Raw genomic sequence first — 54,813 nt, 5'->3', positions numbered from 1 at the left:
TGCTGGTCGGTTTCATTCTGGGCACGCTGCTCAGCCTTGTGCAAATAGGCATCGATTATGCCAGCGAAGACGCCTCCATCAACCGCGAAATCCTGTCGTTGCTGGAAATCAGCCATAACCCCGCATCTCGCATCGCCTACAACATCGACGCCGAACTCGCCCAGGAGCTGATCCTGGGCCTGCTGCGCTCCCCGGCGATCATCGGCGCGAAATTGACCGACAACAACAATACTGTGCTGGCCAGCGTCAAACGCCCGGGCCTGGAAAACAATTACCGGATGCTCAGCGACTTCCTGTTCGGCGCCAACCGACAGTTTGAAGACCGTCTTTACCTCGACCACTTGCCGGACGAATCCCTCGGGACCTTGCGCCTGGAAGTCGATACATACACTTTCGGCAGTCGTTTCCTGCGCCGGGCCGAAGTGACCCTGCTCAATGGCTTCGCGCGCAGTCTGATCCTTACGGGCATTCTGCTGGCGCTGTTTTACGTGATGCTGACCAAACCGCTGGTACGGGTCATCCGCGAACTCAGTGGTCGTGATCCGCGCAGCGCAGAGCCGACCTGGCTGGAGTATCCGGCAGGGCATGAAAACGATGAAATCGGCGTCTTGGTCAAGGTCGCTAATCAACAGTTCGATAACATTGCCACCGAGATCCAGCAGCGGCGCAATGCCGAAAACCGTCTGACCGACTACCTCTCGCAACTGGAAAATATCGTCTCGGCCCGTACGGCGGAACTCAAGGCCATCAACTCCCGGCTCAGCCAGTCCAACGAGGAACTGGAAGTCGCCCGCCGCACCGCCCTGGACATGGCCGAGGCACGCTCGGTGTTCCTGGCCAACATGAGCCATGAAATCCGCACGCCTCTCAACGGTCTGCTGGGGATGATCGCGCTCTCGTTGGACGGGCCGCTCAATGCCGAGCAGCAGCAACAGCTGTCCATCGCCCATGACTCGGGCAAAGTGCTGGTGGAGCTGCTCAACGATATTCTCGACCTGTCGAAATTCGATGCCGGCCAGTTGGAACTCGAACACATTCCATTCGACCTCGGATCGCTGATCGAAGACACCGCCAACCTGCTGTCCCAGAACGCCGCGCCGAGCGTCGAGCTGACGTGCCTGATCGACCCGCAATTTCCCGCGCTGGTACTCGGTGATCCGACCCGGGTCCGGCAGATCGTCAGCAACCTGTTGTCCAACGCCCTCAAGTTCACCCGCTTCGGGCGGGTCGATGTGCGTCTTTCAACGTTCGAAGACGGCGTGCGAATCGAGGTCTGCGACACTGGCATCGGCATTGCCCAAGACGCACAGGTCAAAATCTTCCAGCCGTTTACCCAGGCCGGCGCCGGCATTACCCGGCAATTCGGCGGTACCGGGCTGGGCCTGGCGCTGACTTATAACCTCTGCGAAGCCATGCAGGGGCGTCTGACGATCAGCTCGGAAGCAGGCTTCGGCAGTCAGTTCTGCGCCGACCTGCCGCTGCCCTGCCACACTCGCGCCATCCCGCCAGCAGCTCTGCAAGGCAACATCGTCGCGATCACGGCCGCCAGCAGCGGACTGGCGGAGCTGCTACAGAATCTATTGCCCGAATGGGGGCTCGGCTATCAACAACGTTCCATCGATGACCGATTGATCGGCCTGAAACCGGATGTGTTGATCACCGACTGCCCCGAATGCCTGTTTGGCCTGCGCCCTACTTTAACCGCGCCGATTCTGCTGGTGACCGCTTACGGCAGTTTCCTGCCCAGCGAGCAAGCCAGCGCCCTGGCACCTTTGCAGCAACAGGCGCGACCGTTGGCGCGCAATGCGCTTTACCAGACATTGCGACGGATCTTGCAGCCGGAACTCAACACGATCAACGGTGCCCGGGTCGAAGTCCTCTCACCCCAGCGACGCGGGCGCATCCTGCTGGTGGAGGACAACCCGGTCAATCAGTTGGTGGCCAAGGGCATGCTCGGCAAACTCGGCTGCGAGGTGAGCGTCGCGGCCCATGGTGCCGAAGCCCTGGATCAGCTCGAACACAGCGAATTCGACCTGGTGCTGATGGACTGCAACATGCCGGTGATGGACGGTTATGAAGCCAGCCGGCAGATCCGTCGCAGCGGGCGTTGGCCACAACTGCCCATCGTCGCCCTGACCGCCAACGCCATGTCCGAAGAACGCGAGCGTTGCCGTGCGGCGGGCATGAGCGACTACCTGGCCAAACCCTTCCGCCGGGAAGAACTGGCGGCCCTGCTCGACTTGTGGATACCCACTACGACAGCGATTTGATGTGCCCCAACAGGTGATCGAGACCATCGCGCAGCTCATTCAGGCGATCCAGATCGACACCRCTATCGCACAACAGGCGGGCCTTGAGCGGCCCGACCTGATCGCGCAAGGCCTTGCCAGTGGACGACAGGCTCAAGTGCACCTCGCGCTCATCGCGCGCCGAACGCTGGCGCTGCACCAGTTGCAGTTGCTCAAGACGCTTGAGCAACGGCGTCAGGGTCCCGGAATCCAGCGCCAGGCGCTCACCCAGCGCCTTGACCGTCGGCTGCTCCGGCGCCGCCTCCTGCCATTCCCACAGCACCAGCATCGCCAGGTATTGCGGGTAGGTCAGGCCCAGTTGATCGAGCATCGGCTTGTAGGCACGGATCACCGCCCGAGAAGCGGCGTACAGCTTGAAGCAGAGCTGACTGTCGAGTTTCAGCGAATCGACTGACAACGTGCTCATTTGAGCAGGGCTTCGATCTCGCGGCGCAGCGCTTGCGGCTTGGTGGCCGGAGCAAAGCGCTTGACCAGCTGACCATCCTTGCCGATCAGGAACTTGGTGAAGTTCCATTTGATGCCCTGGGAACCCAATACACCTGGCGCGCGTTTTTTCAGCTGCACGAACAGCGGATGAGCGCCGGCGCCGTTGACTTCGATCTTCTTGAACAGCGGGAAACTCACCCCGTAATTCAGCTCGCAGAACTCGGAAATCGCCCCTTCGCTGCCCGGCTCCTGCTGGCCGAACTGATTGCAGGGAAACCCGAGCACCACCAAACCTTGATCCTTGTAGCTCTGCCAGAGCTCTTCGAGGCCTTTGTACTGCGGGGTGAAACCACATTTGCTGGCAGTGTTGACCACCAGCACCGCTTTACCGGCGAAATCGGCCAGGGTCTTTTGCTCCCCCTTGATGGTGGTGCAAGGGATGCTCAGCAGGTTGTCGCTCATGGCACGAACTCCGAATGAAGGAATATCAAACATAGCGAGCAATTGAATTGCGTGCAATTTAATAAATCAATAGATGCCCGGCACGCGAACATCATTGCAGGAGCTGCCGGAGGCTGCTCCCGCGTACACAAGTCAAACGCACGACATTATCGGATTATTCGCGGGGAACGAGGTCCAGGCACACCGAGTTGATGCAATAACGCAAACCGGTTGGCGGCGGACCGTCCGGGAACACATGCCCAAGGTGCGCATCGCATTTGGCGCAGACCACTTCGGTACGGATCATGCCGTGGCTGATATCACGGATCTCGACCATCGCGCTGTCGCCGATCGGCGCATAGAAGCTCGGCCAGCCGCAGCCGGAATCGAACTTGGTTTTGGAGTCGAACAGCGGTGCATTGCAGCAGATGCAGTGGTAAACGCCGTCGGTTTTGGTGCCGTTGTATTTACCGGAGAACGGTCGCTCGGTGCCCTTGAGGCGGCAAACGTTGTACTGCTCCGGATCAAGCATGGCCCGCCATTCTTCCAGGGTTTTTTCCAACTTTTCCATTGATACACCTCAGCAGCTGAAAAAGCCCGATCTGTACCTTTTCCACGGATCGGGCGGCACGTATGATTGCGCCTCGTCAAACGCCAGTCTGGCAGCCAGACCACGCGCATTCAAACGGATTTATGAGTGCCGCCACTCAAGGCGTCAGGCCTGTGTGAATACGCAGGATTCCCAGCACGGTCGTTCACACGCCGCCTGGATCGTTCATTTTCGGGAACACATCGCCATGCAGGTCAGCAAATCGAACAAGCTCGCCAACGTCTGCTACGACATTCGCGGCCCAGTGCTCAAGCACGCCAAACGCCTGGAAGAGGAAGGCCATCGCATCCTCAAGCTGAACATTGGCAACCCGGCGCCCTTTGGTTTCGAAGCGCCGGACGAAATCCTTCAGGACGTGATCCGCAACCTGCCGACCGCCCAGGGCTACAGCGACTCCAAAGGCCTGTTCAGCGCCCGTAAAGCCGTGATGCAGTACTACCAGCAAAAGCAGGTGGAAGGCGTCGGCATTGAAGACATCTACCTGGGCAACGGCGTTTCCGAACTGATCGTGATGTCGATGCAGGCCCTGCTCAACAACGGCGACGAAGTGCTGGTGCCGGCCCCCGACTATCCGCTGTGGACCGCCGCAGTGAGCCTGGCGGGCGGCAACCCGGTGCATTACCTGTGCGACGAGCAGGCCAACTGGTGGCCGGACCTGGCCGACATCAAGGCCAAGATCACCCCGAACACCAAGGCCCTGGTGATCATCAACCCGAACAACCCGACCGGCGCGGTGTATTCGAAAGAAGTCCTGCTGGGCATGCTGGAACTGGCCCGCCAACACAATCTGGTGGTGTTCTCCGACGAGATCTACGACAAGATCCTGTACGATGACGCCGTGCATATCTGCACCGCTTCGCTCGCTCCGGACCTGCTGTGCCTGACTTTCAACGGCCTGTCCAAGTCCTATCGCGTGGCCGGCTTCCGCTCCGGCTGGATCGCCATTTCCGGCCCGAAACACCACGCCCAGAGCTACATCGAAGGCATCGACATGCTGGCTAATATGCGCTTGTGTGCCAACGTGCCGAGCCAGCACGCGATCCAGACCGCACTCGGCGGCTATCAGAGCATCAACGATCTGGTATTGCCCCAAGGGCGCCTGCTGGAACAGCGCAATCGTACCTGGGAACTGCTCAACGACATTCCGGGCGTGAGCTGCGTCAAGCCGATGGGTGCGCTGTATGCGTTCCCGCGGATCGATCCGAAAGTCTGCCCGATCCACAACGACGAGAAATTCGTGCTCGACCTGCTGCTCTCGGAAAAGCTGCTGGTGGTACAAGGCACGGCCTTCAACTGGCCATGGCCAGACCATTTCCGCGTGGTCACCCTGCCACGGGTCGACGACCTGGATCAGGCCATTGGCCGGATCGGCAACTTCCTCAAGTCCTATCGCCAGTAAATGGCCTGTCACCGTGCGACGCGGATAAAAGTCGCACGGTGATTAATTCAGCAACACTTCTGTGCGCCCTGCCCTGCCTCGTTGTTTCAAGCGCTGACTGACGACACGCTTCATGCCCACGCCCAACAACGGCGGGGGCCTGTGACGCTAATCGGCTGACAACCGTTTCCCATGTCGACGTCGGAAATGCCCTTCAAGCAGCTAGACTGTTGCCGTAGGACACAGTTTGAAATAGTCACCCGGTTGAATAGCCCGGTGCAGCACCTTATATACCCCGCAGTACGCTACATCTTTAGCACGAGGAGATTTCTACAACCATGATGCGCATTTTGCTGTTTTTGGCCACTAACCTGGCGGTCGTGCTGATTGCCAGCATCACCCTGAGCCTTTTCGGCTTCAACGGGTTCATGGCGGCCAACGGGGTTGATCTCAACCTCAATCAGCTGCTGATTTTCTGTGCGGTCTTTGGTTTCGCCGGTTCCCTGTTCTCGCTGTTCATCTCCAAGTGGATGGCGAAAATGAGCACCAGCACCCAGATCATCAGCCAGCCGCGCACCCGGCACGAGCAATGGCTGCTGCAAACCGTCGAGCAACTGTCCCGCGAAGCCGGGATCAAGATGCCCGAAGTCGGGATTTTCCCGGCCTATGAAGCCAACGCCTTCGCCACCGGCTGGAACAAGAACGACGCACTGGTCGCGGTCAGCCAGGGCTTGCTCGAGCGTTTCTCACCGGATGAAGTGAAAGCCGTTCTGGCCCACGAAATCGGTCACGTGGCCAATGGCGACATGGTCACCCTGGCGTTGATCCAGGGCGTGGTGAACACCTTCGTGATGTTCTTCGCCCGGATCATCGGCAACTTTGTCGACAAGGTGATCTTCAAGAACGAAGAAGGCCAGGGTATCGCCTACTACGTGGCGACCATCTTCGCCGAACTGGTTCTGGGCATCCTGGCCAGTGCCATCGTCATGTGGTTCTCGCGCAAGCGTGAATTCCGCGCCGACGACGCCGGCGCACGCCTGGCGGGTACCAGCGCAATGATCGGCGCCCTGCAGCGTTTGCGTGCCGAACAAGGGCTGCCGGTACACATGCCGGATACCCTCAATGCCTTCGGCATCAACGGTGGTCTCAAACAAGGGTTCGCCCGCATGTTCATGAGCCACCCGCCACTGGAAGAACGCATCGACGCACTGCGTCGCCGGGGCTGACAGGTTCCGCAGCACTAGCAGCACTAAAAGAAAAGGCCCGCAGTGAATGCGGGCCTTTTTTTGTCTGCTGAGTGGTGCTCTTCAGGGCATCATCAGCAGCTTTTATCGGCTGGAAACCCGATACACACGCTCCTCAAGCCGCGTGACACCGGCCTCGAGAAACTTCCAGCTCTCACCCAGGACGTCCTGGTCTTCCAGGATCTTCAGCTCCCACGAAGCCCCCAGCAGCCGTTGCACTTCGTCATCAAGCACAGCAAATGGCGGCCCGGCCATTTGTGTCTGGTCGTAATCCAGCGTAATCAAAATCCCTAAAGAATCCTTCGGCAGAATCCGAATCAGATGAGCCGCGTATTGCTCACGCATCGTCGACGGCAAGGCGATCAATGCTGCGCGGTCGTACAGTGCGCTGCAATCGGCAACATCGCCTGCCGTCAATTCGAAGAAATCGCCGCACCACAGCTCGATCGACCCGGCCCGATAGACGTTGAAAGGCCCCTGCTCGCTGATTGCCGGGTCCAGTTGATGCTCATTGAAAAAGTCCTCGATGGCCTTTTCCGACAACTCGATACCCAGCACCTCATGACCGCAATGCGCCAGCCACAACAGGTCCAGGCTCTTGCCACACAACGGCACCAGTACGCGAGAACCTTCATCAAGGCCCAGTTGCGGCCAGAACCGTTGCAGATAGGGATTTACTTCCGGCAGATGGAAGCCGATCTGATTCGACGCCCATCGTTTGTGCCAAAACTCCGGCTGCATAATTAACCCCGAAAAATTCGATCAAAAGACCCTAAAACTTATATTAGATTTAGATCAATGATCTGACTGAAGATGCTGCCATCTTACTCCCAGGAGCTCAATTATGTTCCCCAGCCTGTATATCTCTCATGGCTCCCCCATGCTGGCCCTGGAACCTGGCGCCAGTGGGCCGGCCCTCGCGGATCTGGTGGCGACAATGCCCAAGCCCAAGGCCATCGTGATCGTTTCCGCGCACTGGGAAAGCAGCGAATTGCTGGTCAGCGGCAACCCTCAACCCGAAACCTGGCACGACTTCGGCGGTTTTCCGCGGGCCTTGTTCGAGGTGCAGTACCCGGCACCCGGCAGCCCGCAACTGGCGACAGAGGTTGTCGAGCTGCTGAAAACCGATGGCCTGCCTGCGCGCATCGATACCAAGCGCCCCTTCGACCACGGCGTTTGGGTACCCTTGTCGTTGATGTACCCGCAGGCCGATGTCCCGGTGGTGCAGGTCTCGCTGCCCACCCGTGGCGGCCCGGCGCTGCAAACCCGCGTCGGCCATGCCCTGGCCAGCCTGCGCGAGCACGGCGTGCTGTTGATCGGTTCTGGCAGCATTACCCACAACCTGCGCGAACTGGACTGGCACGCCGGCCCGGAAAGCGTCGAACCCTGGGCCAAGGCGTTCCGCGACTGGATGATCGAGAAGCTCGAAGCGAACGATGAAGCCGCGCTGCACGACTATCGCCAGCAAGCGCCGAACGCTGTGCGCAACCATCCGAGTGACGAACATCTGCTGCCACTGTACTTCGCCCGCTCGGCCGGGGGTGAGTTCAGCGTTGTGCACCAGGGGTTCACCATGGGGGCGCTGGGGATGGATATTTATCGTTTCGGCTGATCTTTTCCACAGGCATAAAAAATCCCCGAACCAGTCGGGGATTTTTATGTTCGATCAATCAGCTCGCAAGCGGATCAATCTTCGCGGTAGCGACGCAGCTTCAACTGCTTACCGGCAACGCGAGTGTCCTTCAGCTTGGTCAGCAGACGCTCCAGACCATCTTCCGGCAGCTCGACGAGGCTGAAGCTGTCACGCACCTGAATGCGACCGATGGCTTCACGCGCCAGACCACCTTCATTGAGGATGGCGCCCAGCAGGTTCTTGGCAGCGATACCGTCACGCGCGCCCAGCGCGGTACGGCAACGAGCACGGCCTTCAGCCAGCGGGATCGGAGCACGACGCTCGCGGTCACCACGGTCCGGACGATCACCGGAACGCTCTGGACGATCGCCACGCGGTGCATTGTTCGGCACCAGTGGACGCTCCTTCTCGATGGCGGCCAGGGTCAGCGCTTGACCGTTGGTAGCCTTGCGCAGCAGGGCTGCGGCCAGGGCACGCGGGCTGCAACCGATGTCGGCAGTCAGACGATCCAGCAGATCACCGTGAGTCGACTCGGCATCACCTACCAGCGGCGACAGGCTGTTGGTCAGTTTCTTGATGCGGGCATCGAGAACAGCTTGAGCGTCCGGCAGGCGAACTTCGGCAACTTTCTGACCGGTAACACGCTCGATCACTTGCAGCATGCGGCGCTCACGAGGAGTGACCAGCAGCAGCGCGCGACCTTCGCGACCGGCACGGCCGGTACGGCCGATACGGTGAACGTAGGATTCCGGGTCGTACGGCATATCAACGTTGAACACGTGAGTGATACGCGGAACGTCCAGGCCACGAGCGGCAACGTCGGTCGCCACAACGATGTCCAGACGGCCATCCTTGAGGGATTCGATGACGCGCTCACGCTGGTTCTGGGCAATGTCACCGTTCAGCGCAGCGGCTTTGTAGCCTTTGGCTTCCAGGGCACTGGCCAGGTCCAGGGTCGCTTGCTTGGTGCGCACGAACATGATCAGGGCGTCGAAATCTTCCACTTCCAGCAAGCTGAGAACGGCAGAAGTCTTCTGGTCAGCGTGAACCAACAGGTGAGCCTGTTCGATCGCGGTAACGGTCTGAGTCTTGCTCTGGATCTTCACGTGTTTCGGATCGCGCAGGTGGCGTTCGGCGATGGCACGGATCGATTGCGGCAAGGTGGCCGAGAACAATACGGTCTGACGGGTTTCCGGCATGGCCTTGAAGATAACTTCCAGGTCGTCCATGAAGCCCAGTTTGAGCATTTCGTCCGCTTCGTCGAGAACCAGGTGGTTCACGGTAGTCAGGACTTTTTCGTCGCGACGCAGGTGGTCGCACAGACGACCCGGAGTGGCGACAACAATCTGTGCGCCATTACGGATTGCTTTCAATTGTGGGCCCATCGGCGCGCCGCCGTAGACAGCCACAACAGTTACGCCCGGCATTTGCTTGGCGTAGGTTTCGAAAGCGGTTGCAACTTGTAGCGCCAACTCACGAGTTGGGGCCAGGATCAGAGCTTGCGGCTCGCGCTTGGACGGATCAATGCGGTGCAGGATCGGCAGGGCAAAGGCAGCGGTTTTACCGGTACCGGTTTGCGCCTGGCCAATCATATCGTGACCGGCGAGAATGATCGGGATCGACTGCTGCTGAATGGCCGAAGGCTCTTCATAGCCGGTAGCGACTACTGCAGCGACAATATTAGGGTGAAGTTCAAGAGCGGCGAAGCCGCCGATTTCCTGGGTCATGGGTCTGCCTCTAAGTGCATCCGCAAAGACCCATGCTCCAAAGCTGCGCATGCCGTGTTGAGACTCAAGAGTCGCCCTGGCAGCTTTGTCGGCGGGGATTTGCGAAAACGAATGAATGAAAAGAATCGTCAAGGAAGAGTCCGCAGGGCGGACGTGCAGCCGAAGCTGGCTTCGGGGAATTGCGCTACCTAAACGCGGCCCGGTTAAAGGCCGGCGCGCACTATACCGGAATTCGGCCAAAAAGGGAGCTTTTTTTATCGGAAAAAACCGGCATACGCCGTTGTGTCACGGGCTTTGCGGATAATCGTACAACCGTCTATTTTGCAAAGGCCCGGCCCTGCTGACGATGGCGCTAAAACGGTTCACCGTGGTGACGCAGACCTTTGGTCTCATATTCCCCCTCCCCACCCGAGGAAATGCTCCATGAATCAGCCCAGCCCCAGTCGTGTAACCCGTGAACGGCACGGTCATGTCCTGATGATCGGCCTGGATCGGGTGGCCAAGCGCAATGCCTTCGACCTCGACCTGCTCAACGCACTCAGCCTGGCCTATGGCGAATTCGAAGCCGACAGTGAGGCGCGGGTCGCGGTGGTGTTCGGCCATGGCGAGCACTTCACTGCCGGGCTCGACCTGGTCAGCGCCGGCGCAGCCCTGGCCGAAGGCTGGCAGGCACCGCCCGGTGGCTGCGATCCCTGGGGCGTGTTCGGCGGCCCCCGGGTCAGCAAACCGGTGATTGTCGCGGCGCAAGGCTACTGCCTGACCGCGGGCATCGAATTGATGCTGGCCGCCGACATCAACCTGTGCGCCAGCAATACCCGTTTTGCCCAAAAGGAAGTGCAGCGCGGACTCCTCCCGTTCGGTGGCGCCACCTTGCGCCTGCATCAGGTCGCCGGTTGGGGCAACGCCATGCGCTGGCTGCTCACCGGCGATGAATTCGATGCACATGACGCCTTGCATCTGGGCCTGGTGCAGGAAGTCATGGCCAGCGAGGACTTGCTGCCACGGGCGATCGAGTTGGCCGAGAGGATTGCGAGGCAGGCACCGCTGGGGGTTCAGGCGACGTTGATGTCTGCGCGACAGGCGCGCTACGAGGGTGAAATTGCTGCGACCCAGGCATTGCCGCCGCTGGTGAAGAAACTGCTCAACAGCGAGGACGCCAAGGAGGGTGTGCGGTCGATGATCGAGAAGCGGCCAGGCGTCTTCAAAGGCTGCTGACAGATCGGCTTTTGTGGCGAGGGAGCAAGCTCCCTCGCCACAGATGACCTCATCGCATTAAGTCGCCGGCCGAATATCCTTGATCAACGATTGCAACGAATACCCCAACCGCGGCGCCAGGCCTTCTGCGCGGGCGATCAGCCCTTCCATGTCCAGCTCCTGATCCAGCTCCGATGGCACGATCAGAATCACGTTGCCCTCCTTCACCGGCAGTTCCCAGTAATGCCGGTGATAGAGACCGCGCAACAACGCTGCGCCCAACGGTTTGCCATCGTCGGTGGCCCACTGGTTGATCACCAGCCAGCCACCCGGATTCAAGCGTTTTTGACAGTTTTCCAGAAAACTCCAGGCCAGGTGCCCGACACCCGGCCCGACATCGGTATACAGGTCGACGAAAATCAGATCGGCCGGTTCCGCCGTATCGAGCAACTCCAGCGCATCGCCGACGCGAATGTACAGCCGCGGATCATCATCCAGCCCCAGGTATTCGATGGCCAGGCGCGGTACGTCAGGGCGCAGCTCGATGGCTTCGACATCTTCCAGTGGCAGGAACTTCAAGCAAGCCTGGGTCAGTGTCCCGGCGCCAAGGCCGAGGAACAGCGCGCTTTCCGGCTGCTCGTGGCATAGCGCACCAATCAGCATCGCGCGGGTGTAATCGTACTCGAGCCAGCTCGGGTCGGCGGTGAACACGCAGCTCTGTTCGATGGCGTCACCGAACTCCAGGAAACGGTAATCGGCCACTTCCAGCACGCGAATCACGCCGAACTCATCCTGTACCTCGGCGAGCAGATGCTCGACGCGCTCCTCAGTCATTTCGTCTCCTGATCGTTACCGGCCCCGGCAACGCGATAAACCGCAACATAAAGCAGCAAAGGCGCGATTGTCCGCGAAGCGACGGGAGCAGGTCACGCACTAATTGCTGATAACATAACCGTCCGAGCGTAAAACACTAGAGACTGCGATGAGCCAACCCTGGAGCCCTGACAGCTGGCGCGCCCTGCCGATCCAGCAACAACCTCAATACCCCGACGCGGCGCATTTGCTGCACGTCGAGCAAACCCTGGCGAGCTATCCGCCACTGGTGTTTGCCGGTGAAGCGCGGGAGTTGCGCCGTCAGTTTGCCGAAGTCACCCAGGGCCGGGCGTTTCTGTTGCAAGGCGGCGACTGCGCCGAAAGCTTCGCCGAATTCTCCGCCGCGAAAATTCGCGACACCTTTAAAGTGTTGCTGCAAATGGCGATCGTCATGACTTTCGCCGCCGGTTGCCCGGTAGTCAAAGTCGGACGCATGGCCGGTCAGTTCGCCAAACCCCGTTCGGCCAACGATGAAACCATCAACGGCGTGACGCTGCCGGCCTACCGTGGCGACATCGTCAACGGCATCGGTTTCGACGAAAAAAGCCGCGTGCCGGACCCGGATCGCCTGCTGCAGTCCTACCACCAGTCCACCGCGACCCTGAACCTGCTGCGCGCCTTTGCCCAGGGCGGCTTTGCCGACCTGCATCAGGTACACAAATGGAACCTGGACTTCATCGCCAACTCGGCACTGGCCGAGAAATACAGCCACCTGGCCGATCGCATCGATGAAACCCTGGCCTTCATGCGTGCCTGCGGCATGGACAGCTCGCCGCAACTGCGCGAAACCAGTTTCTTCACCGCCCACGAAGCGCTGCTGCTGAACTACGAAGAAGCCTTCGTGCGTCGCGACAGCCTGACCAACGACTACTACGACTGCTCGGCCCACATGCTGTGGATCGGTGACCGTACCCGTCAACTGGACGGTGCTCACGTCGAATTCCTGCGCGGGGTGCATAACCCGATCGGGGTCAAGGTCGGCCCGAGCATGAACCCTGAAGACCTGATTCGCCTGATCGATGTGCTCAACCCGGACAACGACCCGGGGCGCCTGAACCTGATTGCGCGGATGGGCGCAAACAAGGTCGGCGATCACCTGCCGCAGCTGATTCGCGCGGTGCAGCGCGAAGGCAAGCAAGTGCTTTGGAGTTCCGACCCGATGCACGGCAATACCATCAAGGCCAGCAGCGGTTACAAGACCCGCGACTTCGCGCAGATCCTTGGCGAGGTGAAGCAGTTCTTCCAGGTTCACGAAGCGGAAGGCAGTTATGCCGGCGGCATCCACATCGAAATGACCGGGCAGAACGTCACCGAATGCATCGGCGGCGCGCGGCCGATTACCGAAGACGGGTTGTCGGATCGTTATCACACCCATTGCGACCCGCGGATGAATGCCGATCAGTCGCTGGAACTGGCGTTTTTGATTGCCGAGACCCTGAAGCAAGTCCGCCGGTGAGTGTAGGAGCTGCCGCAGGCTGCGATCTTTTGATCTTGATCTTGATCTTGTTTTGACTCCAGACCGCCAAAAGATCGCAGCCTTCGGTAGCTCCTACACGATGGCGTTGGTTCAACCACCATCAATCTATGCCAACGCCCCCCGCAACCTCGCCGCACTCGCCCGCGGGCAATTCAGCTGAACCCGCTCAAGCCCCAACCAGTCCGCCATCCGCCGCAGATTGACCGCCAACGCCAGCATCCCTTCATCATCCAGCCCCGGCTCTTCCTCATGCACGGCATGCACCGCCAACCGGCCCGACGCTCGTTCGGCTCGCAAGTCAACCCGTGCAGCAATCCGCTCATTGTGCAAAAACGGCAAGACGTAATAGCCGTAGACGCGTTTGTGCTGCGGCGTATAAATCTCCAGCCGATAACGGAAATCGAACAATCGCTCGGTACGGCTGCGCTCCCAGATCAACGAATCGAATGGTGAAAGCAGCGCACTGGCCTCGACCTTGCGCGGCACTTTCGGCTCAGCCAGGCAATAAGCCGGTTGCCGCCAGCCTTCAACCTCACAGACCAGCAGCTCTCCGCCCTCGACCAGTTCCGCCAGACGCGGCCGGCTGTCTGCCGGGCTCAGGCGAAAATAGTCCCGCAGGTCCTTTTCCGTGCCGACGCCCAACGCCGTGGCGGCATGCAGCAACAACCCGCGCTGGGCTTCGGCTTCACTGGGCAAGGGCTGCTGCAGAAGCGCCGAAGGAATCACCCGTTCCGGCAAATCATAAAGCCGTTCGAACCCGCGCCGGCTGGCCACGGTCACTTCACCGGCGGCGAACAACCATTCAAGCGCATGCTTTTCGGCGCTCCAGTCCCACCACGGCCCTGCCCGTTCCTGACGGGTCGACAGGCTGCCCGCCCCCAGCGCACCGAGCTCCTGGACCGACGCTAAAACACGGCGAATCGTGTCCTGCTGCTCACGACCGAAACGCGCCAGTTGCTGGTAGATATCTTCGCCACCGGCTGCGCGCTGCATGCGCCAGCGCATCAAGGGGTACATCGACAACGGCAATAACGAAGCTTCGTGGCCCCAATACTCGAATAACGTGCGCCGACGGCCCTGACTCCAGGCAGCCTGATCGAGTAAGTCGGTTGAATAATTGCCAAGACGGGAAAACAAGGGAAGGTAGTGCGAACGCACCAATGCATTGACCGAATCGATCTGCAGAATGCCGAGCCGTTCGATCAGCCGGTTGAGCTGAACCGGTTTGATCGCCGCCGGCAGCTGGCGCCCGTTGAACCCTTGGGCGGCCAGCGCCAGACGTCGAGCCTGTTTGAGGGAAAAAGACAGTGTGGCGGGCATGAGCATCTCCTTGTCTGCTCGCAACCTACCTCACCCGAAAGCGGTTTGTGTAGCGATGGCATCATCATTTGTGCATCGGATCATCCCAGAACGGTCTTACCGTCTCATGCTCCACATCTGCACGGCTCACGCCGATGTCCTTCAGTGCTTCGTCGCTCAGGCTCGCCAGCATTTCACGTTCACGGTGAAGTTCGTACCAGCGACTAAACTTGTGCAGCAGATCGGATACCGCGTGGATTGAGAATTTTTCTTGCGTTACATGCTCGTTGTGACCTTTCATCGTGTAGCCCTCCTTTGGGATGGATCCAGTCTCGCCTCAGCGATAAGATCAAACCAACGAATGTTTCTGATGGCATGCATCTCGGAGATTGATGAATGTCCGCCTACCCCAGTATCGACACCGATGTACTGCGCACCTTCGTCGCAATCGCCGATCAGGGCGGCTTTACCCGCGCCGGTGAAATGGTCAACCGCACTCAGTCGGCGGTGAGCATGCAGATGAAACGCCTGGAAGAGGACGTGTTGCAGCGCCAGCTGTTCGAACGTGACGGGCGCCAGGTCAAGTTGACCGCCGAAGGCCAGGTATTGCTGGGCTATGCGCGGCGCATCCTCAAACTGCACAGCGAAGTTTTCAATACCCTGCGCGAGCCGCACATGGTCGGCACGGTGCGCATCGGCACGCCCGACGATTACGTGATGCGCTTTCTGCCGGGCATCCTGTCGCGCTTCGCGCAGTTCTACCCGCTGATCCAGATCGAGGTTCACTGCGAATCAACCCGGCAACTGTTGCAGCGCCAGGACCTTGACCTGTCCATCGTCACCCGCGAGCCGGGCAACGAGATTGGCCAATTGTTGCGCAAGGAGCGTTTTGTCTGGGCCGAGGCCCAATGCTTCAACGCCCACGAGCAGACGCCGCTGCCCCTGGCGATGTTCAATAGCGATTGTTTCTGCCGTGCCTGGGCGTGTAATGCGCTGGACGCCATGGGTCGCGATTATCGCATTGCCTACAACAGCTCCAGCCTGTCGGCGTTGATGGCCGTGGTCAGTGCAGGGCTTGCGATCACCGCGCAACTGGAAAGCCTGATCACGCCAGACATGCGCATCCTTGGCGCCGACGAAGACCTGCCGCTGTTGCCGGAAGCCAGCATCATGCTGATCCGCAACCTGAACAACCCTTCGCCGATCACCGAATGCCTGGCCGAGCACATCGTCGAAGGCTTCAAACTTTAAAGGCGAGCATCACCGCGCAGAACACCAGAAATCCGCAGAACAGCCCGCGCAACAGCCGCTCCGGCAGTGCGTGGGCGATTCTCACGCCCCAACTGATGCTCATCAATCCACCGACCGCCAACGGTATACCGATCGCCCAGTGCACCTGATGGTGCACCGCATAAGTCGCCAACGTGACGCCCGTGCTCGGCAATGCCAGCGCCAGCGACAAGCCCTGGGCAACCACTTGGCTGGTGCCAAACAGACTGGTCAACACCGGCGTTGCCACCACCGCCCCACCCACTCCAAACAACCCGCCCATGGTCCCGGAAGCCGCGCCGAGCACACCCAGCCACGGCCATGAATAATGCATCTGTGAAGACGCCGGCGCGGTGGCGGTGAACATTCGCATCAGGTTGTAGGCCGACAGCGCGACCAGGAACGCGACAAAACCCACGCGCATGGTTTGCGCATCGATGCCCACCGCCCAGATCGAACCGATCCAGGCGAAGCAGAATCCCATCGAAGCCAATGGCAGCGCATGACGCAATTCGATGCGATTACGCTGGTGATAGCGCCATAGCGCCAGCATCACGTTCGGCACCACCATCACCAGCGCCGTGCCTTGGGCGACCTGCTGATCGAGACCGCACCACACGCCCAGCAGCGGAATCGCGACCAACCCGCCCCCAATGCCGAAGAGCCCGCCGAGGGTGCCCAGGGCGGCGCCAAATACCAGGTACATCACGAACTCAATCACAGGCGGTTTCCTCTTGTCAGGCCGCTCATCCTACGCAGTCGGCTCTGGCAGGGAAACGCATAGCAACGCACAATGGCTGTGCCAAATTCGCACAAGCGTTGACGAAGCCATGAACCCCAATCAATTGACCGAACAACTCGGGCTGTTTCTGGATGTGCTGGAAACCGGCAGTTTTTCCGCTGCATCCCGCCGTCATCCCCTGACGCCATCGGCGGTGGCGCGACGCATCGATAGCCTGGAAAGCGCCGTCGGCAGTCAGCTGTTCATTCGCAGCACCCACGCAGTGCGGGCTACCCCGGCAGGCTTGGCCTTTGCCGAGCGTGCGCGGCGGATCGTCGCGGAGCTGCGGCTGGCCCGGGCGGAAGCGGTGTCCCTGAGCAATGCGCCGGAAGGCTTGATTCGGGTCGATGCGCCGGCAGCGTTCGGACGACGCCATCTGGCACCGGTGATTGCCGACTTCCTGACCCTTTACCCCGGCCTCGACGTGCAATTGCACCTGATCGACAGTTTTGTCGACATGCAGGGTTCGAACCTGGGCAAGGTCGACCTGGTGCTGCGTGCCGGGCAAATGGCCGATACCCGGCTGGTGGCCACGCCGCTGGCGAGCATGGTGCGCATCGCCTGCGCCAGCCCCGATTACCTGCAACGCCGTGGCGTGCCGACCGAGCCGGCGCAATTGGTCGAGCACGACGGTCTGGATTGGGACGGCCTGGCTCCGCCGTTCGCCTGGCGCTTCGAGCGGGATGGGGAAATGCATTTGCACCGGCCTGCGCGAATCCGCATGAGCGCCAACAACGCCGAGGCGCTGGTCTGCGGCGCACTGGCCGGGTTGGGTATCGCGCATCTGCCGACCTGGCTGGCCAGTGAATATTTATTGCGCGGCGAACTGCTGCCGCTGTTCTGCGAAAAAGGTCTGCCAAAACCGGAAAGCACCGGTATTTATGCGTTACGCCTGGAGCAGCAGCCCAGTTCGCGTAGCCGCTTGCTGCTGGAATACCTGAAGACCCGTTTCAGCCCCGTCCCACCGTGGGATCTGGCACTGCAAACCAACCTGGACCGCCACTAGTCCAGAATTATCTGGCGCATTAAAGATTCGCCCGCTAGATTCATGACGATCACTGATCAAGGCTTTGAAATGAACACCGAGCGCGACACCCCGGACAACTGCGATAACCTGCTGCTGGATAATCAGGTCTGCTTCGCCCTGCATTCCACCTCGCTGCTGATGACCAAGGTCTACAAGCCGCTGCTGCAAGCGCTGGGCCTGACCTATCCGCAGTACCTGGCGATGATGGTGTTGTGGGAAAAGGATGGGCTGACGGTCGGCGAAATCAGCACCCGACTGCTGACCGATCCCGGTTCCCTCACCCCGCTGCTCAAACGCCTGGAAGCCGAAGGCCTGCTGAGCCGCACCCGCAGCCGCGAAGACGAACGGGTGGTGATTGTCGAACTCACCGAGCAAGGCCATGCGCTGCGAGACAAGGCGCGCGATATTCCGCAGTGCATCCTCGGCGCCAGCGGGCAGACACTGGAACAGTTGAAGAAGCTGCAAGCGGATCTCCAGGAGCTGCGCAGCCACCTGCAAGACAGCCTTTAGACCGCGTTATCGTTCTTCGCGGGCAAGTCGGATCACCGCACCGCTCGCGATCCGACTTGCCCGCGAAGGCCTCCTCCCCCCGTCGTAAAAAATTCACTTCGCATAAATCCCGCACGAAAGCCTCTATCTCAAGCATCTCCCGCCTGATCGAATCTCCAGGTGATGGGCAGGATCAATTTTTTTCAAAAATTTATCTTGCGCACTAAATATTGGCGAGCTACATTCACTTCGCACTTACTTAGCGCGCAAACATTTAGCGCGGAATACCCAATCCAAAACGAGGCTCACACCATGCAAACTCTCTACACCGCAATCGCAACCTCCACCGGCGGCCGTGACGGTCGTGCGATCTCCAGCGACAACGTCCTCGACGTCAAACTCGCGACTCCGAAAGAACTCGGCGGTGCTGGCGGCGCGGCAACCAACCCTGAACAACTGTTCGCCGCCGGTTATTCCGCCTGCTTCATCGGCGCACTGAAATTCGTCGCCAGCCAGACCAAACGCAAAATCCCCGACGACGCCTCGATCACCGCCCATGTCGGCATCGGCCAGATCCCTGGCGGTTTCGGTCTGGACATCGACCTGCACATCAGCCTGCCGGGCCTTGAACAAGCCGATGCACAAAGCCTGGTCGACGCCGCCCACCAGGTCTGCCCGTACTCCAACGCCACGCGTGGCAACGTCGATGTACGCCTGCACGTTGCCGTTTAATCACTGAGTAACAGATCGCAGCCTCGTTGCACTCGACAGCTCCTACAGGGAATCAATCAAACCCTTGTAGGAGCTGTCGAGTGCAACGAGGCTGCGATCTGTTGATCTTGATCATTCGCCCACAAAAAAGCCCGACTCAATGGTCGGGCTTTTTCATTCCTCAAGCGGTGCTTATTTAGCACGGCCTTTGTAGGAACCGCCTTCGCGGGTATCGATCTCGATCATGTCACCGATTTCGATGAAGTCAGCAACCGACAGCTCGGTACCGTTCTTCAGTTTGGCAGGCTTCATCACCTTGCCGGAAGTATCACCGCGAGCGGAGCCTTCGGTGTAGTCAACCTGACGCACGATAGTGGTCGGCAGTTCTACGGAAACCAGACGCTCTTCGAAGAAGATCGCTTCGCAAACATCGGTCATGCCTTCTTCAACGAAAGGCAGAACGGCTTCGATGTCTTCAGCGTTCAGCTCGTACATGGTGTAGTCAGTGGTGTCCATGAACGTGTAGGAGTCGCCGCTGATGAAGGACAGGGTCGCTTCTTTGCGGTCGAGGATCACGTCGTCCAGTTTGTCGTCGGCGCTGTAAACGGTCTCGGTCTTGTAACCGGTCAACAGGTTTTTCAGCTTGGTCTTCATGATCGCGCTGTTACGACCCGACTTGGTGAATTCAGCTTTCTGAACCAGCCAAGGATCGTTGTCGATACGGATCACCATACCGGGTTTCAGTTCTTTACCAGTTTTCATTGCGAATATCCGAATTTGGATGGGATTTACAAAAATCTAGGCCGCGTATCATATCCAATTTAGGTAAAACTGTACCAGCGCTGCGGCAAGATCTGCCTGCAAGGCTTGTTCCAGACACCACGCCTCGGCATGTTTTTCCAGTTCCGGCCAATGTTTGCGGGTTGATTTCCAGTGCTCGACCATTGTCTCACCTGCATTCCATGCCCGCCATAGACCGCTGATCGCCTCGCCAGCAGATTTGGACAGGCCTTGGATGTACAGGGCCAGGAAAGCGTCGAGCTTGTCCAGGTGGATATCTTCGTCCTGCCGATAGATGTGCCAGAGCAGTGGCCGGCCTGCCCATTGCGCGCGAACAAAGGAATCTTCGCCGCGCACAGCGTTGAAATCGCAGCTCCACAGCAGCAGGTCATATTGATCCTGCCGGACGAACGGCAGCACTTGCACGGTCAGGGCGTCGCGCACATGCACTGCGCCGGCTGTCAGCCCATCCACTCCCAGCCAGCGTTCGACATCGCCGAGAATCCGGCCCTCGGGCACCAACAGATGAGTGGGCGTCGAGTCGGCAGCCATGGCGTCGAGCCAACTGGCCAGCCCGGTATTCTCGTAGGCGAACAGCGAGATCAATTGTGCATTCGGGGCGCGTTCAACCCCCAGGCCTTGCAGGAATTCTCGCTGAGCCTGGGGACTTTGCTGAAACTGCCGACGCCGCTCGAGCAATCCCCTCTCACGCAGCAAGCCACCGGTGCCCTTGCGAAAACCCGGGAAGAAAAAGAACTTCTGCACGTTCTTGTACTTCACCGACGGCAAGCCGTGACAACCGACGACCCAGTCTTCGGCGCTCAGATAATCGAGGTTCATCCACAGCGGCGGCTTTTCCCGGTCGGCCATGACCTCCATATAAGCACTCGGCAACTGGCAGGCGAACGCGGCGATAACGACATCCGCGGCTTCGGTGGGTTGCCAGTGCGCTGACCACTGTCGCACCTCGACACCCTGCTGCCACTGCTGCGTGGCGTGGATGTCGATTTCTGGACACAACCGCTCGAAGGCCCGCAGGTCATCGACCCACAAGCGCACCGTCACTGAATGTTCGGCCACCAGTTGGCGGGCCAGACGCCAGGTCACACCGATGTCGCCGAAATTGTCGACCACGGTGCAAAAAATATCCCAGCGGGTTTTCATTTCAGGCATTCCAGGTTCCCGTTGGCAAAAGCGCCGATTGTCCGCATAAATTACCCCGCGCAGAAGAGCCGACGACGATTAATCTTCGTGCGACAATCGCCACTCGCCCGCGACCACCCGCCAGGAGGCAGTCATGCCCTACCGTCCCCACCCGCGCCGCTCCATGCCGATCCAGCTCAATGCGCTGCAACTGACCGGCAGCATCGCCCTCGGTTTGTGGCTGGGATTTATCGCGATCGCGCTGACCTGCTGGCTCGCCTGGCGCCTGTTGTTCAACGAGCAATTGGCACCCTTGGCCCAAGCGGTGGAGCAACTGGCCAAGCCGCCGGTGATTGAACAACCTGCTGCGCAAAACCCGATGTTCGAACAGTACGAGGAACACCTGCGCAGGAACGATCAGCAGCAAATGGTGGAACAGGCCAGAAGCAGCAAACACAATCTGGCCAATCCAAAATGTCAGTTCTGGCTGCAACAGGACCAGACCGCGCCGAGCGAAAAAAGCCGCGCCAACATCCTGCAATTCTGCGATTGATCATGAAGCTCTCTATGCACAAGCCGACCGTCCACCAACTGATTATCGATAAGCTGCGGATCGATCTCGACATCGCCGAGCGTGCCGCGCAAACCGCTTACGAAACCGCGACCCACGAAGAAAACATAGCCGAAAACAAGTACGACACCCTGGGGCTGGAGGCGTCTTATCTGGCGGCCGGGCAAGCCAGGCGCGTGGAGGAAATCAAACTGTCATTGACCCTTTGCCAGAACCTGACACTGCGGCCTTATGACGAGCGGCGCGGCATCGAGGTCGGCGCCCTGCTCGGTCTGGAAGACGAAAAGGGTCGCGAACAATGGCTGTTCCTGGCCCCCGACGCAGCCGGGTTGAAGGTTGATCTGGTGGGGCAACTGATTACCGTCATCACCCCTCGTTCGCCGCTGGGTAAAAGCCTGCTGGGCAAGTTCGAAGGGGATGAAGTGGAGATTCTGGTGGCGGGCGCTCGGCAACAGTTTGCTGTCACCGAGGTGGTCTAGCGTCTGTTGACGTTTAATGGACCGGCAGTTCGACGCCGTCGAACAGCTCTTCCAGTTCCTGTTTGTTGTGGCATTGAATGGCCTTGGCCATCACTTCGCGGGTCAGGTGCGGAGCGAACTTCTCGATAAAGTCGCACATGAAGCCACGCAGGAAAGTGCCGCGACGGAAACCGATTTTGGTAATACTGGATTCGAACAACTCGCTGGCATCAAGCACCACCAGGTCGCTATCGAGCTTGGAATCGACCGCCATTTTCGCCACGATACCCACGCCCAGCCCCAGGCGAACGTACGTCTTGATCACGTCGGCGTCAGCGGCGGTGAACACCACTTTCGGTGTCAGGCCACGGTGGCTGAAGGCTTCGTCGAGTTTCGAACGGCCGGTGAAACCGAATACGTACGTCACGATCGGGTATTCGGCCAGGGCTTCGAGGGTCAGCTTCGACAGCTTGGTCAGCGGGTGGCCCTGAGGCACGACCACGCAGCGGTTCCAGCGATAGCACGGCATCATCACCAGATCACCGAACAGCTCCAGGGCTTCGGTGGCGATGGCGAAATCGACGGTGCCGTCCGCAGCCATCTCGGCGATCTGCATCGGCGAACCCTGGTGCATGTGCAGGGCAACGTCCGGGTATTGCTTGATGAAATTGCTGATCACCGGCGGCAATGCATAACGCGCCTGGGTGTGGGTGGTGGCGATCGACAGGGTGCCTTTTTTCTCGTTGGAGAATTCCTGGGCGATCTGTTTGATGCTTTCAACTTTGCGCAGGATCTCACCGGCGGTGGTGATGATGCGCTCGCCGGCCGGGGTAACGCGGGTCAGATGCTTGCCGCTGCGGGCGAAAACCTCGACCCCCAATTCGTCTTCCAGCAGACGAATCTGTTTGCTGATGCCCGGTTGCGAGGTGTAGAGGCTTTGGGCTGTAGCAGAAACGTTGAGGTCGTGGTGCGCCACTTCCCAGATGTAGCGCAATTGTTGAAGCTTCATATGAATCCCTCAAAGCAGGTAGACGCCACGGGCATCAGCGACGGTATATAACTATATTAATGGTTAGACCAATAAATCTAGAACTTTTTTGTCAAAATGCCATTATTCGTGTTCTAGCGATCCTCTTTGCGGCGACGCTCTACCAGCGGCACCAAATAGACCGGCACCCTGGCCAGTTGCAACACGCGCGCAGCGGTTCGACCCAACGGCGTTTCCGCGCCAGCACCATGGCTGTGACTCCCTACGATCAGCAAATCGACAGAGAGTTTCTGCGCCTGGTCGAGAATCACCTGCGACGGATCGCCCTGCAGCACCCGCACTGCCTGAATCCGCTGCAAATCCTGCTCTCCTTCATCCCCCAGCTCTTCGCGAAAGTTGTCGAGCACCCGTTGCTGAATATTGGCGATCACATTGTTCAGACCCTGACTGTGAAATTCGTTCAAGGCCTTCTCGTCGAGATAGCTCTGCAACACGGATTCGGCAAACAGCCCCATGGGCTCTACCGCGTGCACCACATACAAGTCGGCATTGAATGTTCGAGCCAGTTCCAAGGCATGCTGCATCACCAAGGGTGCGTACAGACCCAAGTCAGTGGCATACAGCATCGAACGAATCATATGACCTCCTCGAATGCCAACATGGCGGAGATTGATTCAGCTTAGCAGTGCCATGGCGAGTACGGCGCCCGGCGCAACGCATTGAACCGCCGGGCTTTAAACCGATGGCTCGTTACTGATGCCATGGGGCACGTGCCCGGTGGCGACCACTTCACGGGCCAGCTCGCAATGGCCTGCCTGATCGTCGAAAAATACGTCGGCGGCAAAGGCTTCGAGAAAAGCCGATTTGGTCAGGCCGCCAAGAAACAGCGATTCGTCCAGACGAATGTCCCATTCGCGCAAGGTGCGGATCACCCGTTCATGAGCCGGCGCCGATCGCGCGGTCACCAGCGCGGTGCGGATCGGACAGGCATCATCGGGGAACTCACGCTGCAACAGATTGAGCGCCGCGAGGAAGCCTTTGAACGGCCCGCCACGCAAAGGCTCGCGGGCCGCCTCACGCTCGCTGGCCTGAAACGCCGCCAGGCCTCCCGACTGATAGACCCGCTCCGACTCGTCGGAAAACAACACCGCGTCACCGTCGAAAGCAATGCGCAATTCATCGCTGGCGGCGCGACTGGCACCGCCCGATAGAATAGTCGCTGCGGCGAATCCGGCCTCCAGCGCATTGCGCACATCTTCGGCATGGGTCGAAAGAAACAGGTCGCAACCAAAGGCCTTGAGGTACGGATAAGGACTGCGCCCGCCGACGAACGCCGCACGCGAGATCGACAGGCCATAGTGATGAATCGAGTTGAAAACCCGCAGGCCGGTGTCGGCGCTGTTGCGCGACACCAGAATCACCTCGACCCGGGCACGGCCGAGACGGGTATTCAGGTTCAGGAGTTTTTCCACCAACGGGAATGCATCGCCGGGCTCGAGAATTTCGTCTTCGTGTTCGATCTGGTACTGCCGATAAGCCTCGACGCCGCTCGACAGATAGACCTTGTGGCTCTCGCTCAAATCGAACAGCGCTCGCGAAGAAATCGCCAGCACCAGTTTGTCGTCTATGACATTTGCCATGCCCTTCCCCCTTCTGACCGACTCAGTGGTTACGTCGGTCGATAAAACTCAAGCTGCGATACAAGGCCTCGATTCGCGGCAACTCACATCCCGCCGTCTTCGCCGCTGCCAGTGGCCGAGTGTAGATGGCGTCCAGTTCCAGCGGCCGCTGGTGCAGAAAATCGTGATGCATGCTCGGCCAGTAGTCGGGCATTTTCTCGGTCATCATGAACAGATAATCGGCGTAACCCGGCGGCATGTCATGGCCGCAGGCCTTGGCCCCTTGAACCACTTCGGCCATCAAGGCCTGAATCAGCGCGCGGCTGTCGGCATCCGCCATCAACGGTATGGTGCTGGCCCCGAGCAGCACCGACAGACCGTTGTAGGGAATATTCCAGACCAGTTTCTGCCAGCGCGCCTGCTGCAGATTCGGCATGGCCTGGGCGTCGATACCGGCAGTGCGGAACAATCCGGCGCCCTCCTCGACGATGTTCATGCGTGCCTGTGCATCGGCGGCAGGGCCACTGTGGTAGCCGACGTTCACCGCCCCCAGCGCTTGATGGGTGATGACCCCGGGGCCGGCGCGATGGACGCAGATCAGACAAAGCCCGCCCAGCAGGTGCAGCGAATCGGGGAGTAACTCGCGCAGATGGTCTTCGACGTCCAGGCCATTTTGCAGCAAAAGCACTTTGGCATCAGGTGCCGCGGCTTGAATAATGGCCGGTGCCAGGTCCGCGTTGCTGGTGGTCTTGGCGCCCACCAGCAGCCAGTCACAGGGCGGCATGTCGGCAGCTGATGAATAGGCCTGGATCGCGTTCAGGGTCAGCGGGCCCAACGACGCATGGTCAAGATGCAAGCCGCGTTCGGCCACCGCTGAAAACTCGCTGCGCAACAGAAAATGCACATCGAAGCCGGCACGCGCCAGCATCAGCCCGTAGAAACCACCGATCGCGCCGGTCCCGATAATGCCGATTGTCGGCTTGGCCACTGTGCCTGTCATGGCAGCTCCTCTGCTGGTCGATTCAGCGCCTGGCCCACAGCCTCGTTGAGCGCTGTGCGGGTCAGGCGCGACTGTAGCGCCCCGAAATACTCACCGTCGCGCACCACAAACAGCGCCGGCAAATGAAAGACCCGATAACGCTCGACCACCCCGCCATTGCTTCCGGCATCGATCCAGCACAGCCGATCGACCGCCAGTTCGAGCCTGGGCAACTGCTCGCGGGCAAAACGGCAACTGGCGCAGCCGACGCTGGTAAAAATCACCAGTGAAGTGCCGCTCATTGCCAGCAACCGTTGGTCGGCGTCGAAATCGGTCAGTTCCGATTCGACCACTATACTGGGAGAAACAGTGTCAAGTGGCCGACACAGGGAGTCCGTGTTCATGAGACGTTATCTTCCTCATCCTGACGATGTGCCCGTCGAATTAACGTTGCTCAAACATGAGTGTATTTCGCGGCAAGAGCTGCACACTATCAGCCTCGGCGGCATGGCTTGCAATTACCACCGCGCGTGGCGCCACGGTACGGCGCTGGAAATACGCATGCCGACCCTGAACCCGGACTTGCGTTTCCTGGGTTATGTGGCGTGGTGTTTGCGACGAAAACGCGGCTATCTGGTGGGCATCGCCTTCGTCGACGAACAGACGCTGTTTTGCGCGCGGATGGGTGAGCGGATCTGCCAGATCGAACGTTACTGTCGCCTGCATGACCCGCACGACGACCTCCAGGATATTCAGGCCCTTGCTCTCGAATGGGTCCAGCATCACGCCGACGAGTTCTCCCACGACACCGTTCGCAAGGCATTTGCACAGCCAGTACCGGGCTAGGGTGCATTCTCCGTCAGTTTCCCCGCCGCGGCAGGGAAACTGACGGAGAATGCCCATTAAACCGGTGTCTGCCCATTGTCGACCCACGGTGTAACGCGCTAAGGTTCGGCTCCCCGACGCGCTTAATTTGCTGTGCTCCGCCGCGCGGGTTCGCTGGCGGCCGGCACCCGTGACCTGACGAGTAAACGATGGCTGATTTACCGATCAACGACCTAAACGTCGCCTCCAACGAGACCCTGATCACTCCCGATCAGCTCAAGCGTGATATCCCTCTGAGCGACGCTGCCCTGCGCACCGTCACCAAGGGCCGCGAAGTCATTCGCAACATTCTTGATGGCACCGACCACCGCCTGTTCGTCGTGATCGGGCCGTGCTCGATCCATGACATCAAGGCTGCCCACGAATACGCCGAGCGCCTGAAAGTGCTCGCGGCCGAAGTGTCCGACACCCTGTATCTGGTCATGCGTGTGTATTTCGAGAAGCCTCGCACCACCGTTGGCTGGAAAGGCTTGATCAACGATCCGTACCTGGACGACTCGTTCAAGATTCAGGATGGCCTGCATATCGGTCGTCAGTTGCTGCTGGATCTGGCCGAAATGGGCCTGCCGACCGCAACCGAAGCCCTCGACCCGATCTCCCCGCAATACTTGCAGGACCTGATCAGCTGGTCGGCGATCGGCGCACGCACCACCGAATCCCAGACGCACCGTGAAATGGCTTCCGGCCTGTCTTCGGCCGTCGGCTTCAAGAACGGCACCGATGGCGGCCTGACAGTGGCCATCAACGCCCTGCAATCGGTTTCCAGCCCGCACCGTTTCCTGGGCATCAACCAGGAAGGTGGCGTGTCGATCGTCACCACCAAGGGCAACGCCTACGGTCACGTGGTACTGCGCGGTGGCAACGGCAAGCCGAACTACGATTCGGTCAGCGTCGCGCTCTGCGAGCAAGCGCTGAAAAAGGCCAACATCAAGCCGAACATCATGGTCGATTGCAGCCACGCCAACTCCAACAAGGACCCGGCCCTGCAACCGCTGGTGATGGAGAACGTCGCCAACCAGATCCTCGAAGGCAACCAGTCGATCATCGGCCTGATGGTTGAAAGCCACCTGAACTGGGGCTGCCAGGCAATCCCGAAAGACCTCGCCGACCTGCAATACGGCGTGTCGATCACCGATGCCTGCATCGATTGGACTGCCACTGAAAACACCTTGCGCAGCATGCATGCCAAGCTCAAGGACGTATTGCCTAAACGCAATCGCAGCTGATCGCTGTTTCACGCATAAAAAAACGCCAGGTTCGAACCTGGCGTTTTTTTATGCGTTGGTTTTGCTCACAGCTTGGCGGCATGCCGCTGATGACGCTCCATGTAGCGCTCCACGTAGGAGCACGATGGAATCACCGTGTAGCCCATTTCATCAGCGTATTGCAGCGCCTGCTCGGTCAGAGCCGCCGCAATACCGCGACCACGCAACGCGTTGGGCACAAAAGTGCGATAAATATCCAGGGTCTGTTTTCCCAGATCCATATAGGTCAGGTAGGCACGATAACCGTCCACAGTGGTCTCGAACTGATGACCAGCCTGGTCATGGTGGATGGACAACGCCTCGCTCATCACTACTCCTCGCGGGTCTTTAATTCTGACCCCTACCTTACCGATGTTTTTCCGGCGAAGGAACAACTACGCCACCCCGTGCCTGAATGGACACCGAGAGAGCCGCACCAATCTCGCGCAACCGAGCACGTATCAAATAGTAGGCACCATTGGCAAAAATGCTCAAGGGACGCTCGTCATTGTGCATCGGGTGGCGAGTGTTGCCGCGGATTACGCAGGGACGGCTCGACCGAACGGGTCAAAGCCTGAACATTGCCGGATATTGAGACTTAAGACGAGCGCCCTTTGTTTAAGTCACCTCAACATGGATAAAGATATGCGAGCGGCTGCGCAAAATTCGAACACAAGTGTAGACAAACCCATCTAGACGGACTTTGGGCAAGACCGAAAAACAGCTGCCGGGCCAGGGAACTTTTTCCCAACGGCTCGCTCAGTTCGGGCCTCGCAGCTGGATATTTTTTATACAACTCAGTTAAAAGTTGCTCGAAAAAGAATCAACGCCTACAATTTTTTTTGCTTCTTGCGCTACGTCAGTTTACTTACTACAAGTAATGGGTAGTATGTACGCCGGCTATTTCCTCACTCTGAGGAGACAGCTACTTAATAGAAAGTCCTTGAAGGGGAACACGATGAACAACGTTCTGAAATTCTCTGCTCTGGCTCTGGCCGCAGTTCTGGCTACCGGTTGCAGCAGCGTATCGAAAGAAACTGAAGCACGTCTGACTGCTACTGAAGACGCAGCAGCTCGCTCCCAAGCTCGTGCAGACGAAGCTTACCGTAAAGCTGATGAAGCTCTGGCTGCTGCTCAAAAAGCACAACAGACTGCTGACGAAGCTAACGAGCGTGCTCTGCGCATGCTGGACAAAGCTAGCCGCAAGTAATAATCCTTCGGGATTGTTATCAAGCCGACCCATTTTTTGGGTCGGCTTTTTTATTGCCTGGGGTTTCTGCAGGCCATAAAAAACCCGCCGATGCGGCCTGCATCGGCGGGTTGCTTCAACGCGTTACTGCTGCAGGTCGATCGGCGCAGTCGAGACCATCGGTGCCGACGTATTCGGCACGGCGATTTCCACCGGCAGGCCATCTTCAGCGGCGACCACGTCACGCACGACATCCCAGTCCATGCGCAAGTTGTTGGTGATGTCCTCGCGCTTGAGCATCGCGTTGATCACAGCGGTGTGCTTGTCGACGACCGAAGGGTTGCCCTTGTCGTCCAGCGGCGTGTGCGCTTCCAGATAAACCTTGCCGCCACTGAGGCCGAACTTGTACGGGTCGTTGATAATACGCACCGACGTCCCTACCGGCACCATGCTGGCCATTTCCAACACGTTGTTGTTGAACATGCGGAAGCAACCGTGGCTGGTGCGCATGCCAATGCCGAACTTCTTGTTCGAACCGTGGATCAGGTAGCCCGGAGTGCCCAGGGTGAATTTGAACGGCCCCAGCGGGTTATCCGGGCCGGCCGGCACTACGTTCGGCAACGGGTCGCCATCGGCGGCATGCTCGGCCTTGATCGACGCTGGAGGGGTCCAGGTCGGGTTCGGCGTCTTGGCGGTGATGCTGGTATGGGCAATCGGCGACCCCCAGCCTTCACGACCGATACCCAACGGGAAGGTGTACACCACGTTCCGGCCTTTGGGGAAGTAGTACAGGCGGTACTCGGCCAGGTTGATGACGATACCTTCACGCGGACCCGGTGGCAGGATGAAGCGCGTCGGCAGGACGATTTCGGTACCGGCGCCCGGCAGCCATGGATCGACGCCAGGGTTGGCCGCGACCATTTCCGAATAGCCCAGATCGTAGGTGGTGCCAAGGTCGGCGAAAGTGTCTTCGTACTTGGCCTTGATCACTTGCACCTGGCCGACGATATCTTCACCGGGTGGTGGCAGGGGCAACTCCAATGCTGCAGCAGGACCCGCCACGCAAAGGGCGGCAAGAGACAGGCAGCGGGTGACGGCGGGAAAGCGCGGCAACATCCGGAAAATCCTTCGCATGATCGACAAGGGTATAAAAACCCGATTGTACACCGCCGCCCGTTATTTCGGGGAGATGCAAGACCTGCGGCAAGGGGGATTGCCCCCGTTCGGCGGCGTAGCCGTCGTGAAACCGGTAAATCGCGGTGATCGGAATTTGGGCCTGCTCCGCAGTCCGACGGGGGCAAGCCCCCTCGCCACAGGCAAGCCCCCTCTCACCACAAGGGTCTACAGCTCGAACCGCAATTCAGGCCAGATCGGCGAGGTGCCGCGTTTTTGCGATTCCAGAATGGCCCGGCACAGCGAGCACAGGCGCTGGTCCTGGAACACCGTGCGATCAACGCTCGACCAGCGTGGTTGCGCTGGCAACAGGCTGCCGCACAAGGTTCGGTCCGCCGAGCCGCCCAGCTCCAGCTGACGGGTCACCAGATGCACCCGCACTTCCTGGCAGGCGAACAGATCCAGCTGTTCGTCAGGCTCGATCAGTTGATAGGCAAAAAGGGACCAGGCAGGACGCGGCATCGGGGGCTCCAAATCGGGGGCGCCACCTTAGCCGAAACGCCGCCGCTAGAAAAGCGTCAAAGCAGCGGTTTCAGTGTCGGCCAGACATTTTCCAGCAACTTGCCCTGAGCCCCCACCGCCGGGTGCAGGCCGTCGGATTGCATCAGGTCCGGATGACCACCCACGCCGTCGAGAAAAAACGGCACCAGCGGGATTTTTTTCTCGTCGGCCACCTTGGTGAAAGCCTCGGCAAATGCCTGGGTGTAACGCACACCGTAATTGGGTGGCAATTGCATACCCAGCAACAGCACCTTGGCGCCACTGATGCGGGAGCTGTCGATCATCGACGCAAGATTTTGTTGCAATTGTGTTGGCGGCATTCCGCGCAAGCCATCATTGCCTCCCAACTCGAGGATGACGAGCTCAGGCTTATGCTCTGCAAGCAGCGCCGGCAGGCGTGCCCGGCCTCCGGCACTGGTGTCGCCGCTGATGGACGCATTGACCACCTTATCGTCGAAACCTTCGTGCTTGAGCCGTTGCTCGAGCAATGACACCCACCCCAAGCGGGTATCCAGGCCGAAACCGGCGCTGATACTATCGCCAACGATCAGGACTGTACCCGCCGCTGCGTTCTGGGCCATGCACATCAAGGCCAGGCCAGCACTCAAAAACCACACACGCATCGGATTCTCCATGGGCGCAAGCATTCTCACCGCGAAGAACCTCAGCAAAGTGGTTCCCAGCGCGGAAGGTGAACTGACTATCCTGCACGAACTCAGCCTGGAACTGAACAAGGGCGACAGCTTGGCCATCGTCGGCGCCTCCGGTTCCGGCAAATCCACCCTCCTCGGCCTGCTTGCCGGCCTTGACCTGCCGAGCAATGGCGAAGTCACCCTCGCCGGGCAAGGCCTGAGCAATCTCGACGAAGATCAGCGCGCGCGCATCCGTGCCGAGCACGTGGGGTTTGTCTTCCAGTCCTTTCAACTGCTCGACAGCCTCAACGCCCTGGAAAACGTCATGCTGCCGCTGGAACTCGATGGGCGCAAAGACGCCCGCGAGCGCGCCACCGAATTGCTGCAGCGCGTTGGCCTGGGTCAACGCCTGACCCACTCGCCGCGTCAACTCTCCGGTGGCGAGCAACAGCGCGTGGCAATTGCCCGGGCGTTCGCTGCCGAGCCCGATGTGTTGTTCGCCGATGAACCCACCGGCAACCTCGACAGCCACACCGGCGAGCGCATCAGCGATCTGCTATTCGAACTCAACAAGGAACGCGGCACCACCCTGGTGCTGGTAACTCATGACGAACGCCTGGCACATCGCTGCCGGCGCCTGATCCGCCTTGAAGCCGGCCTGCTGGTCGCCCCTCTGGAGCCTTGATGGCACGCTTGCCGCTGTTGCGCCTGTTCAGTCTCGCCATTCGCCAACTGCTGCGCGATGCCCGCGCCGGTGAGTTGCGCGTGTTGTTCTTCGCCTTGCTGGTGGCCGTGGCGGCGAGTACCGCCATCGGTTACTTCGGCGCCCGCCTGAACGGCGCCATGATGCTGCGCGCCACCGAGTTTCTCGGCGCTGACTTGTTGCTGGAAGGCAGTTCGCCGGCGCGGCCGGAACAGATCAACAGTGGCATCGAGTTGGGCCTTGAACATGCTCAGGTGGTGGAATTCTCCAGTGTCATTGCCACCGACAACGGTATTCAGCTGTCCAGCATCAAAGCCGCCGATGACGTCTACCCGTTGCGCGGCGAACTGAAAAGCGCCCCCGCGCCTTTCGCGCAAGAAGCGCCCGGTGGCGGTCCGAAACCCGGCGAAGCCTGGGTTGAAGCGCGACTGCTGACTGCACTGGACTTGAAAATCGGCGACAGCATCGACGTCGGCATGAAAACCCTGAAACTGGCGCGGGTGCTGACCTACGAACCGGATCGCGCCGGTAACTTCTACAGCCTGACGCCACGGGTGCTGATCAATCTCAGCGACCTCGAGGCGACCGGCGTGGTGCAACCCGGCAGCCGGGTCAGTTACCGCGAACTCTGGCGCGGCAACGCCCAGGCGCTGGAAACCTATCGTCAATTGATCAAGCCAGGCCTGGCCGCCAACCAGCGCATCCAGGATGCCCGCGATGGCAATCGGCAGATCGGCGGTGCCTTGGGCAAGGCCGAACGTTACTTGAACATGGCCAGTCTGGTGGCGGTGCTGCTGTCCGGCGTGGCGGTGGCGTTGTCGGCGACGCGCTTCGCCACCCGCCGATTCGATGCCAGCGCATTGCTGCGCTGTCTGGGTCTGTCCCGCCGGGAAACCATGGTGCTGTTCAGTCTGCAACTGACAGTTCTCGGACTGCTCGCCAGCATCAGCGGCGCCCTGCTTGGGTGGCTGGCGCAGCTCGGGCTGTTTGCGCTGCTGCATGATTTACTGCCGACTGACGTTCCACCGGGAGGCCTGTTGCCGGCCATGGCGGGGATCGGCACCGGGCTGGTCGCGCTGGCCGGTTTCGCCCTGCCACCATTGGCCGCTTTGGGGCGAGTCCCACCGCTGCGGGTATTGCGCCGGGACTTGCTACCGATTCCCTCCAGCACCTGGATGGTTTATGGCGCGGCGTTGGGCGCCCTCGGCCTGATCATGTGGCGTTTGAGCCTGGACCTGGTGCTGACTTTCGCCCTGCTCGGCGGCGGCGTGATCGCGGCACTGGTGCTTGGCGGTTTGCTCTTGCTGCTGCTCAAGAGCCTGCGCCGGATGCTGGCCCGCGCCTCATTGCCATGGCGTCTGGGGCTGGGCCAACTGTTGCGCCATCCATTGGCGGCGGGTCAGTCCCTGGCCTTCGGCTTGATTCTGCTGTCGATGGCGTTGATCGCTTTGCTGCGTGGCGAGCTGCTCGACACCTGGCAAAACCAGTTGCCGAAAAATGCCCCGAACTATTTCGCCTTGAACATTCTGCCGGCGGACAAACAAGCCTTTAGCGATCGGTTGATGGAGCTGTCAGCTCAATCGGCACCGCTGTACCCGGTGGTGCCGGGACGGCTGATCAGCATCAATGGCAAACCGGTGCAGGAGATCGTCAGCAAGGATTCGGCCGGCGACCGGGCCATTCAACGCGACCTGAGCCTGACCTGGGCGGCGGACCTGCCGGCGGGCAACAAGCTCACCGCCGGCAACTGGTGGGATCAGCAACCGGCGGATGAAGTACCCGGTGTTTCGGTGGAAGGTAAAGTCGCCGAAAGCCTCAAGCTCAAGCTTGGCGATCACATGGTGTTTAGCGTCGGTGGGGTCAATCGGGAGGCGAAGGTCACCAGCCTGCGGGAGATCAACTGGGACAACTTCCAGCCGAACTTTTTCATGATATTCCAGCCCGGCACCTTGAAGGATTTGCCGGCGACCTACCTGACCAGTTTCTATCTGGCGCCCGGTCACGATCAGCAGATCGTCGACTTGTCCCGCAGCTTTCCGGCAGTGACCATTCTGCAAGTCGAAGCCCTGCTGGAGCAGCTGCGCAGCATCCTCGCCCAGGTAACCCTGGCGGTGGAATACGTGTTGTTGTTCGTGTTGGCGGCGGGGATGGCGGTGTTGTTTTCCGGCTTGCAGGCAACCCTCGATGAACGTATTCGCCAAGGCGCATTGCTGCGCGCGCTGGGCGCCGAGCGGCAGTTGCTGGTCAGGGCCCGGCGCATCGAGTTCGGTTTGCTCGGCGCGGTCAGCGGGTTATTGGCGGCTCTGGGTTCGGAACTGGTGAGCCTGGTGCTCTACCGCTATGCCTTCGACCTGCCCTGGCATCCGCATCCATGGCTGCTGGTGTTGCCGCTGATCGGCGCCGTGCTGATCGGCGGTGCCGGTGTGTTCGGCACGCGWCGCGCCTTGAACGCCAGCCCGCTGACAGTCTTGCGCGAGGGTTGATAAACTCAAGCACACTTGTTTGAAACCTGAACTCAACCACAAGAAGTCGCCATGAGCCGTTATCGCCCTCCCCGCACCGCCGGCACCGCGTTGATCACCCCCGAAGGTGAAGCGCGGATGCGCGCCGAGTTTCATGAACTCTGGCATGTGCGCCGACCGCAAGTGACGCAGTCGGTCAGCGAAGCGGCGGCACAGGGTGATCGCTCGGAAAACGCCGAGTACACCTACGGCAAGAAAATGCTGCGCGAGATCGACAGCCGTGTGCGCTTTCTCACCAAACGGTTGGAAGCGCTCAAGGTGGTCAGTGAAAAGCCCAGCGATCCGAACAAGGTCTACTTTGGCGCCTGGGTCACGATCGAAGACGAGGACGGCAAAGAGTCGCGCTATCGCATCGTCGGCCCGGATGAGCTGGACTTGAAACAAGGCCTGATCAGCATCGACTCACCGCTGGCCCGCGCCTTGATCGGCAAGGCACTGGACGCCGAAGTGCGAGTGCAGACACCAACCGGTGAGCAGTGCGTGTATATCGTGGCAATCGACTATTTTTGAGCCGCGGTGCTCTAAGCCGTAGCGCCCTGAGCCTCAGCAGCGGGCAATCAGCCCTTGGCGCGCGACGCGGGTCAGTTGCCTGATCACTTCAGGCGCGTCCTCGGCGCTGGGCGCCTGAATCACCGCCAGATCGAAACTGTCAGTCGCGAAACGCTCCAGCGACTCGCCATCTTCGACAAACTGGATCAGGAATGCTGCCGGACCGCCGGTGCGACGCGGCCAGCCATCGAGGTAACGCAACAGCGTCGGCTGATGTTTACCGCCAAGCAGGATTTTTGGATTGCGCTGGGTGAGATGTGCCGTGATCGGCGCGGGGCGTACAACGGGGTTCAATGCATTCATTGTGTCGTGTCTCTGCCTCAAAAGTCTGCATGGCAGGTGAGAGGCAACACCGAACCAGCGCTTTAGCGGTATTTCGAAGCCTGTTTCAAGCTTCTATCGGCAACTGAATGAGTCACCTGGCGCCCCGCAAGTAGCTGTTTAAATCGGCGCATGAGCAGCATCCTAGAGAAGCTGACCGGACAGTGTCAAGAATCACCAGCAACAAAAAAAGGCCCGCACAGTGCATCACACTGCGCGGGCCTTTTCGTTGAGCCAGAGCGGTCAGTCGGCGATGGCGCGGTCGACCGAGAGCTTGCCTGCGCCTTCGATCAGCACTGCGAGGCTGCCACCGAGCAAGGCCAGGGCGAATTCATAACCGTTGTTGGCCATGAACAGACCGTTGCTGATGTGCACCGAGAAAATCGCGACCAGCGAGAGGAAGGTCAGCCCCAGCGCCGCCGGGCGTGCCAGCAGGCCGATGATCAGCGCCAGACCGCCGAAGAATTCAGTACCACCGGCCAGGATCGCCATCAGGTGACCGGGTGCCAATCCAATGCTTTCCATGTATTGCGCGGTGCCGGCAATGCCGTAGCCGCCGAATGCCCCGAAGAGTTTCTGTGAGCCGTGGGCCGCGAAGATGATGCCGACGAAAATCCGCAGAATCGTCAGGCCGTAGCCAGCGCGGGTAGACAGTACCTTGTTGATCAGTGTGCTCATGCTGTGTCATCCATTGTGAGAGTGTGTTGGTTGGTCGCTATATTAATCGGTTTATCTCATGTTAAAAGCGCAAAAAACGCACCATAACAATCAGATTAGTCGATCATTTACGTAAGGCAACTTTCTGCCCCTGAGGCTCCAACGATTCCCGCTCCCGATCGAACGCCAGGTAATACTTGTTCACGCTATTAACATAGCTGACAGCCCCCATTCCCACCTGCTCCATGGCGATGCGCTCAACCTGGAAAAACCACTGATTAGGATTCAGACCGCGCCGCCGAGCCTCGGCGCGCATGCCCTGGACTCGCTCCGGTCCCATGTTGTAGGCCGCCAGCACGAACGCCATGCGTTCGCGCTCGTTGAGTTTGGGGCTGGCAAAGAATTTGCGGCGGATCATCGCCAGGTACTTGGCGCCGGCCTGCACATTGGCATCGAGATTCTGAATGTCACTGACGCCAACCCGTTGGGCGGCGGAGGGTGTTATTTGCATCAAGCCGGTGGGGCCACTGCCATTTCTGGCGGTGGGTTGCAGCGCCGATTCCTTGAAGGCCAGCGCTGCCAGGTTCAGCCAGTCCATGTCCTGGGCTTGAGCGTGTTTTTGCAGCACCGGTCGAAGTTTTTCCAGACGCTGACGATCGGCCTTGGCCAAGGGATAGTGCACTTGATACAGGCGCCGATAGATCCGCAGGAACGCCGCATCCTGGTCCGACGGTTGCTTGTAGGTGGTCAGGAAGCGGTCGATGCTCGCCCGCAGCATCGAGGCGTCGCGGCGTACGAACCAGTATTCCTCGCCCGGCTCATTGATGAGCACCTGTCGATCGAAGCGCAACTTGGGCAGGATCTTGCCCCAGCGCTCGGCGATCGGTTGCTCGACGATGGTCAGATGGAAGATCCCGCCCTGGACCATTTCCAGCACGTCCTCGACGGCCAGGCTTGGGTCGACCCACTCGATCTTCACCGGGGGCAGTTTGTGCAGCGCGAGCTTCTGATTGATCTGGCTGACCGCATCCCCGGCAGCACTGCCGGTGGGCAGCGCGAGGGTTTTACCCGAGAGTTGTTCGAGGTGGGTGTAACGTCGCTCGCCTTTGATCCCCACCAGCAGCAACGGCACGTTGCTGGCAATCGGCTCACTGGTGCTGACCGCGTGCCCCGATTGCGGATCAAGCAATTCCCCCGGCGCGACCAGATCACCCTCCCCGCGCTGCAACGCGCCGAGCAGTTGATCCTTGGCTTTGGGAATGATCTTGAGGGTGATTTCCTGGCCGTCACGGGCGTGGCCATTAAGGTATTGCTCGAAAGCCCGCAGGCGGTGGTATTCGACGCCGATGGCCTGGCCCTGGACTTCGCCCGAGCTGTTGCGGCTCTGGTTGACCAGCACCCGCAGCACACGGCTGCTGCGAATCTCCGTCAGGTCGCGGACCTTGGCTGCCGGTACGGCTTGCAACGGTCCGGCCAGACGCGCAACCGCCGGCATCGGCAGCAGCAACGAACAACACAGCAGTAACAAAACCGAGGGACGTGTCATCCACTCTCCGGAAAGAATACTGGCCAACCTCATGAGTGATTTCATGACATCGGGCAACAGAAACAGAGCGCTTGAAGCGCTGATAAAGTGCGAGAGAGTGGCACAGTGATGGCAAATCTACCAACCCCGACCTGCCTCGCGGCCTCAACAGACAGCTTTAACTCGTTGTAGTTCTTGGTTTTTCTTATAAATCTACAGCTCTGATATGCTTTCCGGCCTTTGGTCCGAGGTAGCACCATGCAACTCATCGATATCGGCGTCAACCTGACCAACCCCAGTTTTGCCGACAAACACCAGGCTGTACTCGACCGTGCCTACGCTGCCGGGGTCTGCCAACTGGTGCTTACCGGGACCAGCGTCGAGGGCAGCGAACAGGCGCTGGAACTGTGCCGGCAACTGGACGAAAGCGCTCAACGACTGTTCGCCACGGCCGGCATTCACCCGCATTCAGCCAGCGACTGGAACGCCGACAGCGCCCAGCGTCTGCGCAGTTTGCTCAAGGAGCCGAACGTAGTGGCCGTGGGTGAATGCGGCCTCGATTTCAATCGTGATTTCTCGCCCCGCCCGCAACAGGAAAAAGTCCTCGAAGAACATCTGGCAATGGCGGTCGAACTGCAACTGCCGGTGTTCCTGCATGAGCGCGACGCCAGTCAACGACTGCTGGAGATCCTGCACGATTACCGCGATCAATTGCCGGCCGCCGTGGTGCACTGCTTCACCGGTGAAAAGAAGGCGCTGTTCAGCTATCTCGATCTGGACTTGCACATCGGCATCACTGGCTGGATCTGCGACGAACGCCGGGGCACGCACCTGCATCCGTTGGTCAAGGAGATTAAACGCGGCCGCTTGATGCTGGAGAGCGACGCGCCGTATCTGCTGCCCCGCAGCTTGCGCCCCAAGCCGAAGAACGGTCGCAACGAGCCGGCGTATCTGACTGAAGTGTTGCGTGAAGTGGCGTTGCATCGCGGGGAAAGCATGGAAGATCTCGCCGCCCACAGCACCGCCAGCGCGCGGGCGTTCTTTGGCTTGCCTGAGCTCGCGTGATGCCTGGAAAGATCGCAGCCTTCGGCAGCTCAGAGAACCGCGATCGGCGTAGGAGCTGCCGCAGGCTGCGATCTTTTTCATGCAGCAAAGAATCTGTTGACCCACATCAAATGCAGTCCCCCTGAGTAGCGGCACAATACTGGCACCTTGCCAAAACTGTTTCCGCTATCAGAGAAGACCTCCATGGGTGCCTGGCTTAGCAATATCTCGCTGAAATACAAATTCTGGGCGGTCAACGCCGTCGCCTTTGTCACCACCCTGTTGCTGGTGCTGTACGCCGTGCAGCTCGAACAACAGGCCCGCAGTCACGCCGCGCAAGTATCGGCCCAGGCCCAGGCACGATTGCTCAATGCCTGGCCCGTCGGGCAGCCGCTGCCCAAGGCCGACAACCTGCTGACCTTCAATCATGGGCAGGCGCCTTTACTGAACGGGCAACCGCTGCTGGAACTGACCGATACCCTCGGTTGGGTCCAGATCAATGCCATGCCGCTGTTCGGGGAAAATCCGTTGATGGGTGCCGAGGTGTTCGCTCGTCCCGACGGTCAACAGGTCGCGGTCGTTGCCTACAGCCCGAGCCTGAGCCAGGTGTTCGGCGAGCGCTTCACTCACTACGCGGTAGCGGTGTTCATCCTGATGCTGGCGATGCTCGGCGCATCGCAGCTGTTGATCCGCTTCCTGCTCAGCCAGCTCAACACCTTGAAAGACGTGATGCTCCACGTCGAGAAAAGCGGCGATCTGTCGGCCCGTGTGCCATTGGCCTGCAAAGACGAAGTCGGACAGATGGCCAATGCCTTCAATGCCATGCAGGCCGGCTACCAGCGGGTGGTCAACACTGTCGCCAGCACCGCCCGGCAACTGGACGTCGGCGCCGCGCGACTGGCCGCGAGCATGAACGAGGTGCGTCACGGCATGCTCGGCCAGCAAAGCGAAACCGATCAGGCCGCCACGGCGATCAACGAAATGACCGCTACGGTCCATCACATTGCCCAACACGCCGGCGCCACCCGCGACCTCTCACAAACCGCCGACACCCTGGCCGGCAGCGGTCAGGAAGTGGTGACTCGGGTACAGAAATCGATTGGCGGGTTGTCCACCGGCGTGCAGCAAACGGCCGAGATGATTCAGCGCCTGGCCGAGGACAGCCAGAAGATCAACGGCGTGGTCAACGTGATTCACAGCATCGCCGAACAAACCAACCTGCTGGCCCTGAACGCGGCCATCGAAGCGGCCCGGGCCGGTGAGATGGGTCGCGGGTTTGCAGTGGTCGCCGATGAAGTGCGCAACCTGGCCAAACGGGTCCAGACGTCCACCGACGAGATCACCACCATGGTTTCAGCGCTGCAGGCCGGGACTCGGGACGCGGTGGATTTCATGCAGGAAAGTTCGTACAAGGCGGACGACTGCATGCAACAGGCCCAGGAAGCCAGTGTGGCCCTGGCTGAAATCACCGGTGCGGTGGCGCAAATGCGTGAAAGCAATACGCAGATCGCGGTGGCGGCCGAGCAGCAGAGTCATGTGGCGGAGGAGATGAATCGGGCCGTGGTGAGCATTCGCGACGTGACCGAGAACACCGTGAAGCAGACCGTGAACTCAGCGATTACCAGCAATGAATTGGCGATGTTGGCCGGGGAATTGAGCAAGGCCATCGGGCAGCTCAAGCTTTGAGATAGCTAAAAGATCGCAGCCTGCGACAGCGCCTACAGGGGACCGCTATCGGCGTAGGAGCTGCCGAAGGCTGCGATCTTTTTTGCCCATCACACCTATCGCGCCGATAGCCAGCCTTGATTCGCCGACGGCTTTCGCCCGACCTATTCTTTGTTCATGAGCCTCAACGAACCAAGGATAAGCATCATGGGCAAACGTCATCCCAACCTTCCCGCGTGGCAATGGCGCCTGTACCCGCACAATCACCAGCACCCGACCAATCTGGTGTTGCACCTGATTGCCGTGCCGCTGTTCATCGTGGCGTTTTTGCTGATGGTCTCGGGGGTGTTCAGCCTGGATCTGGCGAGCTTCGCGATTGGCGTTATCGGCCTGATTGCCGCCCTGGGCCTGCAGCGTCACGGTCATAGCCTGGAGGCGCAAGCCTCCGAGCCGTTCAGTGATCGCAAAGACGCGGTATCACGCTTGCTGGTCGAGCAGTTCCTGACCTTCCCACGGTTTTTCTTCAGTGGCGGCTGGTGGCGCGCCTGGCGCGAACGCCACCGTCGCCATCGCTGATCAAGCGAAAATCGTGACGGTCTGCCGACTCATGGCGATCAACTGACCGTCTTCGCTCCACAGATTGGCGGCGGCGTGCCCGTAGCCGTCAGCGGCATGTTCGATGTCCACCAGGTACTTGCACCAGTCCAGCGTACTCAACGCCAGCAACGGCTGGACGAATTCGATGGTCCAGGTGAGCGTGCTGCCTGCCGCCGGTTTCTTCAGATGCGACAACAAGGACGGCGGCCAGGCGTCGACCAGCGCCAGGATATGGGCTTCGCTGACCGACTCGCCCTCCCCGTCCCCGCGCAAGCGTACCCAACCACCCATGTCCCGCGATTTGTTACCGGTGAACGGCATGCCACCGACACTCCAGCGCATGGCCAGGTAGCGCATGAATTCCGGAGTCACGCCTTTGATGTACGGCAGCTCCTGACAGTCGTCCCAATGCTTCATCTCAGGAGCCGGGTTGGCCGCGACCACCACTTCGGAAGTTCGCGAAGCGCCGAAGCTGCCCTGGACCAACGTCACCACTTGCCCCTTCTGCATCGCCCGGCCCAGCAGCTGGCTGACGGCTTTGCCTTCGCGCAATACGTCGACTTCAAAACTGACCGGTACATCGGGCTCGACCGGGCCGACAAAGGTGATTGCCAGCGAGCGCACCGGACGATCCGCCGGGACTTTTGCGCGCATGGCTTCGTATTGCAAGGCGGCTATCAGACCACCAAAACTCGCCCGCCCCTGACCCCACTCGGGTGGAATAGACACTTCCTGCGGCTGGCTGCGAACAGCGTCGAGCAGATCGGAAAAGCGCATGGAAACCTCAGAGACTGGGAAATGGATGGAGCGATCTTAACCAGCCCGCAAGGCCGGCACAGCGCTTATTCCGGCCAAAGAGCCCGACAGATAGGCCGGATGGGTTCAGGATTTGAAGCAGGTGGCGCTGAGTTTGTCGAGGACGCGGTCGGCGCGCTCTTCGGCCTGGGCCATGGTGGTTTTCCAGATTTCGACACATGGCTGCAAATCAGGCTCTTCCTTGGCGCGGGCCAGCCATTGCCAGCTGTCGTGCCAATCCCCCAAGGCAGCCTGAGCCGCTTTCAGCCTCGGCATGGCCGCTTCCGGCAAACGATCCAGTTCGGGATAAGCTTCGATCCCATAACGCGCACGCTTGATCAGCAGGCGCAGACGATGGCGGTCATGGGCGGGATCGTGCAGGGCCTGGTCGAGTTTCTTCCATTGTTTGGCCAGGCGTTTTTCGATGCGCTGGCGCAAGCCCTTGAGCAAACCCTGGCGTTGGGAGGCCCGCAGGAAACGCGGAAAGGCGTCGAGGATCATCAACAACTGCGTCAGCTCCGGGCTCATCGCCACGGTGGGATAAGCCTCAGCCATCCGCGCCATGCGCCGGTGCGCGGCCTCGGGTTGATCGTGCTGGAGCAAGTACGCTGCCAGCACTTCACGATCACGCAACGGTGTGGTCAGTTGGCCGACCCGGGACGACGCTGCTTCCAGCTGTTCGACCCCAGGCAAACCGCGCAAGGGTCGCAGCAGGCTGCGCAATCTGCGCACGGTGGTGCGCAGATCGTGCAGCGCTTCCGGATCGGTACGGGCACCCAAGCGAGCCTGACAGGCCAGCAAACGGACTTCCAGGCCCAGTACTTGAGCCACCAACCGATCAACCACGGCAGACATCGCGTACTCCCTGAATCGAGTTACCCTGAGTACGCTCCATCATGCCTCAACGGCCGGCGCGGGACTCACGAATGTAAAAGCGTGCCTTCTCGGCCTTTCTGGTACAACCCTCGTACGCTTCGAATTGTTGCTGGGTCTTGGCACCGGTCAGCAACGACAGCGCCTTGGAGTAGCTGACAGTCCCGGCTAAACCCTCGGCCTTGGCCAGATCCAGTTCGTGCCAAGCGGCGTCGATCTGGCTACCGCAGCTGTCACGGTAAGCGGTTTTACCGGCACAACCGGCAAGCGCCAACGCAATCAAAGGCACACAAATCCAGGCTTTCATCACTCACACCTCAAAGATAATAGACACTCGTGCAGGTAAGACCGCTCTGGCGCGTGAAAAGTGCCTTGGACCCGCAGTGGAAACTATAGCGCTCGCGAGGATACCTACTCGCCTTCCTTGAGTGTCAAAAAACGACGCCCGCTCCCGTCGAACGACCATAGCGATTGAAGCGGGCCCCTCGATGGGTGCATTGTTGAGCCTTGTCAGAGAGGTCGATTCATGAAAAAGCGTGTCGCACTGGTGTTGGGCTCGGGCGGTGCCCGGGGCTACGCCCATATCGGCGTCATTGAAGAGATCGAACGGCGTGGCTACGACATCGCCTGCATCGCCGGTTGCTCCATGGGCGCGGTGGTCGGCGGGATCTATGCCGCCGGCAAACTCGATGATTATCGCGACTGGATCGAGAGCCTGGATTACCTCGACGTGTTGCGTCTGGTGGATGTCAGCTTCCGCCTGGGCGCGATTCGCGGGGAGAAGGTCTTCGGGCAGATCCGCAAGATCGTCGGTGAGATCAATATCGAAGACCTGCGTATTCCCTACACGGCGGTGGCCACAGACCTGACTAACCAGCAGGAAATCTGGTTCCAGGAAGGCTGCCTGCACCAGGCCATGCGCGCCTCGGCGGCGATCCCAAGCCTGTTCACACCGGTGATGCAGGGCAATCGAATGCTGGTGGACGGCGGCATCCTCAACCCGTTGCCGATCGTGCCGGTGGTGTCGAGCCATTGCGACCTGATCATCGCGGTCAACCTCAACTCCACCAACCAGCGTCACTATCAACTGCCGGTGATCCAGCGCCCGGCGGCGTTCAAGACCCGCTTCGACAGCCTGATCAGCTCGCTGGGCTCGAAATTGCCTTTCCGCCGCAAACAGGCAGAGCAATTGCTGCTTCTCGAAAAGGAAGCGCTGATGGCAGAAGCGGCCGAGATCAACCCGTGGATCGAATCCGCCCAGCCCGAAGCCCAGCAACCGGCCGCAGCCCCGGAAAGCGACGGCGCACCGAAATCCGCCACCGGGTCGTTCATCATCGACAACGTCGGGCCAGCGTCTTTGCTGGACCTGATCAACCAGAGTTTCGAGGTGATGCAGACGTCATTGGCGCAGTACAAGATTGCCGGGTATCCACCGGATATCCTGATCAACGTGCCCAAGCGGGTGTGCCGTTTTTTCGAGTTCTACAAGGCGCCGGAGCTGATCGCGCTGGGGCGGGAGATTGCCCGGGATACGCTGGATCGGTATGAGAATGAGCGCAATGAAGATTGGCGGTAAAGCGTACTGACGATCGTTCCCACCCAGAGGGTGGGAACGATCAACAGAACTAAAGGCTGACTTCACTCAACAACCGATACCCCACCCCCGCCTCGGTGACAATGAACCGCGGCTGAGTCGGATCATCCGCCAGTTTCTGCCGCAAATGCCCGACTACGATCCGCAGATAGTGACTGTCTTCGGTGTGGGTCGGCCCCCAGATATCCTTGAGCAATTGCTGCTGGGTGATCACCCGCCCCGGATGCCGCGCCAATTGCGCCAGCACGGCGTATTCCTTGCGCGTCAGTGCCACTTCGGCGCCGTCCAATAGCACCCGGCGATAAGCCAGGTCGACAGTGAGCGGACCGAAATTGAGCGCTGCTTCCTGGGCCTCACCCGTTGGCGCCTGACGCAGCAAGGCGCGCACCCTGGCGAGAAACTCCTGAATGCCGAACGGCTTGGTCACGTAGTCGTTGGCACCGCCATCCAGCGCCTGGACTTTCTGCCCTTCGCTAGCACGCACCGAGAGCACCAGCACCGGCACCGTCGACCACTCGCGAAACTCGCGCAATACCTGCTGGCCGTCCATGTCCGGCAGGCCTAGGTCGAGCACCAGCAGGTCGGGTTTGTTCAATGCGGCCTGGGCCAGGCCTTCCGTGCCGGTGCCGGCCTCCAGCACTTTGTAGCCTTGGGAAGCGAGGCTGATGCGCAGGAATTTGCGGATCTGCGGTTCGTCGTCGATGACCAAAACGGTCGCGGTCTGGCTCATGAATTCACATCAACACAAAGAGGTGGCAAGAGAGTAGCGCAGGCGAGATCAGGCTTCACTGTCCAATCCCGGCTGAGTCTGCAACGGCAAGTGCAGCGTGATGCAGGTGCCGCGCCCGTCGATGCCGTCGGCGACGCTGATCCGCCCGCCATGGGCACCAACCATGCCCTGACAAATCGCCAACCCCAGCCCCGTCCCCTGCCCGCCACGATCGCCGCGAGCGGCGGTGTAGAACATGTCGAAAATCTTCGCCCGGTCCTCCTCCGGAATCCCCGGCCCCTCATCGCTCACCGAAAAAAACAGCTCGCTGTCAGTGGCGCCAGCGCGCAATTCAAGACGTCCGTGGGGTGGAGAGAAACGCGCAGCGTTTTCCAGCACATTGACCAGTGCTTGCTCGATCAACGCAGCGTGCACATAGAGCAGCGGCAGTTCGGTCGGCACTTCGGTAACGACGTGCAACGACGCCAGCACCGCGCGCAGACGATTGAGCGCACTGCCGACGATGTCTGCTGGCGATACCCAGTCCCGCGCCAGCTTCAGGGCGCCGTGACCGAGGCGGGTCATGTCCAGCAGGTTTTGGATGTAGCGATCCAGCCGTTCGGCTTCATCGCGGGTGCCTTCGAGCAGTTCGCGACGGTCCGCAAGCGGAATCGCCTCACCCAGCGCCAACAGGCTGTCGATGCTGCCGCGCATGGAGGTCAACGGCGTGCGCAAATCGTGGGACACCGACGCCAGCAGCGCGCTGCGCAACTGCTCTGTTTCGCCATGCAAGCGCGCCGCTTCAAGGTCATCAGCCAGTTGCGCCCGGGCCAACGCCTGGGCCAACGGTTGGCTCAGCGCGGTCAGCAAGCGCCGACGCTGGCCGCTCAGGGTCTGGCCTTCCTTGGCACACACGCCGAGCAATGCCAGCGGCCCGTCATCCACCGACAACGGCCACCACCACCAGCGCCCGAACGGTAAGGTACCGGTGCCCGCGCCTGCCGGTTGATCGTGTTGCCAGGCCCAATCGGCGGCGGCGCGCTCGGCCTCGGAAAACTCCAGCGGCCCACCGGTTTCGACTTTCCAGCCGCTCTGGCCATCGCGATTGAGCAGGCACAGTTTCAGGTCGCTCCAGCCGTTGAGATGCTGGGCCGCGGCGCTGACCACGGCCTGACGGTCGGTGGCGGCGGTGAGTTTGCGCGACAGGTCGAGCAGTTCGCTGGTCTCTTCCTGAGTGTCGCGCAAGGCCTCCAATTGCCGCCGTTGCCGCGCTGCAAGGTTACCGGTCAGGGCCGCCATCAACAGGAAGAATAGCAAGGTCAACACGTCTTCTTCGCGCTGGATGGCAAATGAGAAATTCGGCGGAATGAACAGAAAGTCATAGGTCAGAAACGACAGCGCCGCACAGGCCAGCGCCGGTCCAAGACTGCTGCGCACCGCTACCAGCAACACTGCCGCAAGGAACACCAACGAAATGTTGGGCAGCGGCAAGACGCTCGACACCGCCCAGGCCAACGCACTGGCGAGCACCGTCGCCACCAGCGCCAAGGCGTAATCGAACCACACCAGCGACAACGCCGAACGCTGACGTGGCAGGTGCTGTTCGTGATCGCTGTCGAGCACGTTGATTTCCAGCCCGCGAGCATCGCGCAGTAAACGCGACGCCAGGCCGCCGCCGAACAAGCGTCGACGCAAACGCTGGCGTGACTGGCCCACCAGCACCAGGCTGGCACGACGTTCGGCGGCGTGCTGGATCAACGTTTTCGCCACCTCACCAGCACGCAGCAACACCACTTCGCCACCGAGGCGTTCGGCCAGTTGCTGGGCACTTTGCAGGCGCAGGCGCGACTGCTCGTCGCGCACCCGGCCGTTGTCCACATGCACCAGGCTCCACGGCAGATGCCGCCGCTGGGCGACGCGACTGGCGTGACGCACCAGACGCTCGGCCTGCGCATCGCCATCGACGCCCACCAGCAAGCGACCGCGCACCGCTGGCGCCGCTTGCCCCAACTGGCGATACCCCTGGGCCAGATCGTTATCGACCTGAGCGGCGGCGGTTTGCATCGCCAGTTCGCGCAGGGCGGTGAGGTTGGTCTGGGTGAAGAACGCATCGATGGCCGCCCGCGCCTGCTCCGGCACGTAGACTTTGCCGTCGCGCAGACGCTCCAGCAACTCGCGCGGCGGCAGGTCGATCAGCAACAGTTCGTAGGCTTCTTGCAACACCCAGTCCGGCAGGGTTTCACGCACCTGTACGCCGGTGATGCCACGCACCTGATCGTTGAGGCTTTCCAGATGCTGGACATTGACCGTGGTGAACACGTCGACGCCGGCAGCCAGCAATTCCTGGATGTCTTGCCAGCGTTTGGTGTGACGGCTGCCGGGGGCATTGGTGTGGGCCAGTTCGTCGACCAGAACCAGTTTCGGTTTGGCGGCGAGCAAGCCATCGAGGTCCATTTCTTCGAGCATCACGCCGCGATATTCCGAGCGCACCAACGGCTGCTGCGGTAAACCGGCGAGGAGTGCTTCGGTTTCGGCGCGGCCATGGGTTTCAACCACCCCGGCCAGGACTTTCACGCCCTGGCGCAGTTGAGTGTGGGCGGCCTGGAGCATGGCGTAGGTCTTGCCGACCCCCGGAGCGGCGCCAAGGAACACCTTGAGCCGGCCGCGGCCATCGCGGGGCAGGTCTGCTAACAGCGCATCGGCGCGGCCGGAGTCACTCATCTGTCATTGCCTTGTTCGACTTGGGATTGGGGTGTTGCCATAAAAGATCGCAGCCTTCGGCAGCTCCTACAGAGGTCGCGGTGTCGACACGGTCAATGTAGGAGCTGCCGCAGGCTGCGATCTTTTGATCTACAGCTTCTGCAGTGCCAGGTTCAACTCAAGCACATTCACCACCGGCGGCCCCACCAACGGCCGCTCGATGTGCGCATCAAGCAGTTGTTCAAGCGTAGACACCGGCAGGTTGCGCGCTGCCGCGACACGCGCCAGTTGATAGGCAATCGCCGCTGGTGGCAAGTGCGGATCGAGGCCGCTGCCGGAGGTGGTCAGCATGGCCAACGGCACCGGTCCCTGCCCGGCCACCTGCAGTTTATTGGCCTCCTCGATCACCCGAGTGGCCAGCGCCGGATTACTCGGCGAAAGGTTGCTGGCGCTGCTCGACACGGTGGCAAAGGCACCGGCCGACGGCCGTGGGTGGAACCACGCATCACCGACGAAATCCTGGGCAATCAACGACGAGCCACGGACCTTGCCGTCGGCGTCGCGCACCAGGCTGCCATTGGCCTGGTCCGGGAAGGCGACCTGGGCGACGCCGGTCACCACCAAGGGGTAGGCGACGCCGGTGATCAGGGTCATCAGCACCAGCAGGCTCAGGGCCGGACGTATCAGTGTGGACATTTCAAAATCCTCGATTCGAAGAATACTCATCACTTAGAAGGCACACACATCACCTGTGGCGAGGGAGCTTGCTCCCGCTCGGCTGCGCAGCAGTCGTAAACCCGGTGAATGCGGTGCCCTGAATAAGCATTGGGCCTGAGGTGGGCCGCTTCGCAGCCCAGCGGGAGCAAGCTCCCTCGCCACAAAAAAGCCCCTGCCTCAAACAACAACCGCTAAACCAGATGCAACGCCGTCAACAGCATGTCGATCGCCTTGATGCCCACGAACGGCACCAGAATCCCGCCCAGTCCATAGATCAGCAGATTGCGCCGCAGCAGCGCCGCCGCACTCGCCGCTTGCACCCGCACACCGCGCAGCGCCAGTGGAATCAGCACCACAATGATCAGGGCGTTGAACACGATTGCCGAGAGAATCGCGCTCTGCGGACTGCTCAGGTGCATGACGTTGAGCACACCCAATTGCGGGTAGATCGAGGCGAACAGCGCCGGCAGGATCGCGAAGTACTTGGCCACGTCGTTGGCGATGGAAAAGGTAGTCAGCGCACCACGGGTCACCAGTAATTCCTTGCCGATCTGCACCACGTCCAGCAGCTTGGTCGGGTCGCTGTCGAGATCGACCATGTTCGCCGCCTCCCGCGCCGCCTGCGTGCCGTCGTTCATCGCCATGCCCACGTCCGCCTGAGCCAGGGCCGGGGCGTCGTTGGCGCCGTCGCCGCACATGGCAACCAGTCGACCGTCGTTCTGCTCATGACGAATGCGCGCCAGTTTCTTCTCCGGCGTGGCTTCGGCCAGCACGTCATCCACGCCTGCTTCGGCAGCAATTGCGGCGGCGGTCAGCGGGTTGTCACCGGTGACCATGACCGTGCGAATCCCCAGTTTGCGCAGCTCGGCAAAACGCTCGCGGATGCCGGGCTTGACCACGTCCTTCAGATGAATCACACCGAGCAATTTGCCGTCGGCGCACACCAGTAACGGTGTGCCACCGCTCTGGGCGATCTTGTCGATTTCCCGGGACAGGGCGGGAGCCAGATCAGCGCGTTTCAGACCGACGAAGTTCAGCAGCGAATCCACCGCGCCTTTGCGATAGACCCGGCCCTGATAGTCGACACCGGACAGGCGGGTTTCAGCGCTGAACGGCACGGCGGTCAGCATTTCAGAGGACGGCTCAGGTTGCGGGTGCAGACCACGCAGGTAGTCGACGATGGATTTGCCTTCAGCGGTGTCATCGGCCAGAGAGGCGAACAACGCGCCTTCGGCCAGTTCCTTGGCGCTGACGCCTGGTGCGGCATAAACCGCGCTGCAGCGGCGGTTGCCGAAGGTGATGGTGCCGGTCTTGTCCAGCAGCAGGACGTGTACGTCCCCTGCCGCTTCCACGGCGCGACCGGATTTGGCGATCACGTTCAGGCGCACCAGACGGTCCATCCCGGCGATACCGATGGCCGACAGCAAGCCACCAATGGTGGTCGGAATCAGCGTGACCAACAACGCCACCAGGAACACCAGCGGCAAGTTGCCGTTGGCGAAGTGGGCGAACGGTTGCAGGGTCACCACCACCAACAGGAAGATCAGGGTCAGGCCGATCAGCAAGATATCCAGCGCCACTTCGTTCGGGGTTTTCTGGCGCTTGGCGCCTTCAACCAGCGCGATCATGCGGTCGAGGGTCGACTCACCGGGGTTGGCGGTGATACGCACCAGCAGCCAGTCCGACACCAGTCGAGTGTTGCCGGTGACGGCCGAACGGTCGCCGCCGGATTCGCGAATCACGGGCGCCGATTCACCGGTAATCGCCGCTTCGTTGACCGCCGCAATGCCTTCGATCACCTCGCCGTCGCCGGGAATCATCTCCCCCGCTTCGACGCGCACCACGTCGCCCTTGCGCAGGCTGCTGGCCGGTACTACCTGAAAGCTGCCATTGGCACTTTTGCGTCGGGCGCTCAAGCCAACGCTGCCGGCCTTGAGGCTGTCGGCGCGGGCCTTGCCGCGACCTTCGGCCAACGCTTCGGCGAAGTTGGCGAACAGCACGGTGAACCACAGCCACAACGCGATTTGCGCGGCGACGAAGGTCGGCACGGCGCTGTCGGGAATGAAGCACAGCACGGTTGTGAGGATGGCGGTCAGTTCCACCACCAACATCACCGGCGCACGCTGCAATTGCCGTGGGTCGAGCTTGACGAAGGCTTGCACCAGCGCCGGACGCCACAGGGCCGAGATCGCGGTTTTCGGTTGTTCCGGCGCCTTGACGACGGCGGCTTTGCTTACAGGCATATTCATCATCGTGCTCCTAAAAAAGCGGCTCAGAAGCCCATACTCAAGTGTTCAGCTATCGGACCCAGCGCCAGTGTCGGCAAGAAGGTCAAACCACCCACCAGCAAAATGGTCACGGTCAGCAAGGTCACGAACAGCGGGCCATGAGTGGGGAAGCTGTTCTGGCCAATCGGCGCGGTTTTCTTCATCGCCAGGCTGCCGGCCAGGGCCAGTACCGGAAGGATGTAACCGAAGCGCCCGATCAACATGCCCAGCCCCAGCATCAGGTTGTGGAACGCAGTGTTGGCACCAAAGCCGCCGAAGGCAGAACCGTTGTTGGCACTGGCCGAGGTGTAGGCGTAAAGCAACTGACTGAAACCGTGAGCACCGGGGTTGCTCACCGCCGCCATCGGGCCTGGCAGGCTGGCGGCAATCGCGCCGAGCACCAGCACGCCCACCGGCATCACCAGCAAGGTCACCACCAGCAGCTGAACTTCCCGGGCTTGCAGTTTCTTGCCGAGGTATTCCGGCGTGCGGCCGATCATCAGTCCGGCGAGGAACACCGCGATCAACACGTTGAGCAACATGCCGTAGAGCCCGGCACCGACGCCGCCGAAGATCACTTCGCCGACCATCATGTTGACCATCGCGACCATGCCACTCAGCGGGTTGAGGCTGTCGTGCATGCCGTTGACCGAACCGTTGGACGCCGCAGTGGTTGTCACCGACCACAGCACGGTGGCGGTGGTGCCGAAACGCGCTTCCTTGCCTTCCAGCGGCGCGGTCTGTTCGACGGCAACGTTGGCCAGGGTCGGATTGGGTTGGTATTCAGCCCACAGCGACGTCGCGCCGCCGATCAAAAACAGCGCCAGCATGCAGGCGATGATCGCGCGGCTCTGACGCAGATCTTTGACGTAATGGCCGAAGGTGAACACCAGCGCCACCGGGATCAGAATGATCGAGGCGACTTCGAACAGGTTGCTCCACGCCGTCGGGTTCTCGAACGGATGCGCCGAGTTGACGCCGAAGAAGCCACCGCCGTTGGTGCCCAGTTGTTTGATCGCAATCTGGCTGGCGGCCGGGCCGAGCGGGATCACCTGATCGACGCCCTGCAGGGTCACGGCATTCACATATTGCGCGAAGGTTTGCGGCACACCCTGCCACACCAGATACAACGCCAGCAGCAGGCACAGCGGCAGCAAGCCATAGAGGGTGGCGCGGGTCATGTCGACCCAGAAGTTGCCGAGGGTTTTGGTCGACTTGCGACCAATGCCGCGACACAACGCAACCAGAACCGCCAGACCGGTGGCGGCGCTGACGAAGTTCTGCACGGTGAGGCCAACCATCTGGCTCAAGTAACTCAGGGATGCTTCGCCACTGTAGGACTGCCAGTTGGTGTTGGTCATGAAGCTGACGGCGGTGTTGAACGCCAGCGTCCACTCCTGACCCGGCAGGTTTTGCGGGTTCAGCGGCAAGTGATCCTGAAACAGCAGGATCGCGAACAACAGCAAGAAGCCCGCGAGGTTGAAGGCGAGCAAGGCCAGGGTGTATTTCTGCCAGCTCTGTTCGGCCTGCGGAACGACGCCGGCCACCCGATAGCAACCACGCTCCACTGGCCCGAGAATCGGCGAAAGCCAGGTACGCTGTCCTTCCATCACCTTGTAGTAGAAGCGCCCCAGAAACGGTGCCGGAATCAGCACCACGGCGAAGAAGGCGAGGATCAGCCAATAGTCATAACTGTGCATAGCCGCTCCTAGTTCCGGTCCGCGCGCAACAGCGCAACCAACAGATAAATGAACAGCCCCACTGCCAATAGCAGTGACACTCCGTCCAGAACGCTCATGGAAGTTCTCCGTGTTACGGCGTATTGCCGCGTGTGGAGTGATTGTCGGCAGGGAGGCTGTAAAGGCGCGAGATCGAGGGGTGCGGCGGGGCATAAAGAATGCGTAAAGAGTGGGTTTCTGCCGGGGTTGCTGTGGTGTCCGGGCTTGCTCGCGAAGGCGGCAGCACTGACGACACTGCCCCCAACTGGCGCACAAAAAGCGGCTAATCCGCCGCGAACATCCCCGATACGACACCTTTTCGCGCTTTACGACTGCCATCACAACACTGGCACGCCCGCTGCACACGCCCTCCCCCGAGCTTTCCAAACCGTTCAGGGGACAACACATGAACACACAACTCAAACCCACGCTGGGCACGCTGCACCTGTGGGGAATCGCGGTCGGGCTGGTGATTTCCGGTGAGTACTTCGGCTGGAGTTACGGCTGGGGCGTGGCCGGTACGCTGGGCTTTCTGGTGACCTCGTTCATGGTCGCCACGATGTACACCTGCTTCATCTTCAGTTTCACCGAGCTGACCACCGCGATTCCCCATGCCGGCGGCCCTTTTGCTTACAGCCGCCGAGCCTTTGGCGAGAAAGGTGGGTTGATTGCCGGGTTGGCGACGCTGATCGAATTCGTCTTCGCGCCACCGGCGATTGCCTTGGCGATCGGCGCCTATCTAAACGTGCAGTTTCCCGCCCTCGACCCGAAACACGCAGCGGTCGGGGCGTACATCGTGTTCATGGGTCTGAACATTCTCGGCGTGAAACTGGCGGCTACCTTCGAACTGGTGGTCTGCGTATTGGCGGTCGCCGAATTGCTGGTGTTCATGGGCGTGGTCGCCCCGGCGTTCAGCTTCAGCAACTTCGCCCTCAACGGCTGGGCCGGCTCTGATGTGTTCGGTGCGCCGGCGATTGCCGGGATGTTCGCGGCGATCCCGTTCGCCATCTGGTTCTTCCTGGCCATCGAAGGCGCGGCCATGGCCGCCGAAGAAGCCAAGGACCCGAAACGCACGATTCCCAAGGCCTACATCAGCGGCATCCTGACCCTGGTGCTGCTGGCGATGGGCGTGATGTTCTTTGCCGGGGGTGTCGGCGACTGGCGCACCCTGTCGAACATCAACGATCCGCTGCCGCAAGCGATGAAAGCCGTGGTTGGCGAAAGCTCCGGCTGGTTGCACATGCTGGTGTGGATCGGCCTGTTCGGCCTGGTGGCGAGTTTCCACGGGATCATCCTCGGCTACTCGCGGCAGTTCTTCGCCCTCGCCCGGGCCGGTTACCTGCCGGCATCGCTGGCCAAACTGTCGCGCTTCCAGACCCCGCACCGGGCAATCATCGCCGGTGGCGTGATCGGCATCGCGGCGATCTACAGTGACGGCTTGATCAACCTCGGCGGCATGACGCTGACGGCGGCAATGATCACCATGGCGGTATTCGGTGCGATCGTGATGTACATCATGAGCATGCTCAGCCTGTTCAAACTGCGCAAAACCGAACCGAACCTGGAACGCACTTTCCGCGCGCCTTGCTACCCGTTGCTGCCATTCATTGCGCTGGTGTTGGCGGTGGTTTGCCTGGTGGCGATGGCCTGGTTCAACACCTTGATCGGGTTGATCTTCCTCGGCTTCATGGCGGTGGGTTTCGTGTACTTCATGCTGACGGCGCAACTGCGTGCCGATGCGCCGGCGGATGCGATGTTGACCGGGCTTTAAACAGCCGCAGTGTGGCTGTCAGATCAGGCATAGAATGGAACCACTGCGAAATTCCATCGCTCAAAAGTGGTATGCAGGATCGGTTGGCGAAACCCGCCCACCGACCTGCCCTCAAGGAGAATCCTATGCCCTGGTATGCCTGGTTGATTCTGATCGTTGCCATCGGCTCGATCGTTGGCGGTTTGATGATGCTGCGCGACACCGCCAACAAGGTCGAATTGACTGAAGAGCAACGCAAGCGCGTCGCCGAACGCAACGCGGAAGCGGATGCCAAGGATGCGCAGGACCGCTAGATCAAAAGATCGCAGCCTTCGGCAGCTCCTACGCGGAATATGCGTTTCCCCTGTAGGAGCTGCCGAAGGCTGCGATCTTTTTGCTTTTGCTCTTATTTTTCCCAATCCGCCTTGGCGATGTGCAATCCGTGCTGTCCTTTATAAGCCGCACGCTCCGGCTGGCTCCAGCCCTCAAGCAACGAATCCTCCAACCGGTAAATCTCCACTCCCAGCGGGCGACAGACGCTCAACGGATCCTGCGCATCCGGCCCCCACATGGCCAGCGACAGATCGCCGCCCGGGCAGGTCGATAGCGCACACAAAAGATCAATCTCGGCAAAGAACTCCAGATAGTCGCCCTTCTGCGCCGGGCAGGCTTTCATGAAATACATGTCGTCGTGGTTCAGGCCGGTGCACTGGAAAATGTTCAACACGTCATGCACATCGAACTCGGTCAGGCCATGGGGTATCACCGCGCGAGTCAGGTTGGAGTGGCAGTGATGATGGAAGTCTTCACCGGTGAGCATTTTGTTCACGTAAGGATCGCAGCGCGTTCCCAGTAAATCGTGCAAACGCCCGCCGTGTTCGTCGATGCCATAACCGGCCAGGCTATCGTCGGTAATGGTCACCAGCGGTCGTAAAAAGGGCAGGTTCGACCAGAGCCGGTCATGGGTGCTGACATGGGCGCCCTGTAACTGCCGGGTCCGCGCCGCCCACAAGCGCTCGCGTGGATCGTGGGCATTCCAGACGTTGAAATCCCCGAC

At 60.4% G+C, this 54,813-nt stretch carries 57 protein-coding genes (2 of these 57 running past the window's edge); 24 read left to right on the top strand and 33 right to left on the bottom strand.

What is annotated here, in order from left to right; all coding sequences use genetic code 11:
* Positions 1-2,270: the 3' portion of a hybrid sensor histidine kinase/response regulator gene (locus AC1D2Q_RS14650; RefSeq protein WP_019582526.1), read on the top strand. Its footprint begins 52 nt before the window's first position; only the last 2,270 of its 2,322 coding nucleotides appear in the window; its start codon lies beyond the left edge, outside the window; its stop codon occupies positions 2,268-2,270.
* Here AC1D2Q_RS14650 and AC1D2Q_RS14645 read toward each other — a convergent pair.
* The 3 genes from AC1D2Q_RS14645 to msrB form a co-directional block, all read right to left on the bottom strand.
* Complete coding sequence (locus tag AC1D2Q_RS14645) at positions 2,254-2,715, bottom strand: MarR family winged helix-turn-helix transcriptional regulator (RefSeq protein WP_477813623.1); 462 nt, start codon at positions 2,713-2,715, stop codon at positions 2,254-2,256. The two genes, AC1D2Q_RS14650 and AC1D2Q_RS14645, sit on opposite strands and share 17 nt — an antisense overlap.
* Positions 2,712-3,197 (bottom strand): glutathione peroxidase, encoded by a 486-nt coding sequence (locus tag AC1D2Q_RS14640; RefSeq protein WP_477813622.1) that lies wholly within the window; start codon positions 3,195-3,197, stop codon positions 2,712-2,714. The genes AC1D2Q_RS14645 and AC1D2Q_RS14640 overlap by 4 nt, the downstream gene beginning before the upstream one ends.
* A gap of 154 nt (positions 3,198-3,351) precedes the next feature.
* Positions 3,352-3,747, bottom strand: coding sequence for a peptide-methionine (R)-S-oxide reductase MsrB (msrB, locus tag AC1D2Q_RS14635; RefSeq protein WP_007940018.1), 396 nt, complete (start codon positions 3,745-3,747; stop codon positions 3,352-3,354).
* A gap of 226 nt (positions 3,748-3,973) precedes the next feature.
* Between msrB and AC1D2Q_RS14630 the strand changes: the two genes are divergently transcribed.
* Together AC1D2Q_RS14630 and htpX are read left to right on the top strand one after the other, a co-directional pair.
* Entirely contained in the window at positions 3,974-5,185 is a 1,212-nt protein-coding gene (locus AC1D2Q_RS14630) for a pyridoxal phosphate-dependent aminotransferase (protein WP_007940017.1), read from the top strand.
* Between the two features lie 317 nt (positions 5,186-5,502).
* Complete coding sequence (htpX, locus tag AC1D2Q_RS14625) at positions 5,503-6,390, top strand: protease HtpX (RefSeq protein WP_008075669.1); 888 nt, start codon at positions 5,503-5,505, stop codon at positions 6,388-6,390.
* Positions 6,391-6,492: 102 nt separating this feature from the next.
* Here the strand turns inward: htpX and AC1D2Q_RS14620 are convergent, their stop codons facing one another.
* Positions 6,493-7,149, bottom strand: a complete 657-nt coding sequence (locus AC1D2Q_RS14620; protein WP_477813621.1) for a thiopurine S-methyltransferase — start codon at positions 7,147-7,149, stop codon at positions 6,493-6,495.
* 103 nt (positions 7,150-7,252) lie between these two features.
* On the opposite strand from AC1D2Q_RS14620, the gene AC1D2Q_RS14615 reads away from it, so the two are divergent.
* On the top strand, positions 7,253-8,020 hold the full coding sequence (locus tag AC1D2Q_RS14615) for a DODA-type extradiol aromatic ring-opening family dioxygenase (protein ID WP_477813620.1): 768 nt from the start codon (positions 7,253-7,255) through the stop codon (positions 8,018-8,020).
* A 74-nt stretch (positions 8,021-8,094) separates the two neighbouring features.
* Here AC1D2Q_RS14615 and AC1D2Q_RS14610 read toward each other — a convergent pair whose 3' ends face one another.
* Positions 8,095-9,768 (bottom strand): DEAD/DEAH box helicase, encoded by a 1,674-nt coding sequence (locus AC1D2Q_RS14610; protein WP_007940012.1) that lies wholly within the window; start codon positions 9,766-9,768, stop codon positions 8,095-8,097.
* A gap of 423 nt (positions 9,769-10,191) precedes the next feature.
* On the opposite strand from AC1D2Q_RS14610, the gene AC1D2Q_RS14605 reads away from it, so the two are divergent.
* A complete protein-coding gene (locus AC1D2Q_RS14605; RefSeq protein ID WP_111455028.1) occupies positions 10,192-10,983 on the top strand; it encodes a crotonase/enoyl-CoA hydratase family protein in 792 nt (263 codons plus the stop codon).
* Positions 10,984-11,040: 57 nt separating this feature from the next.
* Here the strand turns inward: AC1D2Q_RS14605 and AC1D2Q_RS14600 are convergent, their stop codons facing one another.
* Positions 11,041-11,796, bottom strand: coding sequence for a spermidine synthase (locus AC1D2Q_RS14600; protein ID WP_007940010.1), 756 nt, complete (start codon positions 11,794-11,796; stop codon positions 11,041-11,043).
* A 148-nt stretch (positions 11,797-11,944) separates the two neighbouring features.
* Between AC1D2Q_RS14600 and AC1D2Q_RS14595 the strand changes: the two genes are divergently transcribed.
* Positions 11,945-13,291: a class II 3-deoxy-7-phosphoheptulonate synthase gene (locus tag AC1D2Q_RS14595; RefSeq protein WP_007899909.1), complete on the top strand. Its 1,347-nt coding sequence runs from the start codon at positions 11,945-11,947 to the stop codon at positions 13,289-13,291.
* A gap of 126 nt (positions 13,292-13,417) precedes the next feature.
* Here AC1D2Q_RS14595 and AC1D2Q_RS14590 read toward each other — a convergent pair whose 3' ends face one another.
* The gene (locus tag AC1D2Q_RS14590) at positions 13,418-14,632 is read right to left on the bottom strand and encodes a winged helix-turn-helix domain-containing protein (protein ID WP_477813619.1); all 1,215 of its coding nucleotides are present in this window, start codon (positions 14,630-14,632) and stop codon (positions 13,418-13,420) included.
* Between the two features lie 64 nt (positions 14,633-14,696).
* Positions 14,697-14,912 carry a DUF1127 domain-containing protein gene (locus tag AC1D2Q_RS14585; RefSeq protein WP_477813618.1) on the bottom strand — a complete coding sequence of 72 codons (216 nt, stop codon included), beginning with the start codon at positions 14,910-14,912 and terminating at the stop codon, positions 14,697-14,699.
* Positions 14,913-15,007: 95 nt separating this feature from the next.
* On the opposite strand from AC1D2Q_RS14585, the gene AC1D2Q_RS14580 reads away from it, so the two are divergent.
* Positions 15,008-15,862 carry a LysR substrate-binding domain-containing protein gene (locus tag AC1D2Q_RS14580; protein WP_305409746.1) on the top strand — a complete coding sequence of 285 codons (855 nt, stop codon included), beginning with the start codon at positions 15,008-15,010 and terminating at the stop codon, positions 15,860-15,862.
* On the opposite strand, the gene AC1D2Q_RS14575 is transcribed toward AC1D2Q_RS14580, so the two are convergent.
* Positions 15,852-16,586 carry a sulfite exporter TauE/SafE family protein gene (locus tag AC1D2Q_RS14575; RefSeq protein ID WP_477813685.1) on the bottom strand — a complete coding sequence of 245 codons (735 nt, stop codon included), beginning with the start codon at positions 16,584-16,586 and terminating at the stop codon, positions 15,852-15,854. The genes AC1D2Q_RS14580 and AC1D2Q_RS14575 overlap by 11 nt on opposite strands.
* Before the next feature lie 124 nt (positions 16,587-16,710).
* Here AC1D2Q_RS14575 and AC1D2Q_RS14570 point away from each other — a divergent pair, with 124 nt between their 5' ends.
* From AC1D2Q_RS14570 to AC1D2Q_RS14560, 3 genes are all read left to right on the top strand, one after another.
* Positions 16,711-17,667, top strand: a complete 957-nt coding sequence (locus tag AC1D2Q_RS14570) for a LysR family transcriptional regulator (protein WP_477813617.1) — start codon at positions 16,711-16,713, stop codon at positions 17,665-17,667.
* Between the two features lie 69 nt (positions 17,668-17,736).
* Entirely contained in the window at positions 17,737-18,198 is a 462-nt protein-coding gene (locus tag AC1D2Q_RS14565; protein WP_477813684.1) for a MarR family winged helix-turn-helix transcriptional regulator, read from the top strand.
* A gap of 291 nt (positions 18,199-18,489) precedes the next feature.
* The gene (locus tag AC1D2Q_RS14560; protein ID WP_477813616.1) at positions 18,490-18,909 is read left to right on the top strand and encodes an organic hydroperoxide resistance protein; all 420 of its coding nucleotides are present in this window, start codon (positions 18,490-18,492) and stop codon (positions 18,907-18,909) included.
* Positions 18,910-19,080: 171 nt separating this feature from the next.
* Here the strand turns inward: AC1D2Q_RS14560 and AC1D2Q_RS14555 are convergent, their stop codons facing one another.
* Together AC1D2Q_RS14555 and earP are read right to left on the bottom strand one after the other, a co-directional pair.
* Complete coding sequence (locus tag AC1D2Q_RS14555; protein ID WP_007940000.1) at positions 19,081-19,650, bottom strand: elongation factor P; 570 nt, start codon at positions 19,648-19,650, stop codon at positions 19,081-19,083.
* A 48-nt stretch (positions 19,651-19,698) separates the two neighbouring features.
* Positions 19,699-20,841, bottom strand: coding sequence for an elongation factor P maturation arginine rhamnosyltransferase EarP (gene earP, locus AC1D2Q_RS14550; protein WP_477813615.1), 1,143 nt, complete (start codon positions 20,839-20,841; stop codon positions 19,699-19,701).
* Between the two features lie 124 nt (positions 20,842-20,965).
* Between earP and AC1D2Q_RS14545 the strand changes: the two genes are divergently transcribed.
* Both AC1D2Q_RS14545 and AC1D2Q_RS14540 read left to right on the top strand, forming a co-directional pair.
* Entirely contained in the window at positions 20,966-21,364 is a 399-nt protein-coding gene (locus AC1D2Q_RS14545; protein ID WP_477813614.1) for a hypothetical protein, read from the top strand.
* A gap of 14 nt (positions 21,365-21,378) precedes the next feature.
* Entirely contained in the window at positions 21,379-21,861 is a 483-nt protein-coding gene (locus AC1D2Q_RS14540; protein ID WP_477813613.1) for a GreA/GreB family elongation factor, read from the top strand.
* Positions 21,862-21,874: 13 nt separating this feature from the next.
* On the opposite strand, the gene cysB is transcribed toward AC1D2Q_RS14540, so the two are convergent.
* From cysB to AC1D2Q_RS14515, 5 genes are all read right to left on the bottom strand, one after another.
* Positions 21,875-22,849, bottom strand: a complete 975-nt coding sequence (gene cysB / locus AC1D2Q_RS14535; RefSeq protein ID WP_477813612.1) for an HTH-type transcriptional regulator CysB — start codon at positions 22,847-22,849, stop codon at positions 21,875-21,877.
* A 113-nt stretch (positions 22,850-22,962) separates the two neighbouring features.
* Entirely contained in the window at positions 22,963-23,466 is a 504-nt protein-coding gene (locus AC1D2Q_RS14530) for a universal stress protein (RefSeq protein WP_007939995.1), read from the bottom strand.
* A 96-nt stretch (positions 23,467-23,562) separates the two neighbouring features.
* Entirely contained in the window at positions 23,563-24,468 is a 906-nt protein-coding gene (locus AC1D2Q_RS14525; RefSeq protein WP_018929795.1) for a 5'-nucleotidase, read from the bottom strand.
* A 22-nt stretch (positions 24,469-24,490) separates the two neighbouring features.
* Positions 24,491-25,447 (bottom strand): putative 2-dehydropantoate 2-reductase, encoded by a 957-nt coding sequence (locus tag AC1D2Q_RS14520; RefSeq protein WP_477813611.1) that lies wholly within the window; start codon positions 25,445-25,447, stop codon positions 24,491-24,493.
* Positions 25,444-25,830, bottom strand: a complete 387-nt coding sequence (locus AC1D2Q_RS14515; RefSeq protein WP_477813610.1) for a thioredoxin family protein — start codon at positions 25,828-25,830, stop codon at positions 25,444-25,446. The genes AC1D2Q_RS14520 and AC1D2Q_RS14515 overlap by 4 nt, the downstream gene beginning before the upstream one ends.
* On the opposite strand from AC1D2Q_RS14515, the gene AC1D2Q_RS14510 reads away from it, so the two are divergent.
* Together AC1D2Q_RS14510 and AC1D2Q_RS14505 are read left to right on the top strand one after the other, a co-directional pair.
* Complete coding sequence (locus AC1D2Q_RS14510; RefSeq protein ID WP_477813609.1) at positions 25,829-26,272, top strand: PilZ domain-containing protein; 444 nt, start codon at positions 25,829-25,831, stop codon at positions 26,270-26,272. The two genes, AC1D2Q_RS14515 and AC1D2Q_RS14510, sit on opposite strands and share 2 nt — an antisense overlap.
* A gap of 188 nt (positions 26,273-26,460) precedes the next feature.
* Complete coding sequence (locus AC1D2Q_RS14505) at positions 26,461-27,537, top strand: 3-deoxy-7-phosphoheptulonate synthase (RefSeq protein ID WP_018929799.1); 1,077 nt, start codon at positions 26,461-26,463, stop codon at positions 27,535-27,537.
* A gap of 65 nt (positions 27,538-27,602) precedes the next feature.
* Here the strand turns inward: AC1D2Q_RS14505 and AC1D2Q_RS14500 are convergent, their stop codons facing one another.
* Complete coding sequence (locus AC1D2Q_RS14500; RefSeq protein ID WP_007939987.1) at positions 27,603-27,884, bottom strand: GNAT family N-acetyltransferase; 282 nt, start codon at positions 27,882-27,884, stop codon at positions 27,603-27,605.
* A 629-nt stretch (positions 27,885-28,513) separates the two neighbouring features.
* On the opposite strand from AC1D2Q_RS14500, the gene oprI reads away from it, so the two are divergent.
* Positions 28,514-28,765, top strand: coding sequence for an outer membrane lipoprotei OprI (oprI, locus tag AC1D2Q_RS14495; protein ID WP_002553018.1), 252 nt, complete (start codon positions 28,514-28,516; stop codon positions 28,763-28,765).
* Between the two features lie 123 nt (positions 28,766-28,888).
* Here the strand turns inward: oprI and AC1D2Q_RS14490 are convergent, their stop codons facing one another.
* The 3 genes from AC1D2Q_RS14490 to AC1D2Q_RS14480 form a co-directional block, all read right to left on the bottom strand.
* Entirely contained in the window at positions 28,889-29,860 is a 972-nt protein-coding gene (locus AC1D2Q_RS14490) for a L,D-transpeptidase family protein (protein ID WP_477813608.1), read from the bottom strand.
* A 225-nt stretch (positions 29,861-30,085) separates the two neighbouring features.
* Positions 30,086-30,379: a hypothetical protein gene (locus tag AC1D2Q_RS14485; RefSeq protein ID WP_007899882.1), complete on the bottom strand. Its 294-nt coding sequence runs from the start codon at positions 30,377-30,379 to the stop codon at positions 30,086-30,088.
* Between the two features lie 56 nt (positions 30,380-30,435).
* Positions 30,436-31,041, bottom strand: a complete 606-nt coding sequence (locus tag AC1D2Q_RS14480) for an arylesterase (RefSeq protein WP_477813607.1) — start codon at positions 31,039-31,041, stop codon at positions 30,436-30,438.
* A gap of 10 nt (positions 31,042-31,051) precedes the next feature.
* On the opposite strand from AC1D2Q_RS14480, the gene AC1D2Q_RS14475 reads away from it, so the two are divergent.
* From AC1D2Q_RS14475 to greB, 3 genes are read left to right on the top strand one after another with little or no spacing between them, the layout of a single operon-like run.
* Entirely contained in the window at positions 31,052-31,735 is a 684-nt protein-coding gene (locus AC1D2Q_RS14475) for an ABC transporter ATP-binding protein (RefSeq protein WP_477813606.1), read from the top strand.
* Positions 31,735-34,236 carry an ABC transporter permease gene (locus tag AC1D2Q_RS14470; protein WP_477813605.1) on the top strand — a complete coding sequence of 834 codons (2,502 nt, stop codon included), beginning with the start codon at positions 31,735-31,737 and terminating at the stop codon, positions 34,234-34,236. Before AC1D2Q_RS14475 ends, AC1D2Q_RS14470 begins: the two co-directional genes overlap by 1 nt.
* Positions 34,237-34,287: 51 nt before the next feature.
* Positions 34,288-34,785, top strand: coding sequence for a transcription elongation factor GreB (gene greB, locus AC1D2Q_RS14465; protein ID WP_007939982.1), 498 nt, complete (start codon positions 34,288-34,290; stop codon positions 34,783-34,785).
* Between the two features lie 33 nt (positions 34,786-34,818).
* Here the strand turns inward: greB and AC1D2Q_RS14460 are convergent, their stop codons facing one another.
* From AC1D2Q_RS14460 to AC1D2Q_RS14450, 3 genes are all read right to left on the bottom strand, one after another.
* A complete protein-coding gene (locus tag AC1D2Q_RS14460; protein WP_007939981.1) occupies positions 34,819-35,127 on the bottom strand; it encodes a hypothetical protein in 309 nt (102 codons plus the stop codon).
* A gap of 261 nt (positions 35,128-35,388) precedes the next feature.
* Positions 35,389-35,823, bottom strand: coding sequence for a DoxX family protein (locus AC1D2Q_RS14455; protein WP_018929804.1), 435 nt, complete (start codon positions 35,821-35,823; stop codon positions 35,389-35,391).
* Positions 35,824-35,926: 103 nt separating this feature from the next.
* Positions 35,927-37,348 carry an MltF family protein gene (locus tag AC1D2Q_RS14450; protein ID WP_477813604.1) on the bottom strand — a complete coding sequence of 474 codons (1,422 nt, stop codon included), beginning with the start codon at positions 37,346-37,348 and terminating at the stop codon, positions 35,927-35,929.
* 237 nt (positions 37,349-37,585) lie between these two features.
* On the opposite strand from AC1D2Q_RS14450, the gene AC1D2Q_RS14445 reads away from it, so the two are divergent.
* The 3 genes from AC1D2Q_RS14445 (at position 37,586) to AC1D2Q_RS14435 (ending at position 40,612) form a co-directional block, all read left to right on the top strand.
* On the top strand, positions 37,586-38,392 hold the full coding sequence (locus AC1D2Q_RS14445; protein WP_477813603.1) for a TatD family hydrolase: 807 nt from the start codon (positions 37,586-37,588) through the stop codon (positions 38,390-38,392).
* 183 nt (positions 38,393-38,575) lie between these two features.
* Entirely contained in the window at positions 38,576-40,057 is a 1,482-nt protein-coding gene (locus AC1D2Q_RS14440) for a methyl-accepting chemotaxis protein (protein WP_477813602.1), read from the top strand.
* A gap of 186 nt (positions 40,058-40,243) precedes the next feature.
* The gene (locus AC1D2Q_RS14435; RefSeq protein WP_019582554.1) at positions 40,244-40,612 is read left to right on the top strand and encodes an Mpo1-like protein; all 369 of its coding nucleotides are present in this window, start codon (positions 40,244-40,246) and stop codon (positions 40,610-40,612) included.
* Here the strand turns inward: AC1D2Q_RS14435 and AC1D2Q_RS14430 are convergent, their stop codons facing one another.
* From AC1D2Q_RS14430 to AC1D2Q_RS14420, 3 genes are all read right to left on the bottom strand, one after another.
* A complete protein-coding gene (locus tag AC1D2Q_RS14430; protein WP_477813601.1) occupies positions 40,613-41,410 on the bottom strand; it encodes an acyl-CoA thioesterase in 798 nt (265 codons plus the stop codon).
* A gap of 105 nt (positions 41,411-41,515) precedes the next feature.
* Positions 41,516-42,283, bottom strand: a complete 768-nt coding sequence (locus tag AC1D2Q_RS14425) for a CHAD domain-containing protein (RefSeq protein ID WP_477813600.1) — start codon at positions 42,281-42,283, stop codon at positions 41,516-41,518.
* 46 nt (positions 42,284-42,329) lie between these two features.
* Positions 42,330-42,608, bottom strand: coding sequence for a hypothetical protein (locus tag AC1D2Q_RS14420; protein WP_477813599.1), 279 nt, complete (start codon positions 42,606-42,608; stop codon positions 42,330-42,332).
* Between the two features lie 219 nt (positions 42,609-42,827).
* On the opposite strand from AC1D2Q_RS14420, the gene AC1D2Q_RS14415 reads away from it, so the two are divergent.
* Positions 42,828-43,877 (top strand): patatin-like phospholipase family protein, encoded by a 1,050-nt coding sequence (locus AC1D2Q_RS14415; protein WP_477813598.1) that lies wholly within the window; start codon positions 42,828-42,830, stop codon positions 43,875-43,877.
* Positions 43,878-43,926: 49 nt separating this feature from the next.
* Here AC1D2Q_RS14415 and AC1D2Q_RS14410 read toward each other — a convergent pair whose 3' ends face one another.
* From AC1D2Q_RS14410 to kdpF, 6 genes are all read right to left on the bottom strand, one after another.
* A complete protein-coding gene (locus AC1D2Q_RS14410; RefSeq protein WP_477813597.1) occupies positions 43,927-44,625 on the bottom strand; it encodes a response regulator in 699 nt (232 codons plus the stop codon).
* A gap of 48 nt (positions 44,626-44,673) precedes the next feature.
* On the bottom strand, positions 44,674-47,325 hold the full coding sequence (locus AC1D2Q_RS14405; protein WP_477813596.1) for a DUF4118 domain-containing protein: 2,652 nt from the start codon (positions 47,323-47,325) through the stop codon (positions 44,674-44,676).
* A gap of 129 nt (positions 47,326-47,454) precedes the next feature.
* Positions 47,455-48,000, bottom strand: a complete 546-nt coding sequence (gene kdpC / locus AC1D2Q_RS14400) for a potassium-transporting ATPase subunit KdpC (protein ID WP_477813595.1) — start codon at positions 47,998-48,000, stop codon at positions 47,455-47,457.
* 212 nt (positions 48,001-48,212) lie between these two features.
* Positions 48,213-50,270, bottom strand: a complete 2,058-nt coding sequence (kdpB, locus tag AC1D2Q_RS14395) for a potassium-transporting ATPase subunit KdpB (RefSeq protein WP_477813594.1) — start codon at positions 50,268-50,270, stop codon at positions 48,213-48,215.
* A 23-nt stretch (positions 50,271-50,293) separates the two neighbouring features.
* Entirely contained in the window at positions 50,294-51,988 is a 1,695-nt protein-coding gene (gene kdpA / locus AC1D2Q_RS14390; protein WP_477813593.1) for a potassium-transporting ATPase subunit KdpA, read from the bottom strand.
* Between the two features lie 8 nt (positions 51,989-51,996).
* Positions 51,997-52,086 (bottom strand): K(+)-transporting ATPase subunit F, encoded by a 90-nt coding sequence (gene kdpF, locus AC1D2Q_RS14385; RefSeq protein ID WP_007899818.1) that lies wholly within the window; start codon positions 52,084-52,086, stop codon positions 51,997-51,999.
* A 326-nt stretch (positions 52,087-52,412) separates the two neighbouring features.
* On the opposite strand from kdpF, the gene eat reads away from it, so the two are divergent.
* Together eat and AC1D2Q_RS14375 are read left to right on the top strand one after the other, a co-directional pair.
* A complete protein-coding gene (gene eat, locus AC1D2Q_RS14380; protein WP_258672872.1) occupies positions 52,413-53,777 on the top strand; it encodes an ethanolamine permease in 1,365 nt (454 codons plus the stop codon).
* A 125-nt stretch (positions 53,778-53,902) separates the two neighbouring features.
* Entirely contained in the window at positions 53,903-54,070 is a 168-nt protein-coding gene (locus tag AC1D2Q_RS14375; RefSeq protein WP_008006000.1) for a DUF2897 family protein, read from the top strand.
* 92 nt (positions 54,071-54,162) lie between these two features.
* Here the strand turns inward: AC1D2Q_RS14375 and AC1D2Q_RS14370 are convergent, their stop codons facing one another.
* Positions 54,163-54,813 carry the 3' portion of an urea carboxylase-associated family protein gene (locus AC1D2Q_RS14370; protein ID WP_477813592.1) on the bottom strand. Its footprint extends 201 nt past the window's final position, so the window shows 651 of its 852 coding nt (coding positions 202-852); its start codon lies off the right edge, out of view; the stop codon is at positions 54,163-54,165.

This window comes from Pseudomonas sp. P1_A1 (genome assembly GCF_056406935.1).
The sequence above is the reverse complement of the archived record's forward strand: the minus strand, read 5'-3'. Positions and strand labels throughout refer to the sequence as shown.

Coding starts and splice junctions, on each gene's coding strand:
- AC1D2Q_RS14415 (WP_477813598.1), top strand. CDS start 42,828: ATGAAAAAGCGTGTCGCACTGGTGTTGGGCTCGGGCGGTGCCCGGGGC.
- kdpA (WP_477813593.1), bottom strand. CDS start 51,988: ATGCACAGTTATGACTATTGGCTGATCCTCGCCTTCTTCGCCGTGGTG.
- AC1D2Q_RS14560 (WP_477813616.1), top strand. CDS start 18,490: ATGCAAACTCTCTACACCGCAATCGCAACCTCCACCGGCGGCCGTGAC.
- AC1D2Q_RS14615 (WP_477813620.1), top strand. CDS start 7,253: ATGTTCCCCAGCCTGTATATCTCTCATGGCTCCCCCATGCTGGCCCTG.
- AC1D2Q_RS14445 (WP_477813603.1), top strand. CDS start 37,586: ATGCAACTCATCGATATCGGCGTCAACCTGACCAACCCCAGTTTTGCC.
- kdpF (WP_007899818.1), bottom strand. CDS start 52,086: ATGAGCGTTCTGGACGGAGTGTCACTGCTATTGGCAGTGGGGCTGTTC.
- AC1D2Q_RS14570 (WP_477813617.1), top strand. CDS start 16,711: ATGAACCCCAATCAATTGACCGAACAACTCGGGCTGTTTCTGGATGTG.
- AC1D2Q_RS14485 (WP_007899882.1), bottom strand. CDS start 30,379: ATGCCGCGTCCTGCCTGGTCCCTTTTTGCCTATCAACTGATCGAGCCT.
- kdpB (WP_477813594.1), bottom strand. CDS start 50,270: ATGAATATGCCTGTAAGCAAAGCCGCCGTCGTCAAGGCGCCGGAACAA.
- AC1D2Q_RS14540 (WP_477813613.1), top strand. CDS start 21,379: ATGCACAAGCCGACCGTCCACCAACTGATTATCGATAAGCTGCGGATC.
- AC1D2Q_RS14410 (WP_477813597.1), bottom strand. CDS start 44,625: ATGAGCCAGACCGCGACCGTTTTGGTCATCGACGACGAACCGCAGATC.
- AC1D2Q_RS14590 (WP_477813619.1), bottom strand. CDS start 14,632: ATGCCCGCCACACTGTCTTTTTCCCTCAAACAGGCTCGACGTCTGGCG.
- greB (WP_007939982.1), top strand. CDS start 34,288: ATGAGCCGTTATCGCCCTCCCCGCACCGCCGGCACCGCGTTGATCACC.
- AC1D2Q_RS14515 (WP_477813610.1), bottom strand. CDS start 25,830: ATGAACACGGACTCCCTGTGTCGGCCACTTGACACTGTTTCTCCCAGT.
- cysB (WP_477813612.1), bottom strand. CDS start 22,849: ATGAAGCTTCAACAATTGCGCTACATCTGGGAAGTGGCGCACCACGAC.
- AC1D2Q_RS14595 (WP_007899909.1), top strand. CDS start 11,945: ATGAGCCAACCCTGGAGCCCTGACAGCTGGCGCGCCCTGCCGATCCAG.
- AC1D2Q_RS14505 (WP_018929799.1), top strand. CDS start 26,461: ATGGCTGATTTACCGATCAACGACCTAAACGTCGCCTCCAACGAGACC.
- msrB (WP_007940018.1), bottom strand. CDS start 3,747: ATGGAAAAGTTGGAAAAAACCCTGGAAGAATGGCGGGCCATGCTTGAT.
- AC1D2Q_RS14585 (WP_477813618.1), bottom strand. CDS start 14,912: ATGAAAGGTCACAACGAGCATGTAACGCAAGAAAAATTCTCAATCCAC.
- AC1D2Q_RS14525 (WP_018929795.1), bottom strand. CDS start 24,468: ATGGCAAATGTCATAGACGACAAACTGGTGCTGGCGATTTCTTCGCGA.
- AC1D2Q_RS14405 (WP_477813596.1), bottom strand. CDS start 47,325: ATGAGTGACTCCGGCCGCGCCGATGCGCTGTTAGCAGACCTGCCCCGC.
- AC1D2Q_RS14630 (WP_007940017.1), top strand. CDS start 3,974: ATGCAGGTCAGCAAATCGAACAAGCTCGCCAACGTCTGCTACGACATT.
- AC1D2Q_RS14460 (WP_007939981.1), bottom strand. CDS start 35,127: ATGAATGCATTGAACCCCGTTGTACGCCCCGCGCCGATCACGGCACAT.
- AC1D2Q_RS14520 (WP_477813611.1), bottom strand. CDS start 25,447: ATGACAGGCACAGTGGCCAAGCCGACAATCGGCATTATCGGGACCGGC.
- AC1D2Q_RS14575 (WP_477813685.1), bottom strand. CDS start 16,586: ATGTACCTGGTATTTGGCGCCGCCCTGGGCACCCTCGGCGGGCTCTTC.
- AC1D2Q_RS14605 (WP_111455028.1), top strand. CDS start 10,192: ATGAATCAGCCCAGCCCCAGTCGTGTAACCCGTGAACGGCACGGTCAT.
- oprI (WP_002553018.1), top strand. CDS start 28,514: ATGAACAACGTTCTGAAATTCTCTGCTCTGGCTCTGGCCGCAGTTCTG.
- AC1D2Q_RS14500 (WP_007939987.1), bottom strand. CDS start 27,884: ATGAGCGAGGCGTTGTCCATCCACCATGACCAGGCTGGTCATCAGTTC.
- AC1D2Q_RS14375 (WP_008006000.1), top strand. CDS start 53,903: ATGCCCTGGTATGCCTGGTTGATTCTGATCGTTGCCATCGGCTCGATC.
- AC1D2Q_RS14600 (WP_007940010.1), bottom strand. CDS start 11,796: ATGACTGAGGAGCGCGTCGAGCATCTGCTCGCCGAGGTACAGGATGAG.
- AC1D2Q_RS14530 (WP_007939995.1), bottom strand. CDS start 23,466: ATGATTCGTTCGATGCTGTATGCCACTGACTTGGGTCTGTACGCACCC.
- AC1D2Q_RS14610 (WP_007940012.1), bottom strand. CDS start 9,768: ATGACCCAGGAAATCGGCGGCTTCGCCGCTCTTGAACTTCACCCTAAT.
- AC1D2Q_RS14565 (WP_477813684.1), top strand. CDS start 17,737: ATGAACACCGAGCGCGACACCCCGGACAACTGCGATAACCTGCTGCTG.
- eat (WP_258672872.1), top strand. CDS start 52,413: ATGAACACACAACTCAAACCCACGCTGGGCACGCTGCACCTGTGGGGA.
- AC1D2Q_RS14490 (WP_477813608.1), bottom strand. CDS start 29,860: ATGTTGCCGCGCTTTCCCGCCGTCACCCGCTGCCTGTCTCTTGCCGCC.
- kdpC (WP_477813595.1), bottom strand. CDS start 48,000: ATGTCCACACTGATACGTCCGGCCCTGAGCCTGCTGGTGCTGATGACC.
- AC1D2Q_RS14555 (WP_007940000.1), bottom strand. CDS start 19,650: ATGAAAACTGGTAAAGAACTGAAACCCGGTATGGTGATCCGTATCGAC.
- earP (WP_477813615.1), bottom strand. CDS start 20,841: ATGCCTGAAATGAAAACCCGCTGGGATATTTTTTGCACCGTGGTCGAC.
- AC1D2Q_RS14435 (WP_019582554.1), top strand. CDS start 40,244: ATGGGCAAACGTCATCCCAACCTTCCCGCGTGGCAATGGCGCCTGTAC.
- AC1D2Q_RS14620 (WP_477813621.1), bottom strand. CDS start 7,149: ATGCAGCCGGAGTTTTGGCACAAACGATGGGCGTCGAATCAGATCGGC.
- AC1D2Q_RS14455 (WP_018929804.1), bottom strand. CDS start 35,823: ATGAGCACACTGATCAACAAGGTACTGTCTACCCGCGCTGGCTACGGC.
- AC1D2Q_RS14475 (WP_477813606.1), top strand. CDS start 31,052: ATGGGCGCAAGCATTCTCACCGCGAAGAACCTCAGCAAAGTGGTTCCC.
- AC1D2Q_RS14440 (WP_477813602.1), top strand. CDS start 38,576: ATGGGTGCCTGGCTTAGCAATATCTCGCTGAAATACAAATTCTGGGCG.
- AC1D2Q_RS14580 (WP_305409746.1), top strand. CDS start 15,008: ATGTCCGCCTACCCCAGTATCGACACCGATGTACTGCGCACCTTCGTC.
- AC1D2Q_RS14510 (WP_477813609.1), top strand. CDS start 25,829: ATGAGACGTTATCTTCCTCATCCTGACGATGTGCCCGTCGAATTAACG.
- AC1D2Q_RS14430 (WP_477813601.1), bottom strand. CDS start 41,410: ATGCGCTTTTCCGATCTGCTCGACGCTGTTCGCAGCCAGCCGCAGGAA.
- htpX (WP_008075669.1), top strand. CDS start 5,503: ATGATGCGCATTTTGCTGTTTTTGGCCACTAACCTGGCGGTCGTGCTG.
- AC1D2Q_RS14450 (WP_477813604.1), bottom strand. CDS start 37,348: ATGACACGTCCCTCGGTTTTGTTACTGCTGTGTTGTTCGTTGCTGCTG.
- AC1D2Q_RS14420 (WP_477813599.1), bottom strand. CDS start 42,608: ATGAAAGCCTGGATTTGTGTGCCTTTGATTGCGTTGGCGCTTGCCGGT.
- AC1D2Q_RS14480 (WP_477813607.1), bottom strand. CDS start 31,041: ATGCGTGTGTGGTTTTTGAGTGCTGGCCTGGCCTTGATGTGCATGGCC.
- AC1D2Q_RS14545 (WP_477813614.1), top strand. CDS start 20,966: ATGCCCTACCGTCCCCACCCGCGCCGCTCCATGCCGATCCAGCTCAAT.
- AC1D2Q_RS14640 (WP_477813622.1), bottom strand. CDS start 3,197: ATGAGCGACAACCTGCTGAGCATCCCTTGCACCACCATCAAGGGGGAG.
- AC1D2Q_RS14425 (WP_477813600.1), bottom strand. CDS start 42,283: ATGTCTGCCGTGGTTGATCGGTTGGTGGCTCAAGTACTGGGCCTGGAA.